The organism is Runella salmonicolor (assembly GCF_024158025.1).
GTDB lineage: Bacteria > Bacteroidota > Bacteroidia > Cytophagales > Spirosomataceae > Runella > Runella salmonicolor.
Genome location: NZ_JAMZEL010000002.1, coordinates 1 through 57,671, shown reverse-complemented (window position 1 = coordinate 57,671; position 57,671 = coordinate 1). Strand labels below are relative to the sequence as shown.

General features: G+C 45.4%; 42 protein-coding genes and 1 pseudogene. 27 read left to right on the top strand and 16 right to left on the bottom strand.

Annotated features, from left to right (window positions below):
- Window positions 1-46: 46 nt before the first annotated feature.
- The 6 genes from NCI00_RS06090 (at window position 47) to NCI00_RS06065 (ending at window position 8,822) form a co-directional block, all read left to right on the top strand.
- Window positions 47-2,242, top strand: a complete 2,196-nt coding sequence (locus tag NCI00_RS06090) for a peptidylprolyl isomerase (RefSeq protein WP_253526074.1) — start codon at window positions 47-49, stop codon at window positions 2,240-2,242.
- 59 nt (window positions 2,243-2,301) lie between these two features.
- Window positions 2,302-3,696, top strand: a complete 1,395-nt coding sequence (locus NCI00_RS06085) for a peptidylprolyl isomerase (protein ID WP_166559071.1) — start codon at window positions 2,302-2,304, stop codon at window positions 3,694-3,696.
- A gap of 73 nt (window positions 3,697-3,769) precedes the next feature.
- Complete coding sequence (locus NCI00_RS06080) at window positions 3,770-4,732, top strand: AAA family ATPase (protein ID WP_166559070.1); 963 nt, start codon at window positions 3,770-3,772, stop codon at window positions 4,730-4,732.
- Between the two features lie 223 nt (window positions 4,733-4,955).
- Window positions 4,956-7,226 (top strand): NADP-dependent malic enzyme, encoded by a 2,271-nt coding sequence (locus tag NCI00_RS06075; RefSeq protein ID WP_114065865.1) that lies wholly within the window; start codon window positions 4,956-4,958, stop codon window positions 7,224-7,226.
- A 103-nt stretch (window positions 7,227-7,329) separates the two neighbouring features.
- Window positions 7,330-8,181, top strand: coding sequence for a helix-turn-helix domain-containing protein (locus NCI00_RS06070; RefSeq protein ID WP_253526073.1), 852 nt, complete (start codon window positions 7,330-7,332; stop codon window positions 8,179-8,181).
- A 68-nt stretch (window positions 8,182-8,249) separates the two neighbouring features.
- Window positions 8,250-8,822 carry an NAD(P)H-dependent oxidoreductase gene (locus NCI00_RS06065; protein WP_253526072.1) on the top strand — a complete coding sequence of 191 codons (573 nt, stop codon included), beginning with the start codon at window positions 8,250-8,252 and terminating at the stop codon, window positions 8,820-8,822.
- A gap of 14 nt (window positions 8,823-8,836) precedes the next feature.
- Here NCI00_RS06065 and NCI00_RS06060 read toward each other — a convergent pair whose 3' ends face one another.
- The 5 genes from NCI00_RS06060 to NCI00_RS06040 all read right to left on the bottom strand — a co-directional run bounded on the left by NCI00_RS06060 (window position 8,837) and on the right by NCI00_RS06040 (window position 12,528).
- Window positions 8,837-9,772, bottom strand: a complete 936-nt coding sequence (locus tag NCI00_RS06060; RefSeq protein ID WP_253526071.1) for a bifunctional riboflavin kinase/FAD synthetase — start codon at window positions 9,770-9,772, stop codon at window positions 8,837-8,839.
- Between the two features lie 16 nt (window positions 9,773-9,788).
- Window positions 9,789-10,520 (bottom strand): tRNA pseudouridine(55) synthase TruB, encoded by a 732-nt coding sequence (gene truB / locus NCI00_RS06055; protein ID WP_253526070.1) that lies wholly within the window; start codon window positions 10,518-10,520, stop codon window positions 9,789-9,791.
- 10 nt (window positions 10,521-10,530) lie between these two features.
- A complete protein-coding gene (locus NCI00_RS06050; RefSeq protein WP_253526069.1) occupies window positions 10,531-11,325 on the bottom strand; it encodes an undecaprenyl-diphosphate phosphatase in 795 nt (264 codons plus the stop codon).
- A 61-nt stretch (window positions 11,326-11,386) separates the two neighbouring features.
- Window positions 11,387-11,599 carry a DUF3098 domain-containing protein gene (locus NCI00_RS06045; RefSeq protein WP_114065869.1) on the bottom strand — a complete coding sequence of 71 codons (213 nt, stop codon included), beginning with the start codon at window positions 11,597-11,599 and terminating at the stop codon, window positions 11,387-11,389.
- A 47-nt stretch (window positions 11,600-11,646) separates the two neighbouring features.
- A complete protein-coding gene (locus NCI00_RS06040) occupies window positions 11,647-12,528 on the bottom strand; it encodes a cell division protein FtsX (protein ID WP_253526068.1) in 882 nt (293 codons plus the stop codon).
- 189 nt (window positions 12,529-12,717) lie between these two features.
- On the opposite strand from NCI00_RS06040, the gene NCI00_RS06035 reads away from it, so the two are divergent.
- The 3 genes from NCI00_RS06035 (at window position 12,718) to NCI00_RS06025 (ending at window position 19,492) form a co-directional block, all read left to right on the top strand.
- A complete protein-coding gene (locus NCI00_RS06035) occupies window positions 12,718-15,690 on the top strand; it encodes a sensor histidine kinase (protein ID WP_253526067.1) in 2,973 nt (990 codons plus the stop codon).
- Between the two features lie 78 nt (window positions 15,691-15,768).
- On the top strand, window positions 15,769-16,407 hold the full coding sequence (locus NCI00_RS06030) for a response regulator transcription factor (RefSeq protein WP_166559061.1): 639 nt from the start codon (window positions 15,769-15,771) through the stop codon (window positions 16,405-16,407).
- Window positions 16,408-16,732: 325 nt separating this feature from the next.
- Window positions 16,733-19,492 (top strand): right-handed parallel beta-helix repeat-containing protein, encoded by a 2,760-nt coding sequence (locus NCI00_RS06025; RefSeq protein ID WP_253526066.1) that lies wholly within the window; start codon window positions 16,733-16,735, stop codon window positions 19,490-19,492.
- Between the two features lie 117 nt (window positions 19,493-19,609).
- Here NCI00_RS06025 and NCI00_RS06020 read toward each other — a convergent pair whose 3' ends face one another.
- Together NCI00_RS06020 and NCI00_RS06015 are read right to left on the bottom strand one after the other, a co-directional pair.
- Complete coding sequence (locus NCI00_RS06020; protein ID WP_253526065.1) at window positions 19,610-21,322, bottom strand: GMC oxidoreductase; 1,713 nt, start codon at window positions 21,320-21,322, stop codon at window positions 19,610-19,612.
- Between the two features lie 76 nt (window positions 21,323-21,398).
- Window positions 21,399-21,929: a gluconate 2-dehydrogenase subunit 3 family protein gene (locus NCI00_RS06015; protein WP_166559058.1), complete on the bottom strand. Its 531-nt coding sequence runs from the start codon at window positions 21,927-21,929 to the stop codon at window positions 21,399-21,401.
- Window positions 21,930-22,267: 338 nt separating this feature from the next.
- On the opposite strand from NCI00_RS06015, the gene NCI00_RS06010 reads away from it, so the two are divergent.
- From NCI00_RS06010 to NCI00_RS06000, 3 genes are all read left to right on the top strand, one after another.
- Window positions 22,268-23,476 (top strand): PQQ-dependent sugar dehydrogenase, encoded by a 1,209-nt coding sequence (locus tag NCI00_RS06010; RefSeq protein ID WP_253526064.1) that lies wholly within the window; start codon window positions 22,268-22,270, stop codon window positions 23,474-23,476.
- Window positions 23,477-23,919: 443 nt separating this feature from the next.
- Entirely contained in the window at window positions 23,920-24,369 is a 450-nt protein-coding gene (locus tag NCI00_RS06005) for a cold-shock protein (protein ID WP_114065882.1), read from the top strand.
- Window positions 24,370-24,573: 204 nt separating this feature from the next.
- On the top strand, window positions 24,574-25,947 hold the full coding sequence (locus NCI00_RS06000; RefSeq protein ID WP_253526063.1) for a hypothetical protein: 1,374 nt from the start codon (window positions 24,574-24,576) through the stop codon (window positions 25,945-25,947).
- A gap of 8 nt (window positions 25,948-25,955) precedes the next feature.
- Here NCI00_RS06000 and NCI00_RS05995 read toward each other — a convergent pair whose 3' ends face one another.
- Entirely contained in the window at window positions 25,956-26,228 is a 273-nt protein-coding gene (locus NCI00_RS05995) for a hypothetical protein (protein ID WP_253526062.1), read from the bottom strand.
- An 852-nt stretch (window positions 26,229-27,080) separates the two neighbouring features.
- Window positions 27,081-27,416: a hypothetical protein gene (locus NCI00_RS05990; RefSeq protein WP_253526061.1), complete on the bottom strand. Its 336-nt coding sequence runs from the start codon at window positions 27,414-27,416 to the stop codon at window positions 27,081-27,083.
- Between the two features lie 290 nt (window positions 27,417-27,706).
- On the opposite strand from NCI00_RS05990, the gene NCI00_RS05985 reads away from it, so the two are divergent.
- The 3 genes from NCI00_RS05985 (at window position 27,707) to NCI00_RS05975 (ending at window position 33,609) form a co-directional block, all read left to right on the top strand.
- Window positions 27,707-30,559 (top strand): PVC-type heme-binding CxxCH protein, encoded by a 2,853-nt coding sequence (locus NCI00_RS05985; protein ID WP_253526060.1) that lies wholly within the window; start codon window positions 27,707-27,709, stop codon window positions 30,557-30,559.
- A gap of 13 nt (window positions 30,560-30,572) precedes the next feature.
- Window positions 30,573-31,817 carry an FG-GAP repeat domain-containing protein gene (locus NCI00_RS05980; protein WP_253526059.1) on the top strand — a complete coding sequence of 415 codons (1,245 nt, stop codon included), beginning with the start codon at window positions 30,573-30,575 and terminating at the stop codon, window positions 31,815-31,817.
- A gap of 370 nt (window positions 31,818-32,187) precedes the next feature.
- A complete protein-coding gene (locus NCI00_RS05975) occupies window positions 32,188-33,609 on the top strand; it encodes a hypothetical protein (protein WP_253526058.1) in 1,422 nt (473 codons plus the stop codon).
- Between the two features lie 67 nt (window positions 33,610-33,676).
- On the opposite strand, the gene NCI00_RS05970 is transcribed toward NCI00_RS05975, so the two are convergent.
- The 4 genes from NCI00_RS05970 to NCI00_RS05955 are packed head-to-tail and all read right to left on the bottom strand — an operon-like array spanning window position 33,677 to window position 39,999.
- On the bottom strand, window positions 33,677-34,279 hold the full coding sequence (locus NCI00_RS05970; RefSeq protein WP_253526057.1) for a hypothetical protein: 603 nt from the start codon (window positions 34,277-34,279) through the stop codon (window positions 33,677-33,679).
- Between the two features lie 20 nt (window positions 34,280-34,299).
- Window positions 34,300-35,394, bottom strand: a complete 1,095-nt coding sequence (locus NCI00_RS05965; RefSeq protein WP_253526056.1) for an efflux RND transporter periplasmic adaptor subunit — start codon at window positions 35,392-35,394, stop codon at window positions 34,300-34,302.
- A complete protein-coding gene (locus NCI00_RS05960; protein ID WP_253526055.1) occupies window positions 35,391-38,594 on the bottom strand; it encodes an efflux RND transporter permease subunit in 3,204 nt (1,067 codons plus the stop codon). The genes NCI00_RS05965 and NCI00_RS05960 overlap by 4 nt, the downstream gene beginning before the upstream one ends.
- A 25-nt stretch (window positions 38,595-38,619) precedes the next feature.
- Window positions 38,620-39,999 carry a TolC family protein gene (locus NCI00_RS05955; protein WP_253526053.1) on the bottom strand — a complete coding sequence of 460 codons (1,380 nt, stop codon included), beginning with the start codon at window positions 39,997-39,999 and terminating at the stop codon, window positions 38,620-38,622.
- A 174-nt stretch (window positions 40,000-40,173) separates the two neighbouring features.
- Between NCI00_RS05955 and NCI00_RS05950 the strand changes: the two genes are divergently transcribed.
- Together NCI00_RS05950 and NCI00_RS05945 are read left to right on the top strand one after the other, a co-directional pair.
- Window positions 40,174-40,851 (top strand): response regulator transcription factor, encoded by a 678-nt coding sequence (locus tag NCI00_RS05950; protein WP_114065893.1) that lies wholly within the window; start codon window positions 40,174-40,176, stop codon window positions 40,849-40,851.
- Window positions 40,848-42,215 carry a sensor histidine kinase gene (locus NCI00_RS05945; RefSeq protein WP_166559045.1) on the top strand — a complete coding sequence of 456 codons (1,368 nt, stop codon included), beginning with the start codon at window positions 40,848-40,850 and terminating at the stop codon, window positions 42,213-42,215. The genes NCI00_RS05950 and NCI00_RS05945 overlap by 4 nt, the downstream gene beginning before the upstream one ends.
- A gap of 373 nt (window positions 42,216-42,588) precedes the next feature.
- On the opposite strand, the gene NCI00_RS05940 is transcribed toward NCI00_RS05945, so the two are convergent.
- Window positions 42,589-44,388, bottom strand: a complete 1,800-nt coding sequence (locus tag NCI00_RS05940) for a glycosyltransferase family protein (protein ID WP_253526051.1) — start codon at window positions 44,386-44,388, stop codon at window positions 42,589-42,591.
- Between the two features lie 341 nt (window positions 44,389-44,729).
- Between NCI00_RS05940 and NCI00_RS05935 the strand changes: the two genes are divergently transcribed.
- The 6 genes from NCI00_RS05935 (at window position 44,730) to NCI00_RS05910 (ending at window position 53,651) form a co-directional block, all read left to right on the top strand.
- Window positions 44,730-45,488, top strand: coding sequence for an oxygenase MpaB family protein (locus NCI00_RS05935; RefSeq protein WP_253526048.1), 759 nt, complete (start codon window positions 44,730-44,732; stop codon window positions 45,486-45,488).
- 152 nt (window positions 45,489-45,640) lie between these two features.
- Window positions 45,641-46,741 (top strand): BamA/TamA family outer membrane protein, encoded by a 1,101-nt coding sequence (locus NCI00_RS05930; protein WP_374758836.1) that lies wholly within the window; start codon window positions 45,641-45,643, stop codon window positions 46,739-46,741.
- Window positions 46,742-47,095: 354 nt separating this feature from the next.
- A complete protein-coding gene (locus NCI00_RS05925) occupies window positions 47,096-47,722 on the top strand; it encodes a hypothetical protein (protein WP_253526042.1) in 627 nt (208 codons plus the stop codon).
- Between the two features lie 409 nt (window positions 47,723-48,131).
- Window positions 48,132-49,667: an SBBP repeat-containing protein gene (locus NCI00_RS05920; protein ID WP_253526040.1), complete on the top strand. Its 1,536-nt coding sequence runs from the start codon at window positions 48,132-48,134 to the stop codon at window positions 49,665-49,667.
- Between the two features lie 145 nt (window positions 49,668-49,812).
- Entirely contained in the window at window positions 49,813-52,212 is a 2,400-nt protein-coding gene (gene hsdR / locus NCI00_RS05915; RefSeq protein WP_253526038.1) for an EcoAI/FtnUII family type I restriction enzme subunit R, read from the top strand.
- Window positions 52,212-53,651, top strand: coding sequence for a class I SAM-dependent DNA methyltransferase (locus tag NCI00_RS05910; protein ID WP_253526036.1), 1,440 nt, complete (start codon window positions 52,212-52,214; stop codon window positions 53,649-53,651). The genes hsdR and NCI00_RS05910 overlap by 1 nt, the downstream gene beginning before the upstream one ends.
- Before the next feature lie 50 nt (window positions 53,652-53,701).
- Here the strand turns inward: NCI00_RS05910 and NCI00_RS05905 are convergent, their stop codons facing one another.
- The gene (locus tag NCI00_RS05905; protein ID WP_253526034.1) at window positions 53,702-53,851 is read right to left on the bottom strand and encodes a hypothetical protein; all 150 of its coding nucleotides are present in this window, start codon (window positions 53,849-53,851) and stop codon (window positions 53,702-53,704) included.
- 342 nt (window positions 53,852-54,193) lie between these two features.
- Here NCI00_RS05905 and NCI00_RS05900 point away from each other — a divergent pair, with 342 nt between their 5' ends.
- The 4 genes and pseudogenes from NCI00_RS05900 to NCI00_RS05885 all read left to right on the top strand — a co-directional run.
- A complete protein-coding gene (locus tag NCI00_RS05900) occupies window positions 54,194-55,492 on the top strand; it encodes a restriction endonuclease subunit S (protein WP_253526032.1) in 1,299 nt (432 codons plus the stop codon).
- A 3-nt stretch (window positions 55,493-55,495) separates the two neighbouring features.
- Entirely contained in the window at window positions 55,496-56,056 is a 561-nt protein-coding gene (locus NCI00_RS05895) for a hypothetical protein (RefSeq protein ID WP_253526030.1), read from the top strand.
- A 165-nt stretch (window positions 56,057-56,221) separates the two neighbouring features.
- On the top strand, window positions 56,222-56,383 hold the full coding sequence (locus tag NCI00_RS05890) for a hypothetical protein (RefSeq protein ID WP_253526027.1): 162 nt from the start codon (window positions 56,222-56,224) through the stop codon (window positions 56,381-56,383).
- Between the two features lie 153 nt (window positions 56,384-56,536).
- Window positions 56,537-56,758, top strand: a pseudogene (locus tag NCI00_RS05885) (PIN domain-containing protein); the annotation flags it as partial.
- Between the two features lie 70 nt (window positions 56,759-56,828).
- Here NCI00_RS05885 and NCI00_RS05880 read toward each other — a convergent pair.
- Window positions 56,829-57,536: a hypothetical protein gene (locus NCI00_RS05880; protein WP_253526024.1), complete on the bottom strand. Its 708-nt coding sequence runs from the start codon at window positions 57,534-57,536 to the stop codon at window positions 56,829-56,831.
- Window positions 57,537-57,671: the final 135 nt, after the last annotated feature.

Here is a 57,671-nt window from a genome sequence, read left to right as displayed (position 1 = left end):
GGGGTGCAAAACGTCCAAACCGGCACCACAGGCTCCCCCCGAACCTGTGATTCTTTCCATAGGTGACCGGAAATTTACGACTGATGAATTCTTTCAATCTTTTACCAAAAACCAATTTTCGGACGATACATCCAAATCAACCAATATCAGGGAATACCTTCAGCTTTATACGAATTTAAAGTTGAAAGTAATCGCCGCCCAAAGTGACGGCAAAGACACAACGGCCGAATTTCGGGAAGAAATGGCTTCTTTTCGGAAACAATTGGCCCAGCCGTACCTTTCCGATAAAGTATTTGTGGAAAACCTCGTAGCGGAAGCCTACGAACGCTTGAAACAGGAAGTCAGCGCTTCACATATCTTAATCCCCGTTTCTCCCGACGCCTCTCCCGAAGACACTTTATCGGCGTACCGGGCAGCCATTGCCTTACGTAGCCGAATCCTGCAACAAGAAATTACGTTTGAAGAGGCCGCAACCCGTTTTTCAAAAGATGCGTTGTCCAGCCCAAAAGGGGGAAATTTAGGGTATTTTACGGTATTTCAGACGGTTTATCCTTTTGAAAACGCTGCTTACACCGCGCCCATTGGAAAAATAACGGACCCCGTACGAACGGGCGCAGGCTATCACTTGATCAAAGTGAATGACCGTCGCGCTTCGCGAGGTAAGGTTCAAGTAGCGCACATTTTGGTACGTATCAGTCCCAATGCCACCTCTGAAGGCAAAGCCGCTGCCAAGTCCAAAATAGAAAAAGCCCACAGTTTATTGCAACAAGAAGCCTGGGAAGTGGTGTGTCGTGACTATTCCGACGAGCCGACCACCAAAGACAACGGGGGCATCCTTCATGAATTCGGCACAGGGGCCATGACCCCTGCTTTTGAAGAAGTAGCATTCTCACTCAAACGCGTCGGCGATATTTCACAGCCTTTTTTGAGCAACTACGGTTGGCACATTGTTAAACTGATTAATCGCAAACCCATCGAGTCATTTACTGAATTAGCCCCGCAACTTCGGCAAAAAGTAACCACTGATTCGCGCGGTGAACTCATTCGGGAAGCATTAATTACTAAACTACGTGCGTCGTCAAAAATGACGGAAATTGCCCCTATAAAAGCGGCAGCCTTGGCCCAGCTTGACACATCCCTGCTAAAAGGAAAATGGAAATTCAAAACACCGCTCAACGCTTCGATTGAAAACAAAACACTGGTGCAAATTGAAAATCAACCGTATAGCGTCAATCATTTTTTCGAATACGTCTACAATCGTCAGCAACCCACCCCAGCGGGCACTTCGCTACCCCTCCTTGCCGAACGTTATTTTCGTCAGTTTGTAAATCAGAAATTGGTCGAAACGGAAGAAGCAAATTTGGAAAAAAAGTATCCTGAATTTAGAGCATTAATGACCGAAATGCGCGACGGAGTCTTGTACACCCAAGCCATGGAAGCCAACGTACTAGAGCGCTCCTTGACCGACTCATTGGGTCAGAAGCAATATTGGGAACAAAATAAAGCCAACTACCGCTACCCCGAGCGCGCTTTTGCTACCCTCGCGGTGAGCGAGAGTGATACGCTGCTTAAAAGGGCCCATGAAGCACTTGCCTCTAAGCCTTATCAATTGCGGCGAAAAGGGACCGATTTGCTTTTCCCTTCCAAATCGACCATCCTAAGCGTAAAACACCGGGAAGCCCTGTTTGAAGTGGCACTGACCTTGCTCAATAATGAAAATTATTCGGTCGAAGTTTCCGCCTACGGCGATGCCGATGAGCCTGATTCCATTTCCACGATACGCCTTCATAATGCCATTAAGGCGCTTACCAATAACAGTGTTCCCCTGACGCGAATCATCGAGAAAGATTACGGCAAATTCAAACCCGTGGCCAATGCGTCTCGCAACCGCCGGGTAAGCTTTCAGTATTTCAGCACGTCTAAAAAAGACCTCGAAAAAGCCCTTAATGCCCTTAAACTGGGTAATATACTCATTACTGAAGGGGCTTTTGCCAAAGGGTCAAACCGCTATATAGATGCCGCCCGCTGGGAGGTGGGCGATCAATTGGTAAGTGTCAACAAGGAAAAAGTATGGGTTTCTATCGCCAAAATCGAACCCGCCCGTATCAAAACCTTCAGTGAAGCGCGTGGGGCCGTGATCAACGATTACCAAAAACAACTGGAACGTAATTGGCTTACTCAATTACGCCAAAAGTTTGCCGTACAGATAAACGAAGAAGAATTACGTAACTTAGCAAAGTAAAAAACGGCGTTAGTACGTTTAACAATAGAGAATCCGATTTTGAAGTAGCCTACCAAATTATGAAAAGAACATTCATTCAAAACCCATCTTACCTCTCAGTCCTTCGCTCCACCTTGGCAACGCTCGTATTGGCGTGTATTGCCTTCATGGGCGCTCAAGGACAGGGAAAAAGCACCAGCCTCAACAAAGTGGTGGCGCGCGTTGACAATTACTATATACTGCGATCTGAATTGGAAGAATACATGATTCAGGCACAATCTCAGGCCCAGGGCCAACAAGCCCCTACCATGTGCCAGGCCTTAGAACGCTTGATTGTAAATAAAATGCTGTTGGCAAAAGCGGAGATAGACTCCGTTATTGTTGAAGACAAACAGATTGAAAGTCAGGTAGCGGCCCGGATGGACTACATGGCTAAGCGTTTTGGCTCGGAAAAAAACATCATTGAGGCGTACGGGAAGAGCATTGAAGCCCTTAAATATGAGTTGCGAGAGCCTATCAAACAGGAAATGATAGCAGAAAAAATGCAAAGTAAAATTACGGAAGCCATCAAAGTGACCCCCAATGAAGTAAAAAAATTCTTCAACAGCATTCCCAAAGACAGCCTACCTTATATTCCCGCCGAAGTTGAAATCGGGCAGATTGTTCGTTATGCCAAAGTAACAAAAGCACAGAACGACGAATTACGTGCGCGTTTGCTCGATTATAAAGCCCGGGTAGAAAAAGGAGAAGATTTTACCTCATTGGCCTCGGCTTATTCGGAAGATTTGGGGTCAGCGCAACGGGGTGGAGATCTTGGTTTTGCCAAACGCGGCGAAATGCTACCCGAATTTGAAGGAGCCTCCCTGAAACTCAAACCAAACGAACTATCGGAGCCTATTGAAACAGAATATGGTTTGCACTTGATTCAATTGCTCGAAACCCGAGGCGCTGAATACCACGCCCGCCACATTTTATTACGCCCCGATTATAATCGCATGGACATGTCGGCCCCAAAAAAGGTGTTGGATAGTCTCTATAATGTTATCAAGACAGATACGCTGAAGTTTGAAAAAGTGGCAAAAACGTGGTCTGAAGATAAAAGTACGGCCGATGCTGGTGGTTTGTTGAAAGACCAACAGTCGGGTTCATCGCGCTTGCCACTGGATGCTTCGATGGACTACGGCTTGTTTATGATGCTCGACACCATGAAAGTTGGCACGATAAGTGCGCCCATGAACTATCGAACAGACGACGGAAAAACCGCCATGCGAATCATCTATTACAAAAGTAAAATAGAGCCGCATACGGCCAGTTTGAAAGACGATTTTGAGAAGCTATCTAATATTGTTTTAGCCAATAAAAAAACAGAAGCGGTAGATAAGTGGTTTAAGAAAGCAATCGAAGATGTCTTTATTAAAGTAGACCCCGAGTTTCAGGGATGTAAAATGATGGGTATTAATCTGCAGGATAATTAGCGTCGATTGTTTTTTTGCGGCAAACAGCTATATTCACAACAACCATTTATAAACCACTAACCATAAACCTTAAATGAAGTTTTCTTCTGACGTCGCTGCTGCTGAGGCACTTAAAGAATCCTACGAAAAACTCCGTGCAGAAATTGGCAAAGTCATTGTTGGTCAAGATGATACGGTTCGTTTATTGCTCACCGCTATATTCTGCCAAGGGCACTGCCTCTTGGTTGGGGTACCTGGATTAGCAAAAACCCTCCTGATTCAAACCATCGCGGGTGCCTTGGATTTGAGTTTTAACCGTATCCAATTTACGCCTGACTTGATGCCTTCCGATATTTTGGGTTCTGAAACTTTGGACAATGAACGCAATTTCCGTTTTATCAGAGGGCCCGTATTTGCCAATATTATTTTGGCCGATGAAATCAACCGTACCCCTCCCAAAACCCAGTCGGCGCTCCTCGAAGCGATGCAAGAATACGCGGTAACCGTTGCGGGCCAAAAACATTCGTTAAGTCGTCCGTTTTTTGTGTTGGCTACCCAAAACCCCATCGAACAGGAAGGAACCTACCCCCTGCCCGAAGCGCAGTTAGACCGTTTTATGTTCATGGTTTACTTAGATTATCCTTCTTACCAAGAAGAGCTTAACATTGTTAAATCCACCACAACTGACAATAAACCGGTAATTAATACGGTCATTTCAGCCGCCGAAATCGAAGCGTTCCAACACCTCGTACGGCGCGTTCCCGTCACGGATAATGTGGTAGAATATGCCGTTAAACTCGTTCAAAAAACCCGACCAATGGGCGATTTGGCCACCGCAGACACCAAAAATTACCTAGAGTGGGGAGCAGGGCCGCGTGCGTCTCAAAACCTGATACTTGCCGCCAAATGCAACGCCCTCATCAACGGAAAATACTCTCCCGATATTGAGGACGTCAAAGCAGTAGCACTTCCTATCTTACGTCACCGCATTGTACGTAACTTTAAAGCAGAAGCCGAAGGAATTTCGGTCAATGAAATCATAAAGCGATTAGTGTAGTCATTACTGCAAAGTAATCACGCAAAGACGCAGAGGTGCAAAGAAAAACCCCTCTGCCGTCTTTGCGTGATTTTTTTTGTTAACTGCCCATTCTTATGCCGTAAAAAGTGAATCATAAAACACAAAAGTAAAAGTCAACTTCCATAAAAAGACAATTAATTAGTACGACAAATGGTTTTCGTTCGTACCTTGCAAACCCAAATTCAACCCCCAAAAAATCGTTATGCCTCCAAAAATTCGCAAAGAGGACGCACTTTATTACCATTCAAAGGGTCGTCCCGGCAAGATTCAGGTAGTGCCAACCAAAGAAACCAACAACCAACTTGACCTGTCTTTGGCCTATTCGCCCGGCGTTGCTGAGCCGTGTATGGAAATTTTCAGAAACGTTGAAGATGTCTATAAATACACCGCCAAAGGCAATCTAGTGGCGGTAATCAGCAACGGAACGGCCGTTTTAGGCCTCGGAAACATCGGCCCCGAAGCGGGTAAGCCCGTCATGGAAGGGAAAGGCCTCCTTTTTAAAATTTACGCCGACATTGACGTGTTTGACATTGAACTCAACACCGAGAACGTGGATGAGTTTGTCAGAACGGTTAAAATAATGGAGCCTACCTTCGGAGGCGTTAACCTCGAAGACATCAAAGCGCCCGAATGTTTTGAAATCGAACGTCGCCTTAAAGAAGAGCTCAATATCCCCGTCATGCACGATGACCAGCACGGGACGGCCATCATTAGTTCGGCGGCTCTGCTAAACGGACTAGAACTGGTCGGTAAAAAAGTGGAGGACATTCGCGTGGTGGTGTCAGGAGCGGGTGCCTCGGCAAGTTCTTGTACCAAATTATATATTGCCTTGGGCGTTCGTCCCGAAAACGTCGATATGTTCGACAGCAAAGGCCACATCAATACCGCCCGTACCGATTTAGACCCCATGAAGCAGGAATTCGCCTCTGAGCGCCGTTTTGCTTCGCTGGCCGAAGGAATGGTGGGTGCCGATTTATTTCTCGGGTTGTCTAAAGCCAACGTAGTGTCGCAGGACATGGTGCGCTCCATGGCCAAAGACCCAATGGTATTTGCGATGGCCAATCCAGACCCCGAAATTCCGTATCCAGACGCCGTAGCCGCCCGCGAAGACGTCATTATGGCCACTGGACGTTCGGATTATCCCAACCAAGTCAACAACGTATTGGGCTTCCCGTACATATTCAGGGGCGCATTGGACGTGCGGGCCCGTGAAATCAACGAGCCGATGAAATTGGCGGCAGTGCACGCGCTGGCCGAATTGACCAAAAAGCCCGTTCCTGACATCGTTAATTTAGCTTACAATGCCGATAACATAAAATTCGGTCGTGAATATATCATTCCTAAACCCGTTGACCCACGCCTGCTCACAACCATTGCCCCCGCCGTGGCCAAAGCCGCCATGGAGAGCGGAGTAGCCCAATACCCGATTACGGATTGGGATGCGTACGTTCAACAGTTAGAAAAACGTTTGGGTCAGGACAATCAAATCTCACGGGTGATTATCAGCAAGGCCAGAAAAGCCCCAAAACGCGTGGTTTTTGCCGATGCCGAAAACGTGCAAGTGCTCAAAGCCGCCCAACAGGTACGCGACGAAGGCATTGCGTTCCCGATTTTATTGGGTAAAGAAGAAAAAATACGCGCCATCATTGAGCAGAATAAACTGGACCTCGCCGAGATTCCAGTGATTGATCCTTATAGCCCTGAGCAATCGGCCAACATCGACCGCTACGCTGAAGTGTATTTCCAAAAACGCCAGCGCAAAGGGGTCAACATCATCGAAGCCCGCAAGATGATGTATTATCGGAGTTCATTCGGCGCTATGATGGTTGAAATGGGCGAAGCTGATGCCCTGATTTCTGGTTTGACCCGCAATTATCCCGATACCATTCGCCCTTCTTTGCAAATCATTGGTAAAGAAGCAGGGGTGAAAAAAGTGGCGGGTATGTACATATTACTTACGCGTCGTGGGCCGCTGTTTTTGGCCGATACCACCGTTAATTTTAACCCGACGGTCGATGACATCGTTGAAATCACCGAATTGACCGCGCAGGCCGTAGAACGCTTCAACATCAAACCGCGCATTGCCCTCCTTACTTACTCCAACTTTGGAAGTGCGAAGGGTGAAGATGCCGAAAAAATGAGCACCGCCGCCACCATTTTACACAAAAAACACCCTGATATGGTGGTAGACGGTGAAATGCAGGCCCACTTACCGTTTGATTTAGAATTGCTTCGTACCAATCATCCGTTCAGCAAACTGGCCGAAGACGGAGCCAATACGCTCATTTTCCCGAATCTTTCGGCCAGCAACATCGCCTACAACCTGCTCAAAGAAGTAGGGGAATACGAGGCCATCGGCCCGATTTTGCTCGGAATGCGCAAACCCGTTTACGTACTGCAATTGGGTAGCTCCGTTCGCGAAATCGTGAACATGGTGGCCATTGCCGTAGTAGAAGCACAAATGAAAGGGTAGTTTTTACCCTTATTGATAAACTTAAGCGCGGCAGACTAGCTACAAGTCTGCCGCGCTTATTCATGTAGAGTTATTCTCGTATATTCCCAAACGAAGACGTGCCATGACTCCCAACGAAGTACCATTAACCAACAAAGACCCTTTCTACGAAACGCAAAGTATTGCGGTGCCTGAAGCATTTGAGGAGTTTTTTACGCATTTTTATTATGCCGCCAATCGTACCCCCTACCCTGTCCATAAAAAGTTAATCCCTTCTTTTCAGACCATTTTGGTCTTTAATCTTGGCAGTAAAATTTCGATTTCCTTCGAGCAAAATCCCTCTTTCGACGCACCGAATAGCCTGATTCTTGGTCCCATCAAAAAAAACATTGATTATACCTTATCACCTGGGGCCGAAATGCTCGTGGCAAATTTTAAATGGGATGCTTTTTACCGTTTTTTTGGGCAATCCTTAAAATCATTCAATGAATTCATTCACCAACCCGATGATTTAGTCAAAGAGCAATGCTTTGCCGACGTATGGATTCAGCTAAAAAAAGCCCAGTCACTCTCCGAGAAAGTCAACCTTTTGTTGGATTTTAGTTTGCCGTATCTGAGAGAAAGAGAAAGCAACGTGGCGCAAGTTCTGGCGCAAAATGAAGCCAGGGGCACTTTGTACACCGTCAAAAAAATAGCTGCAGAAAGCGGATATAGCGAACGGAACATTCAGCTCAACTACCAAAAGTATCTGGGATTCAGCGACAAAGAACTCAATCGTTATCAGCGATTTAAAAAAGCGATTGAGTTTTTATCAAAAGCCAACGCCGCGTCACAGCCAATTGATTGGCTTGATATTGTGGCGCAGTGCGGCTATTATGACCAAAGCCAGTTGATTCACGACTTCAACCACTTCATTAAGATGTCGCCCACCCATTACCTCAAACTCCAAGAAGACCTCTGCATGACGGCGTTATAGGGCTTTTCGTTTTCTTACAATCAGGACAAAACTGCAGGCGCTAGTTTTGTCAAAAAAAAGAAAACAACATGAAACACTTAATCATTTATGCCCATCCCCACGCCGGTAGCCTCAATCATTTTCTTAAAGAAACGGCTGTTAATACGCTAAAAAAAGCGAATCACGAAGTGAGAATCCGGGACCTTTATGAATTGAATTTTAACCCTGTTTTATCGTTGGAAGATATGGCGGGACAACGTAAGGGGCAAGTAGCGCCTTTGGTCGGTGAAGAGCAAAAACACATCGAATGGGCGGAAGCTATTACGTTTATTTATCCGATTTGGTGGACAGGAATGCCCGCCATCATGAAGGGCTACATCGACCGCGTGATGTCATACGGATTTGCGTATCGGTATGACCAAGGCATTCAAAAAGGCTTGTTGAGCGGTAAACAAGCTTTTGTCGTTAACACCCATGGTAAATCCAAGGCTGAATACAGCGCCAACGGGATGGATACCGCCCTGCGCCTCACCTCTGATACAGGAATTTATACCTATTGCGGCTTGGACCTCAAAAGCCATTTATTCTTTGACAAAGCCGACCGCGTCACCGAAGAAACCCTCAAAAATTGGGTTGCTGAAATTGAAAGAATGTATTTGTAGGCTTTTCAAGCCTTTTACGAATGTTTTTTCAACGCGGCTACTGCCGCTACGCAATCGGCATCAATGGCTTTTTTGAGGGCTTCAAGACCGTCGAATTTGAGTTCGGGACGAATAAATTCCACCAGTTCGACGGTCATTTTTTCGCCGTACACATCATCATTGAAGTCAAAAATGTATACTTCCTGCGTGCGATTCGTACCGCTGACGGTGGGTCGAAAACCAATGCTCATCACACCGCCCAAGGTCTGCCCCCGCACCTCTACCCGCACGGCATAAATACCATCGGCAGGAATCAATTTATAGTTTTCTGCGACCTGAACATTGGCCGTTGGGTATCCAATCGTGCGCCCTAATTGCCTGCCTTTCACCACAATACCCGTAAAAGTATAGTTTCTACCCAACAGTTCGGTGGCGATGGTTGTGTCGCCTTCCAATAGCGCCTGACGAATTTTGGTCGAACTCACGGTGATATGTTCAATCTCCTGACGCGGAATTTCTTCAATCTCAAAACCGTAACGGGGCGCATGTTGTTGCAGATACTCAAAACTACCCTCACGGTTACGGCCAAAATGATGGTCATAACCAATGACCAATTTTTTGGTCCCGATGGTTTCTACCAAAATCTGTTGGATAAACTCCTCAGACGACAATTCACTAAACTCCCGCGTAAACGGAATAATGACCAAATGATGAACGCCGTTTTGTCGTAAATAAGCAATTTTTTCCTCTAAGGTAGACAGCAATTTTAGATTTTGACTGTCTTTTGAAACCACCATACGTGGGTGCGGCCAAAAGGTCAACACTACGGTTTCACCACCCATCGTCTGGGCAGTTTCAGTCAAGCGGGCTAAGATAATTTGGTGGCCCAAATGCACCCCGTCAAAGGTTCCGCTGGTCACAATGGCATTCTGAAGTGGCTTAAAATCAGCTATATCGTAATAAACCTGCATGTTTTTAAAATGGACGCTAAATTTCAGACTCAGGATTAGGGTTGGGTTTTCCAAGGTCAAGATTTAACTCCAGTCGTTTTCTTTTTACGTAATCTTCAATTTCTTCCGCGTCTTTGAGCCAATACGTTCCGATGCGGGTACGGCACAGCTCGCTCATGTAAGCACCCGACTCCAGCAACATGCCAAAATCCCGTACTAGACTGCGAATATAAGTCCCTTTGGAACACACAATGCGAAAACTTACTTCGGGGAAGTTGGCGGCATCAATCTCAAAGACAGGAACCGAAACCGAGCGCGGTTTAATTTCAACTACCTCTCCTCGGCGGGCTTTTTTGTAGAGGCGTTCCCCTCCCATCTTAACGGCGGAATAAATTGGGGGATATTGCGCAAGCTCTCCTGTCAATTTTGCCACGGACGCCTGCATCAAATCGGGTGTTATATGGTCGGTAGGATACTCACCGTCAAAGGGTGTTTCTAGGTCGATAGAAGGGGTCGTTTTTCCCAGCACCAATTTGCCAGTATACTCCTTTTCGGCTCCTTGGTAGGTATCTATCTCCTTGGTTTTCTTGCCCGTACACAAAATCAACAAACCAGTCGCGAGCGGGTCAAGGGTGCCCGCATGGCCGATTTTTTTGATACGACAAGCTCTCTTTATTTTGTTGACGGCGTCAAAAGAAGTCCACGTGAGAGGTTTATTAAGCAAAATCACTTCTCCCTCGTCGGGAGAAGCAGCAGATTCATCTATCATAGGTCAATCATCAAACGATTTCAAGCTTGTATCCAGCCAGCATCAGGGCCAAAATAGCCCCGCCAACGATGATGCGATACCAGCCAAAAACGCGGAAACCATATTTTGTTAAAAAGTCAATAAAAAACTTGATGGCCAGCATAGCTACAATAAAAGCGACAACGTTGCCAACGGCCAACAACTTGATTTGCTCGTCGGTCAGCACAAAACCGTCTTTGTAGAAATCGTAGGCTTTTTTGGCAGTAGCCGCAAACATGGTAGGCACCGCCAGAAAAAACGAAAATTCGGCGGCGGCCTTGCGTGAAAGGCGTTGCGCCATCCCTCCCACAATCGTGGCGCCCGAGCGCGAAACGCCCGGTATCATGGCAATACACTGAAAAAAGCCAATTTTAAAGGCTGTGAAATAATCTATTTCGTCGGAGTTTTCAATAAAGGTTTTATTAAACCATTTATCAACAAACAACAAAATAACCCCTCCCACCAACAATGAAATGGCTACGCCGAGGGGACTTTCGAGAAGCGCATCGATGGCATCGCTAAACAGCACCCCAAAAACAGCACTGGGAATAAACGCAACAAAGAGCTTAAAGTAAAAATCCAAGCTGCGAAAGAAACGCTTGAAATACAAAACAACGACCGAAAGAATCGCACCAAGCTGAATGGCTACCGTGAAAAATTTTACAAAGGGGTCGGATTCTATCCCCATAAAAGAGGACGCCAAAATCATGTGGCCCGTGGACGATATAGGTAAATATTCCGTAATACCTTCGATTACGGCAAGAATAAGTGCTTGAATAAAATCCATTTTAAAATTGTAAGGGGTGGGCAGTGAGTCTTTTCTTCCTCACTTATTCATAACGTTTTGATTATTTGCCGTCGGCGGGACGGCGTAAAATGGCAAAAAACTCAACGACAAAACCAGCCATTACCACCAATGGGCCAACGGTTAAACCTAAAACACCGAATCCAAACTCTTCCGAGTCCATGCTCATAATGACAAATCCACCCAAAATTAGCACGATACCAATAATCATGAAGGTGTAGTTACTTTTACCAAAGGGAAATGCGTTCTTTTTCATTTGACTATTTTAAATGTTGAATTGATAAAAAGGGAAGTGAGGGTTTATTAATACAAATCATCGAGGGTCATTCTCAAATACCTTGCCAATGCCTGAAAAGTACTTAGAACCCCAATAAGTACCCCTAAAATGACAACGCCCAGGAGCAGAAAGCCCAGTTTTTCGTATTCCTGCAACATGTGTAATCCTTCAATTTGGCGAAGGGCCACTTGCTGTAACCCCACAATCAAACCCGCCGCAATCAGGCCACTGATGAGCCCTTGCACCGCACCGTTTTTGAGAAAAGGCATCTGAATAAAATTATTGGTTGCACCCACCAATTGCATGCTTCGTATCAAAAACCGTTGTGAATACAATGCCAAACGGATGGTATTATTCATCAATAACACAATGATTATGAGCATAATAACCGCAAAGGTGGCCAGAATAATATAAATTTTGGTTAGGTTTTTGTTGATTTGATCGGCTAGGTTTTCCTGATACACTACTTCAAAAACACCTTCCAACTTTTCTACATCGGATTTGATTTTTTGGAGTTTGGTATCTTCAAAATAATCCTCCTGTAAGCGCACACGGTAGCTGTCATGTAAGGGATTTTCGCCCAGAAACGCACTAAAATCCTCTTTTCTATCGGCAATAAACTCGCGGGCCGCTTCGTCTTTGGAATAAAAAATCACTTGAGGCTTTCCTTCAATATTCAACACAAAAGGGTTGGCAATCAGTTTTTTCTGAATATCAGCCACTTGGGTTGAGTCAAGTCCTTTGTCGAGCATAACCCGCACCTCAATATTTTGCTTAATGATAGAAATAAGCTTTTTGGACTGCATGACCAGCAAGCCACAAAATCCAATCAAAAATAACGCCGCGGTTAAGCTAACAATAATCATGGCGTTGGGATAACTGCCAACCTTTTTCTTTTTCAGAGGCATAAATAGAATATAAAGTGAGGACGGGGGTACCCGTACTATTCAGTGTATAAAGACCAATTACCTTCGTTCATAAATTCATCCATGAATCATTGCAAAAATAGGTAATTATTTCAAGAACGAATTCAAATAGTGGATTCGTAAATCGTTTTTAAAGTTTTTTAACCAAATTGCTGGTCATTCGAGTCCAAAATGTTATCCAAAAAAAAACTCCTTCTTTCAGTTCTTCTATTATGGTCGTGCTTGTTATGGGCGCAGTTGCCAAACGACCTTCACTTCCAGCGTTATTCTACCCACGAGGGACTTTCCGACAATTATGTTTTTAACGTAGTAGAAGATCGACAACATTTTATTTGGGTCGCTACATTTCAGGGGGTCGATCGCTTAGACGGGGTCGAAGTACGACACTATAGCCTGATAGACAGCTCGAAAACCGATGCCCAACCAACTACTGAGGTCTTAATCGACTACAAAGGGAGCATTTGGGCAATTCGTAACGCTAATTTGTTTAAATATAACCCGACTCAAGACCGATTTGAGCTAAAATCACACACGAAAAGCAAGGAATTCAACGCCCTTAATAATAAAGTAAAACAAAAATTTGCGGTGTTGAATGACATTCCTAACCAATGTTTTTGGATAGCCCGTGAAAATGGTCTTTTTCGTTACCAAATTGAAACCGGACGTCTTGAATCCACGCCCATTCGTTCATTCAGTACGCCTTATAAAATAATCAGCATCAATGCCACTACGCTTATTGTCGCGACCAATGAAGAATGGATAAGCTATGATACCCTCACCAAAAAGTCATTTCGGATTCCTAAGCCCGCAACCGAATGGGTAATTTACGCCACGAAGGCAAATCACTGGATTTACAGCGATGAAGGCCGCCGAATATGGGAGATTTCCTTCCAAAACAGCCAATTTACACGCCCAGTACTCACCGAAATCAATCCTCAACGGAAGGAAATTAGAAGTATCACGACCCTGCCCAATCAGACTGGCCCAAAGGTGCTTTGGTGCGGATTGGTTACGGGCGGATTGGCACTACTGGATCCTGAAAACAAAAATGCTTATCAACGTTTCAACGACCGTATCAACGAACTCAATGGTCTTCATTACCGAAGAATCCTGAATATTTATCAAGACAGCACGCACAACATTTGGTTAAGTACCGACCAAGGACTTTACCGAGCCAATCCCACGAAATTCCAGATTCAGAAAGAATTGTTTCCTTTTTTTAGGAAACTGAACATCAGTCGGGTTCGGCAAATCGTCCAACATGCTTCTGAGTCCCATCTTGAATGGATAGCTAATTCAAACTATGGTTTGTTTTTGTACGACAAAGTGCATCAAAAAATCATTAAGTCCTTTGAAATGCCCGGGAGTGGAATCACCCAAATCAAATACGACCGCTATGGAAGGCTTTGGGTACTATCGGCCAAAAAGCTAACAATCATAGACCCACAATTGCGCATTAAGACAATACCAACGGTGCACCTAAAGCCCGATTTGCTTTGTTGGCGCATCATATTTGACCGATACAACAATGCCTGGATTGGTTCAGAAATTGGGTTGTTAAAAGTGGCTTTTCCCACCCAAAAAATAACGGTCTATGCTCCCGTCATTACCGATCCACAATCCATCAGTCACGCTTTTGTGTATGACTTAAAATGGCTGAACCATCAGAATATAGCCTTAGCCACGCGCAACGGAGTGGATATTTTTGACATTAACACTGAAAAAGTAACGAAAAAAATCGGCCCCCGTCAAAATGTATTTGCCCTTGATATTGACTCCACCGAAACGATGTGGGTTGCGTTTAGCAATGAATTCATAAAAATCAGCAATCATCAGGTAGTTAAAAGCTGGAAAAGCTATGGCAATAATAGGTCGCTTCGGTTCAAAAACGGATTGACCGTTGACAAAAGCGGCAAACTATGGATGAATACCAACGATGGGTTGCTCAATTTTGACCCTGTCACCGAAAAATTTCAATTATTTACGGAGAATGACGGGCTGATTAGCAATTATTTCTACGGTTTTATTTATGAAAACAACGGTAATCTCTACCTAAATTATGAAGAGGGAGTTAATTATTTTGATCCGCTACAAGCCCATACAACCCCAAAAATAAACAAGGCACTCCTGACTGATTTCAGCCTGTTGGATGAAAGGCAGGCCATTAACTTCTGGAATCCTCAAAGCCCATTTAAGGTCAATTACGACCAAAATATAATCACGTTCCGCTATGCAGTCGTGGAGTTTGATCATCCCGAAAAAATAACTTTTCGGTACCAACTGGAGGGGTTTGATAAGAGTTGGAAAAACGGAAACACCCGTCGGGATGTTAGTTATACTAATCTTAGCGGCGGCCATTACACCTTCAGAGTACAGGCGTTGCGCACCGATGGCAACGCAGATTCCAACATAGCAGAGTTTCGAATCTTTCTCACCACACCCTACTACCAGAGTTGGTGGTTCTTTGGGTTGTTGTTTTGCGGCATTACTTCCTTTTTTTACAGCCTCTATCGCTATCGCTTAAAGCAGATTCTCAAACTTCAGCATTTACGCAATTCGATTTCTCGGGATTTACACGATGAAGTCGGCTCGACCCTGAGCAGTATTACGATGTTGAGCGAATCTGCCAAAAAATCAATTGACATCGACCAAGCACAAACCCGTAAGTTCATGGAAAGCATTACGACAAATGCCCAAAAAGTACTAGAAAGCATGGACGACATCGTTTGGGCCATCAATCCCAAAGACGACTCCCTCGAAAGCATCGTTTTGCGCATAAAAGAATATGCCTATACCCTCACCGAAACCAAGGACATCTATCTCAGGTTTGATATTGACCCGCGCTTACAAAAGCTTAAGGTACCGATGAAAATCCGACGAAATCTTTATCTTATTTTGAAAGAAAGTATCAACAACGCCGTCAAACATTCTGGTTGTAATGAGCTAAAAATAACATTAAAAACAGAAAATAGGGCGTTAAATATGGTCATTCAGGACAATGGCCAGGGATTTGACCCGCTTAAACCTAGCCTTCGTAACGGACTGGAAAATATGCGCCAACGCGCGATAGAGTTTGGCGGAGAAATCAGGATTGAAAGTCAAAAAAACAAGGGAACGACCATTTACATCAAAATGGACAGTTGATGTATTTCCCCAATCATGTGATTTGAGAAGGAAATCAAATGACTACTTTTACTGCGCTCAAAAGCTAAAAACGAGGACATGGCACAGGTATATAATATTCGAGTAGTAATCGTTGACGACAACGACGATTTTCGCGAAGGACTTTTCCACTTTCTCAATTTCAGCAATGGTTTCGAAGTGGTGGGGTGTTTTGCCAATCCCGTAAATATCGTCGAAAATATCACTCGTACCCAGCCTGATGTAGTTCTGATGGACATCGATATGCCTCATATTACGGGCATCGAAGCCGTAAAGTTGCTCAAAGTCCATTTCAAACGATTAAATATCCTGATGCTGACGGTTTTTGAGGACGAGGAACGGGTCTTTAAAGCCATGCAAGCAGGAGCGATTGGGTATTTATTAAAAAAAACACCCCCGCAAAAAGTCTTGGAAGCGGTTCAGGAAGTCATGGAAGGTGGCGCTCCCATGTCGCCGCTGATTGCCCGAAAAGTAGTACATTTCTTCTCAAAAACGGCCCCCACCGACTATAATCTCACCCCCAAAGAACTAGAGGTTTTGCGTTGGTTGGTCGAAGGACTCAGCTACAAACTGATTGCGGCCGAGCTTAACCTAAGTATAGATACGGTTCGGACTCATCTTAAAAACATTTATGACAAACTCCACGTAAAATCGAACACCGAAGCCGTCGTCAAAGCTATCCGCAACAGGCTTGTGTAGGATTACAATTATTGTTCGAACATATTGCACTCACTTGTTTTCTTGCCTCTGATTTACCATTTTTTCACTTCAATTAATTCAAAACCTCTCCAATACAAATCTTCACTGAAAGCCGCAGCGCGTAGTTCTACTTGCCTGAGCGCGTAGAATCCCTTTCACCCGATGATGTGATTTTTGAAGTCATGGTATTTCTGACCTTTGCTAAAACATCGTCAGTGATTTATATGGCCATATTTCCCCGTACGGGTCAATCTTAGGTAGTGTTTTCAAGGGTTAAATTCTACACAAAAAATCACGGCTGTATTGACTTTAAAATTCACTAACAATGAAAAAGATAATTTCTTTCTTATTACTGATTTCTTTTATTACCCCTACTTATGCCCTTATCCGCTACGTAAAACCCATCGCTTCTGGTACGGGCGATGGCAGCTCGTGGGCCAATGCTTCGGGAAATTTGCAGGCCATGATTGATATCGCCATTCCCGCCCAAGATGAGGTTTGGGTAGCGGCGGGCAAATATTTTCCAACAAGTATTCCGAGTGGTTGTACTACCTGCGGCACTGCCAGCCTCACCAATAGAAACAACACTTTTCTGTTGAAATCAGGGTTACGAATTTATGGCGGGTTTGCCGGAACCGAAACCGCCCGCGCAAACAGAAATTCGCACCTCAATGAATCTATTCTGAGTGGAGATATTGGTACAAAATACGAAACCAACGACAACGTCTACCACGTAGTGACGGCCATAGACTGCAACAACTCAACTGTTTTAGAGCGCTTTACGATTGAAGCAGGCAATGCCAATGGCTCAACAAGTGTAACGGTGGCGGGCAGAACGTATTACCGAAGCTGGGGAGGTGGCGTGCTTTGTGTGTATTCGCCCATCAGAATTGCCCTGTGCGCCATTGTCGACAACCAAGCCACCGACGGCGGCGGGATTCTCAATACCGCTTGTAATCCCTACATTACCAACTCAGTTTTTGCCAACAACACCGCAACCGCAGGCGGGGGAGGCATCTATAACCACGAAGGCTCGGCCGCTGACATTAGAAATTGCACCATTATTCAGAATACTGCCAATGTAGCCGGGGGAGCTATGTACAATTATAATTCCATTCCGTATATCATCAATGTCATTGTTTGGTACAATACCAGTCCCAGCTTCTCCGGTATTGCCAACAATGGCAGCGGGGTCACGGGCTATTCTTCCAACTTAGAGCAGGGATGGGGCGCAAACGGTATCACTTGCAGCAATTGTTTGAATGCAAACCCTCAATTTATCAACATTGATTTTCCAGCAGGCATAGACGGCAAATGGGGAAGCCGTGACGACGGCCTAAGGGTGACTTCTTGCAGCCCCGGTATTGACAAAGGCACCAACGGTTCTACCGAAGGAGTGGACATGGCCAACCAAATCCGGGAAATAGACATACCTTCCATCGACAATACCATACCCAGTATTTCATTGGACATGGGGGCCTACGAATACCAAAATACAGGGCCCTCAAATACCATTTTATACGTAAACGGAAGCCTTACCACGGGTCTAAACGATGGCAGTAGTTGGGAAAATGCGTTTAGGGGCGCAAATGCCTTTGGTACGGCGCTGCGCTACGCCAACCATTGCGACAATAATAGCATTTTGGTAGCCAAAGGCACCTATAAACCCCATAGGCTACCGTATGGGGTTACGAGCGGTTCAAATCGCAACTACACTTTTGCCCTCAAAGGTGGCTTAAAAATTTACGGTGGATTTCTTGGAACGGAGTCAATTCTGGATTATTCCACCCGCAAAGCTCACCAAAATGAAACCATTCTCTCTGGAGATTTCGCAGATGATGATGTAGTGACTGGCGAAGGAGGCACCTTGGCAATTGCCAACAATACCGAAAATGCTTATCATGTACTCACAATCGAGGCCAGAGCTACCCAAATAGTACTCAAAGGTTTGACCATCAAAGGGGGCAATGCCATCGGCGCTTCAAGTCAAAGTGGCGGCGGCATCAATGCATACATGAGTACTTCTTTTGAAATAACCGATTGCAATATCAAGCACAATAGCGGGACTAACGGAGCAGGTGTTTATTTTTATTTGAGTTCACCCTTGGTATTCAATAATAATTATTTTGATCGAAATTTAGCAACCACCAATGGCGGTGCCATCTATATCGGTGAGAGTAGTGTAACTTTTAGAAACAACGTTTTTTCAGGAAACAGAGCTTCAATGGGAGTCGGCGGGGCTGTTCGCAACGACCTTTCTTTTGGTCAATTTTATAATAACACTTTTTATAAAAATTCAGCACAAACATCTGGTGGAGCGCTCTTTACCTACGACCCGGGTATCGCTGGCGCCCCTATTGACATCAACAGATCCTACAATAACATTTTTTATAAAAACGCCATTGGTACAAACACCACGACCACTTACGCCGATTTTTTTATTGAACGAAATGGTCGAGATTTTAGAAACAACATCCTGCAATTTGCCGCAGGGCAGTATCCTCTCAACAATACTTCTAATGGTATCGGGGCTACTGCCGTTAATAATCTATTTGCCATAAACCCACTCTTTGTTAGCGAAACCAACCTCCTCGGCCCCGATTTGATAGGCGGCAGTTCCGACGACGGTCTCCGACTGCAAAGTACCAGCCCCGCCGTCAATACTGGCATTTATTCTTCAGCACCTTCTTTTGATATTTTAGGCAATGGCCGTTATTCCTTTTTTGACATAGGGGCGTATGAGTTTCACCCCAAAGAAGCTTGTCCCGACAACCGATACATAGCCGACGTTCCCATCGAAGCAGGCACTCACTTTGCGGGAACTCAGGGTTCATTTACATCAAGTGTGCCGGAGCCTGCTAAAAATCAAAGAGTCGGTGCTGCTGAGGCTACAATGGCAGTTGGCGATGGTCACATCACCGCCGTAGGCACGGTGGCATCGGCAACTTCTGTGGTGTTTGATGCAAGCAAAAGCATTACATTATTACCCGGCTTTCAGACCCAAACGGGGGCTACATTCCGTACCAATCTACAAGGGTGTCCCTTTTTTGAAGAAAGCTCAATAGCCAGTCCAACCCAAAAATAAAACAAAACCAGACACTTATACTGTGCACCTTTAGCCAAAGAACAATCGTACATTTTACCAACAAAAAGGGCTGAAAACCATTTGGTAATCAGCCCTTTTTGTTGGTATTTATGCTTCTTAGATGTTGCCTTTCTTTTTCTCTTTTACGGCAAAATCGGCCGCCCGAGCAGTCAAGGCCATATAAGTAAGCGATGGGTTCACGCAAGACGCTGAAGTCATACAAGCACCGTCGGTCACAAATACGTTTTTGCAAGCGTGTACTTGGTTGTTGCCGTTCAAGACCGAAGTTTTAGGGTCGCGGCCCATGCGTGCCGTTCCCATTTCGTGAATTGCCATGCCCAACCATGAGCCACGGTCATAAGACCTCACATTTTTTACACCTGCTTTTTCCAACATTTCTGCGGCATCATTGGCCATATCAATGCGCATTTTTTTCTCATTTTCCTTCAATTCGGCGTCAAATACCACCAAAGGCATCCCCCATTTATCTTTTTCTTTGGGGTCGAGGTACATTTTATTTTCATGATAAGGCAGCGTTTCGCCAAAGCCACCCAAGCCCATCGACCACGGACCCGGTTTAGTGAGTTCTTCTTTGAAATCGGCCCCGAAACTCAATTCGGCCACGTTGCGCTGCCAGCTTGCGCGGCTTCCGCCACCTTGATAACCAAACCCACGGAGGTAATCACGCTTGTCATTACCGATGTTACGATAACGCGGCACGTAGATACCATTGGCACGGCGCCCAAAATAGTATTTATCGGCATCTCCCTCCCAAGTTCCGCTTGCTCCCGTACGGAAGTGGTGGTCCATGAGGTTGTGTCCCAATTCACCGCTGTCATTTCCAAAACCTGTCGGGAAGCGATTGGAAGTTGAATTGAGCAATATTGCCGTAGTTCCCAATGCTGAGCCGCACACAAAAATGAGTCCCGCGTTGAAAATACGCTCTTCCATCGTCACGGCATCAATCACGCGTACGCCCGTGGCTTTCTTTTTGTTTTCGTCGTAAATTAGATTGGTAACAACTGACTCAGGGCGCAGCGTCAAAAGTCCCGTTTTCACCGCTGGTGGCAAAGTACACGACTGCGTACTGAAATACGCCCCAAACGGACATCCCAAGGCACATTTGTTGCGATATTGACAAGCCGCCCGACCGTTGTTGATTTGCAGCTGAGTCGGCTTAGAAAGGTTAGCTACCCGTCCAATCGTCATGGTACGACCAGGGAATTCCTTCTCAATACGTTTGCGAACTTCTTTTTCTACGCAGTACATATCCATCGGCGGCAAAAACTCGCTGTCGGGCAATTGGGGCAAGCCCAATTTTTCACCTGAAATTCCCGCGATTTTTTCCACGTAGCTGTACCAAGGCGCTATATCTTTGTAACGAATCGGCCAATCAACGGCGATACCGTCTTTGAGGTTGGCTTCAAAGTCAATGTCGCTCAAGCGATACGATTGCCGCCCCCACATGATTGACTTTCCACCCACGATGTTGGGGCGATACCAGTCAAATCGTTTAACTTCTTTGTATAAAGAATCAGAATCATTCATCCAGTATTTTTCCGACATCTCATTGTAAGGATAATCGCGGCTCAATTTTGGATGAGACTCTTTCTGAGCCTCGGTCAACCGACCGTTATAATTTGACTGCCACGGGTCTTTCATGGCATTTTCATAGCCTGTAACGTGTTCCAATTTATGCCCTTTTTCGAGCATCAGCACACGCAATCCTCTTTCTGTCAACTCTTTGGCTGCCCAACCACCGCTCACCCCCGAGCCTACCACAATGGCATCGTAGGTCATTTCTTTTTGTGCATCTATATTTAAATACATTGTTTGGTCAAAGTTAAGTGTGAAAAGGTAAAAGTATAAAAGTGACTTCTAACCTATAAATTTGATTCATCTGTCATTACAAAGCCCAAGCTTTTTGGCCGGGTTTCAAGGGTACACATCCTTCAAAACGCCCGGGAATCGGCAGGTATTCCAGCGCCTTAGTCGCCCCGATTTCGGACGTAAAATAGCCCGTCACCGTCAATTCTTTCATTCTCAAAAAGAAAGGTTTATTGCTCGTAGTCAACGCTTTTACGGCGTCAATCTTTTGTTTTGAGTCGAGTTCAACAAAGCTCTTTCCAAAGGCCGAGCGGCTATCGGTATTGAGTTGAGTAAGACCTGAGTAGAATTTTTCTTGGTCAGCTTTGGGGTAGCAATCGCGCATTACCCGCACAATAAATTTCTCAACACCAGCGGCTTTGGCACCAGGTGTAGTGGTAGTGGGAATAATTACGTCGGCTAATTCGGCCAAAAATGCCTCTTGTTCGGCAGTAACGGGAAGACTTTCCCCTACATTCAATTTTTGACCCATTACTCCTGCCATTGTCGGAGCGGAGATCACGCTTCCCAGAAGGATAGCAACGTGCTGAATAGCATCTCTACGGTTCATGTTTTTTCGGGTGGTTAAGTATAAATAAAGGTTGGCATCTAGTGTTTTTACTAATGATACGTATTAAAAATTAAGCAGATTTAGTTGTACTTTTTTTTGACGCCCCAAAAATATCACCGAAAATTGGAAAGTAACAAATTACCTTCCTGTACCTTTGAAGAATGAGCTGTTACTTTTTGACATAACACCCATGGGCGTTACGACTTACCACTCATTTTATTATGGTTAAAAAGGCACAATACGGCGATATATTCTTCGTATTATTCAATCATACTCAACGATTTACATAAAACGTTGAATTTACTTATTTGTTTTTTAGAAATTCTTAGCCAATGATAATGACTTCATTCAAACATAAAGCAACAACCCTCCTTATTTTAGTAGCGGCTGTAGGAATAGCCTATTTGGTGTTGTTGATGTATCAATTTAACGAAAAAAAATACGTCAAAAACTTAATTCCCGGCGCCACCAATATTCTTGAAAACGCTTTCCCGAATTTATCGTTTAATGAGCCCGTAGAATTTACCCACGCTGGCGACAGTACCAATCGGGTCTTTGTAGTAGAGCAGTCTGGCAGAATCAAGGTATTTGACAACAATGCCGCCACGAAATCAGCAGAGGTCTTTCTCGACATTCGTGACCGCGTAAGCGACGGTGGAGAAATGGGATTGCTGGGTCTGGCTTTTGATCCCAATTTTATCAAAAACGGCTACTTTTACGTCAATTATACCCAACGAAAACCCCTCCAAACCATCATTGCCCGCTATCAAGTTGCGTCTTATAAAGACATGAAAGCCGTGGCCTCTACCGAAGTGATTCTGTTGAAGTTCACCCAACCCTACGACAACCATAACGGCGGAAAAATGGCCTTTGGGCCCGATGGATTTCTGTATATTTCTACGGGAGACGGGGGCGCTTGGGGCGATCAGCACAATTATGCCCAAAATCGGCAATCGCTGCTCGGAAAAATTCTCCGCATCGATGTGGCCAAAACCGACAAAGGCAACTATGGAATCCCTGTCGATAATCCCTATGCCGCCAATAAACTGGGGTATCGGGAAGAAATCTACGCGTACGGGCTGCGGAACCCGTGGCGGTTCAGTTTTGACGCCCAAACGGGCCAACTTTGGGCAGGCGATGTAGGACAAAATGAATTTGAAGAAATTGACATCATCACCAAAGGGGGCAATTATGGCTGGCGATTGAAAGAGGGGAACCGTTGTTACAATCCCCGCAAGGATTGTGACCCGTCAGATAGCCTTATAAATCCGATTCACCAGTATCCCCGCAGCGACGGAACTTCAGTCACCGGAGGAATTGTTTATCGGGGTTCAAGGCTGCCCGCGTTGCGGGGCAAATACCTGTTTGCCGACTACAGCAATGGAAATATATGGACATTGACATTCAAAGAAAATACCAAAACAAGTCATGAATTACTCAACGCCAACGGAGGGTCAGTGTCGGCCTTTGGCGAAGATGCCAACCACGAAATATACGTACTTGATCATTATAAAGGACAAATAAAACGTTTTGTATCCTCAAAATAAAAGCTTTTCGGTATGCTTTCGTCAAAAAATACCTTCAGATAATTGTTGAGAAGCAACCAAAAATACAAACCATTGATTATCAAATACTTAAACTAAAATATGCGCATTTCAGGGCGCTAAAGAGGAAAAATAATGGCTAAAAAAAGGGGTTTTAAAGGGTTTTGAGAAGAGCATTTTCTCATTTATTTTTAAATCACAATATATAATTAATCTAATAGGAAATTATTACGCACTTTTTTGCGTTGATACTAAACAGAATACCAATATTTCCTGATTTTTCCGTCCAACTTATGCCTTTTACGATCACTCGTTGGGGCATCCCTAAGTCGTATAGTAAGCTCTCATTTGATTGGTATTTCTATTCAATAAAACCACAACACCATCTGTTTTTTAACCCCCTCATGCTATTGAAAAACGGATACAACGCTCAAGAACAATAAAATATGGCTAGTTCACAGGAGACATTTAGTAAAAAAGAAAGAGAGAAGAAAAAATTAAAGAAGAAAAAGGACAAGGAGGAGAAAAAAGAAGAACGGCAGGCAAGTGCCAAGAAGGGACAATCCCTCGAAGACATGATTGCCTACGTTGACGAGAATGGCAACATTTCCAACACGCCACCAGACCCACGGAAAAAGAAGGTCGTTAACAGTGAAGATATTACGCTTGGGGTCGCCAAACAGATTGACGAACCTGTAGAGATTATCAGAGAGGGAGTTGTGAGTTTCTTTAACGAACAAAAAGGTTACGGCTTTATCCGAGACCTTAAGTCTCAGGAAAGCATCTTTGTACACATCAATGAACTAAGCGGACCAATCAAAGAAAACGATAAAGTTACTTTCGAAATTGAAATACGCCAAAAAGGGCCAAGTGCCGTTGCGGTAAAGAAAATGTAGAGAAAGTACCCAATATATTCACGACAAAGCCCCGAGAAGACTCTTCTCGGGGCTTTGTCGTGAATATCCCCCCCAATCACCAGTAGCATCGCACATAAAATACGCTGTTTTTTCGTTATAATATATACCATTCTGTTATCTTTGATATACCCATAAAGAAATAGTACGGGAGACCTGATAACTCTCGCAAATTTAATGTCACTTATGCACTGCCCTGTCCATAAAACCATTATCCTACCCTACACGTTGAAATTGTTTCTGGTTTTGATTTTCTTATTCGGTTGCAAAGGAAATGCAACCCCGCTTGACAACCCCATTTTTGAGGTAGACGACCAAGTACCACTCATTCCCACTCGCACCTTGGGTTCGGGTTCGGGCTATTTAACCATTGACGGGAAAGCTCTTTCTATTAAACCCGGCGAAATTATAGCTATCACTCCCGGCACCTACAAAGACCTGTTGTTTACCAATCTCAACGGCACGGCCACTCAACCCGTCACACTTGTGGCAAATGGTCCCGTAGAAGTAGTCGGTGGAGGAATCACGTTGGAGAATGTATCCAATCTGACGGTGACGGGGTATCGTAAAGCTAAAAACATTTTCCTGCACGATGTAACCTACCGCGCCATTACCATCACAGGAAGCCTTCCACAGGCATTGACACTGGAAGGAATTCGCCTGAAAAATGTGGAAGACTACGCCCTTTTCTACGACAATACCGCCACCTACAACGGCACAGATGCCACCGCTTTTCTGAATTTTAAACTTCTACACTGTGATTTTGAGCATACTGGAGGTATTCAAATCAACGGTAACCTCAATAATTCGGGTGGCATAGTTAATAATGGTTTTTGTAAAAACCCCGAAATCGCCTATTGTACTTTTAAGAACTGTCCAACGGTTGAAACGCTACTTTACATCGGAAACGTGGAAGGATGCGATATTCACCATAATATACTTGACGACATCAACGGAGGTACTGATAAGCACAACGGCATTTTTTTATTGCTCGGAAACGGGCGTGTCTACAACAATAAATGTACCAATCATCAGGGAAATTTTATCCGTTTCTGGCCATTCTCCCAAGGCTCTCAGCCCAGAGAAGTGCTACTTTATAACAACATTGTGTGGAACAGTCGTAAATACAGCGCGCTGGAAGTGCAAAGTTTTGCACACCACATCATACCAGACGTAAGCACTTATTGCAACACCAAAGTATTCAACAATACAGCTGGCAAGATGAATACGTCAAAACCTACCGTATTTGTGGGGGTAGTTGTGGACGTCTATAATTTACAGGGAGGTGATATTCAAATATTTAACAACTTGTCTTTCCAACAGAGTGAAACAACTGCCAACGATAAAATATGGAGTCAGCAAAGCGTAACCAAGCCAAGTTTGATTACGAACAATCGCTATTTTGCATCTCCAGCGGCAGCGGGTCTGGCGGATGAAGTAAGTTTTAAGCTGCTTGCTACTTCACCCGCCAAAAAAGCTGGCTTGTATCAGTCTTTTCTAACAGACGATTTTTACAACACCGCACGGGCCAATCCGCCATCAATCGGGGCGGTAGAATAAGAAAAATACTATTTTACAAAAAGCCACCAGTTGCCCTGAGAAACAAAGGTTTCTTCCCTGAGTTTAGAAATCATTTGAAGATTTTTCACAAACTTATCGCGGTGCTCAATAAGAGCATTGCGACTTTCTTGGTCTTGGAGAACGTTGTTTGAGATGGAAACCAGCAGTTTTTCACTGATACTGGGAATGATGTACTTGTAGCCGTCAAAGGTTTCATCGGACTTAGAACAAGGTACAATCTCAAGCCCAGTAATTGGACAGATTGCGTAACGAATAAACATTTTTTATGGTATTTAGTAGGGTAACTTCCTCAAATATAGCAGATAAGCTAAATAAATTCCAAATTAAATCTGTCTTATTCAGCGCCATTTGATGGAGCAAAATCAATCATCATTCTCCATTTTTTGATCGAAAAACACCATCGATTCGTAATATTTTGGTGAAGCTAAAACCTGTTTTGACTTTAAGTATATTTTGGTAGTCATCTGAAAAATATTAGCAACCAGTTGCCTACTTCAATTCTCCTTTAACTTATTTACTTGAGATGTGGAAATATATCTAAAAACACAAATGGCCCACCTGTTAAAATATTATAAAAATACAAAAACGAATACACATTGTTATATTTTTAAGTCTTTGTTGACTTACAACAATTACGGGTGAATGAGTAGAGGTGTCGACAAATAGAAGTACAAAAATATCCCATAAAGACAAAAATAGACAATCTACCCTACTGCTAAAATTTCTACAATTCTGCGCTTACATCTACCCCAACAAGGGAAAAAGCAACATGTTTTGGCTTATTTTTTTCAATAAAAAATTTTAAAAAAATTTAAAAAAGCCTTTATCGTTGCGTTTAAAGGCATTTACTTGTCCATCTATCCAGTTTCTACAATTCACTTGGTATACATCCAAGACGTTCATCTTTCCGTCAATTTCCAAAAGAGAATAAGAAGCAGCAACACAATAATCCATACCCACCAAGGGGTTTTTTGGAACATTTCTCCCATCACATTTTGCGACGGTCTTCCTAAGCGGCGGCTAGTTGGTCTGTAACGATTGCGAGCCATCATTGTTTTTTAAAAAAAAGTGGAGGAATAACTTGAATATTCCCCCGCTAGATTGCTTTCGCTCTACTCATCATTTTGCTCCTCGAGGTCGATATGATTGTCACCTCCCAGGCTATAATAATTATTCTCTTCGTCTTCAGACCCGATGGCTTCTAGCTCATCGTCCAATTCAGCGCCCGGAATATCCAAATCTCCCCCCGAAATATCAGCCTCGAAGTCTTTTTCGTTCCATTCGCCCACCTCATCGTTTTCTGACTTCCGTTGGGTCAGGTCTTCGGGGTCCAAATCCCCCTCTTTCGTTGCCTTGTTGTAAATATCCTCACTTGCTGGATAAAGCGGATAGCCCGGAAACTCTTCCTCCCGCTCGCTTTTGTCATTATCATTCTTTTTCGTTGCCATGATTGTAGCGCGATTTCATTAGTTAGCCATGAATAAATACTAAGTTGATTAAAAATGTGCAGAATATTTATGACATACTCAATTTTAATGCCAGCCGTCATCGCTCGTAAACGGGGAATCAAATCCACATTTATGATCATAAACCCTGTCTGTCAAGTAAATAAAGGGATAATTACTCCTTTAGATAGCAACGTATATAGTATTTCACGTAATACTTTTAGTATCAAAGACTAAGATAATTTTATAATTTTAAAAGGAATTTGTATAACCAAACCCTTCTTACCTATCCTATGCACCTTTCACGTCTGCTGCTACCTTTATGCACCGCTTTATTCTTAGCATTTCAACACGCCACTGCCCAGCAATCAAAAACTCAAGATACTACACGCTTTGACCGCGATTATGCGCTAGAGGCCTCAATGGTGGGGTATTTTAGCCCAGACGGGGCGCGAAACCCTACGCTGCGGGCCAATAAAGGCGACCGGGTTCGGATAAAAATCACCAATGCAGAATTGATGACCCACGACATAGCCCTGGAAAAAATGGGCATAAAAAGTAAGACCATTCTGGAAAAAGGGATGAGTACCACCCTTATTTTCACCGCCACTCAAAGTGACATTTATTATTGCTCCGTACCCGGCCACCGGGCGGCAGGTATGGTTGGAAATTTTGAAGTGGTGGAGGGCGTTATTTCTACCGCGACCATTCAGGGGCAGTTGCCAAAAAAAGACGGCCAACCGTTAAATCTTAATTTTGAAACGGGTACGTTAAAAGATTGGACCGCCACCGGAACGGCCTTTGCCAACCCTTTGATTTCTCTCGACCCCTCTCCCATCCACGAAAAAGATATGCGTATTGGCTTTGAGGGAACGCATTTTCTGAGCAGCGGAGGTACAACCAACGCAAAATTGACGGGAACATTAACCTCCTCTCCTTTTAAAGTCACTCATCCTTTTGCTGCGTTTCGGGTTTCGGGGGGGGCATTAGCGGACACCCGCGTCGAATTGCGTTTAGCTGGCACCAATCAGATTATCTTTAACATCACTGGGCAAGGACGCGCCACCCTGCAACCAGTCGTGGTCGACCTTCAGGGGTACTTAGACAAAGAGATTTACATCAAGATTATTGACAACGAAACGGGTATTTCCCAAATCCCGTATATTCCCCACGACAAGTGGGCGCACATCAACTTTGATGAATTTCTATTTTACCCCACCCGTCCCGAATTCCCTAACGAGCTGAAACAGAAAGACATCATTATTCTTCCCCCCTTAGACCCCGTCCTGAATGCGGGGCTGTCGGGCATCGAAGCGGCCAAGGCCATGACACCACCCAAAGGCTTTAAAATAACCTTAGCCGCTGCCGAGCCAGACGTGGTGCGTCCGATTAGTTTTACGATAGATTCACGGAGCCGCCTTTGGGTGGTGGAAGGCCACACGTACCCCACTCCTGCTCCCGAAGGACAAGGCAAAGACCGCATTTTGATTTTGGAAGATACCAACGGCGACGGCACCCTCGACAGCCGAAAAGTATTCATGGAAGGCCTGAATCTGGTCAGTGGCATTGAGGTCGGCATGGGTGGCGTATGGCTCGGAGCGGCTCCTTATCTTTTATATATCCCGATAGACGCCAAAAATGACAAACCCGCAGGACCGCCCCAAAAACTATTGGACGGCTGGGGAACGCAAGACACCCACGAAACCCTGAACAGCTTGCGATGGGGGCCCGATGGTTGGCTTTACGGAACGCACGGTGTGTTTACCCATTCCAACGTCGGAAAACCCGGCGCTCCCGATGCTGAGCGCACTAAAATCAACGCTGGTGTGTGGCGATACCACCCCACCAACCACCAATTTGAGGTATTTGCCGAAGGCACGAGCAACCCTTGGGGCATTGATTTTAACGACTACGGGCATCCTTTCATCACGGCCTGCGTCATTCCGCACATGTACCATATTATCCAAAATGCCCGTTATCAGCGACAGGCGGGAAAACATTTTAACCCCTACACCTACGACGACATCAAAACCGCCGCTGACCACGTACACTGGGTGGGTGAGCGCGGCCCCCACGCGGGCAATTTTCGGTCGGCGGCTAAAGGCGGCGGTCATGCCCACGCGGGAGCCATGGTGTATCTGGGCGGTTCATGGCCTGAAGAGTACCGAAATGAGATTTTTATGAACAACATCAACGGTGCCCGGCTAAACCGTGACCACCCCCAACGGAGCGGGTCGGGGTACGTGGTTAGACACCGGGATGATTTTATGGCGATGAATGACACTTGGTCGCAGTGGCTCAACTTCAAATACGACGCCAGCGGGTCGGTTTTTGCCATTGACTGGTATGATAAAAACCAATGCCATAGCCCCAATCCCGACGTTCATGATAAAACCATGGGTCGAATTTTTAAAATTACCCACGAGAATGACAAATGGGTACAGGTAAACTTGGCCAAGGCGTCAGATATGGAATTAGTAAACTACCAGCTAAACGCCAACGAATGGTACGTACGGCAGGCCCGCACGCTGTTGCAGGAGCGTGGACCCAATAAGAAAGTCCACAAAGCCCTCAAAAAAATACTCGCCGAAAATCCTGATGCTACCCGTAAACTACGCGCACTGTGGGCACTCCACGTTACCCAAGGACTGACCGAAAAGGATTTAATTGAGTTACTTTCCCACGAAAACGAATACGTCAGGAGCTGGGCCATTCAGTTGGTGACCGAAGACAAAAGCGTGAGTCCTGAAGCCCTAAAACGTTTTGCTGAATTGGCAAAAAATGACCCTTCTGCCCAAGTAAGACTTTACCTAACCTCGGCAATGATACGACTCGAACCGTCGCAGCGATGGGATGTGGTGGAAGCCCTTGCGCAGAAAGCCGAAGATAAAGAGGATCATAATCTACCATTGATGCTATGGTACGCCGCCGAACCGCTGGCAGCCGTCGATGCAAAACGCGCACTGCAAATGGCCGAAACTTCCAAATTCCCTAAGCTACTCCCTTACACGATTCAGCGCGTAACGGCGATTGGAACCGAAGAGTCTAAAAAACTACTCAAAGACCTGAAAGACCGCTTAGGAAAAGTGCATTCGCACGAAAACCACGAAAGTGAGATGCTGATTGATAAAGCATTAGGAAAATAAAACCTTCGCAACAATGAAGACTAAACATCTGATAATCATTTTTTTCGCTTTTGTTTACGAGACCGCCTTTTGCCAACCCGTAACCACCACACTCCCTTCAGGCTTCAAGAAAACAAAATTGACGAGGGATTTTATCTCGGAAGGCGTAGCCGTAGCCGACCTCAACAAAGACGGAAAATTGGACATCGTTGCGGGTTATTATTGGTTTGAAGCTCCTTCTTGGATAAAACACCAAATGGCCCCCGCCGAAATCACCAACGCTTCAACCGCTGAAGCCTCTGCATCGACGGTAGGTTTTGGAATGTTTTCAAGGGTATTTAATCCTAGAAAAGAATACAGCAACTCGTTTTTGAACATGGGTATGGATGTAAACTTGGACGGTTGGGACGATGTTGTCATCATTGATTTTCCGGGAAAACCCGCCTTCTGGTTTGAAAATCCGCGCAATAAACCGGGCGTCTGGCAAAAACACATCATTGCCGATTCGGTCGGTATCGCCAACGAATCACCGGGATTTATTGACATGGACGGCGACGGACGCCTTGACATTCTTTGCGGCGACAAAGCCAAAAAACAGATTATCTGGCTGAAAGCCCCCGTAAAGCGTGGTGATACGAAATGGAAACGCTACAACCTAAGCGCCGAAAATGTGCCAGGAACCGAGATTTTTTCGCACGGAATTGGGTATGGCGACGTCAACAAAGACGGTCTAAACGACGTGGTCATTCGCGAAGGTTGGTTTGAAGGAACTACCGATAAAACCGCTGGAAACTGGAAATTTCATCCCGCCGATTTGGGACAACCCTGCTCACACATGCAGGTTGTGGATGTAGATGGTGACGGCAAAAACGATGTCATCAGCGCCTCGGCCCACGCTTTGGGCATTTGGTGGCACCAGCAGATTACCGATAACGAAGGTAAAATCAACTTCACCACGCACGTAATGAGCACTACCACCGCCCAAACCCACTCATCAATCATGGCAGATTTGAACGGTGACGGCCGTAAAGAATACATCACTGGCAAGCGGTTTTTGGCCCACCACGGCCGCGACCCTGGCGATGCAGATGCCGCCTACCTCCTATGGTTTGACCTGACGCCGGGCAAAAAGCCCTACTGGACGGAGCACGTCATTGACAATGATTCGGGGGCAGGCTTAAATATCACGGTACAGGATATGAACAAAGACCGCAAACCCGACATCATCATTGCCAATAAAAACGGTGTATTTCTGTTTGAAAATAATCTAAAAAAATAATTCCTTTAACTGGTAACGTGCCGCTATGGTACGTTACCATTCTTCAAAAAAGATAAAAAAACAAAATAAAACATCCGGCCAAAATACCCTAATCTTGCTTTTCCATAACGAAAAGCCCCACAGAGAATCTCCATTTGGTATATTTTTTTCTCAAAAAAAAAGAGACTCCTTCAAGAAACTTTTCAATTCTGAATCTTTCCGATTACCTTTGAGCACTTCAGGTTTTTATACTTATTATATGGGTTATCTATGGTCAAATACCATAGATATTTTTTTATTCATCAAATTCGCTTAAAGGCAACAACCCATTGACATAAAACCAAAAAGCGACTAAAAATCAAGTAATTAACGACTAAATGTGTCCTGAAAAATGAGAAAAAGAGGTCTACTTTTACTGATTCCTTTTGTGTTTTTTTATAATTTCAGTTTTTCCCAGTCCCCCGATTTGCGTTCGTCGAAGGCAGATTCCATCCCAAAAGTCAACAACCTGAGAACTGGAGCGTCGGCATCTACTTCTAGTAATATTACAAGAAACAGTCTGCTTGTGCAGCCTCCCTCCAAGGCTGATTCGGCCGCTAAGTATATTTTATTATCCCCCGGTTTTGCAACCGCCGCAACGGGTTCGAGTTTCTATTTGGGCACAATTGTTGGCCGACAAATTGAAGTTGATTTCCCAAAACCAAATCAGATTATCCAACGCAACAACTCCAATCAGGCGATGTTGCGGATTTCGGGCACCTGTGATAGTAGTGCCGTAGCCGTGGAAGTAAATCTGGTGCCTATACAGGGCGGAACCGCCCAAAGTGATTTGTTTCTTGCAACCAACGGTAAGTACCTCGACAGTCTCTGGATTACAGGCGGAGATTACCGGTTAGAAGTCAAAACAATCCTACGGTATATCCCTACAAGCAACGGTACGACGCCGATTTACGGCACTTCTCGGACCGTAAATCGGGTGGGTGTGGGTGAGGTTTTATTGCTTTGGGGGCACAGTTTTCTGGCTGGAGACCCAGCTTACGATGAGCCTTCGTCCGACCCCAGAGTGCGCACGGTGGAAGTGCTTCGAAATCCTTCAATCCCCAACGAACCTGGAAAATTGCAAGACCTTGATGTCCTTCCGCTCGTTTTTCAGCCCATTACTACCTCAAACATTGGTCCTTTTGGGGTTCACAGTTGGATGTGGGGGCGCTTTGGGGACACGCTTGCCAAACGTCTGAATGTCCCAATTTTGCTATATATGACCGCCTACGGTGGGTCTAATGTATGGATGAACATGAAAAACATAAAAAGGGAACGGTTTGGATTTGACTGGTTTGGCGGACAAGACCAATATTGGATGCCTTACCGCCCCGTTGAGGCCGCTTTCTACAAATACATCCCCCTCACGGGTCTAAGAGCGGTGTTGGTTGAACACGGAGGCAATGATGTGGGGCCAAACTTTTTACCTACTCTTTACGAAAACTTCGTTTTTGTCATCAACCATACCCGAACGGTTCAGGCAAATCATTCGCAACTGGCTTTTAAATTGAGCAAGGAAGGCGTTGACTTTTTAAATCAAAACACAGCAGTTGTCAATGACAAAATACAGCAGGTTTTAAATACAGTACCAAACACGAGTCTTGGAATTGACTTAAGCAACCCCGCCACCCAAGGCCCTTGGCGGGACAATGGCGGGAAAGGACATTTTAGGGGCAAATTGGGGCATGACAAATACCTTGAACTATGGAAAGCGGTCGTCCCAAACAGTTTCTTTTCTACCACCACTCCCAAAGCAGCTACAAAGCCAAATTAGCGAGTTTCTTGATGCTAAATTTCATTGGTGGGGAGTGGTTCTCCGCTGGTTTATTATACGACTTAGGTTATTCTTTATCTTTCAGACTAAAGTGAAGTTGGTGCGCTGTTGCGTAAATATCTAGCAATAGAGGCCGACCAGTCTTGGTAGAAGTGTCCAGAATTCTGCCCCAACGCACTTGATTGAGTAAGCTCATAAATTCTGCATCTTTTTTGTAGGCTTCTTTAACTTTTTTTCGACTCAACCAACTCAGTTCTCCCGTTGGATGCTTACTAAAAAAATAGGTATAATTGGGGCTTAGTTCCGACCAGTCGCGGCGGCGATACAGCCATAAGCCTTCATAATTCAGCAATTCAAGCGACTTATAACCAATGATTTCCACCAACTCCCCGCTCCGATAGCACCAATCACGACCTGCTTGACGGTACCCAAATACGGTAGCTAAATCGTACAAATAAGTAGAATCGGGGGTTGTGATTTTAATGCGGTTCATGCGGGGTGTGCGCAATTCAAACCCTTCCCCTTTATTGGTAAATTCGTGGACCAAACGATGGTGAATATAATCATCCACCGTCAGATAGACCCCGTTATTAGGTCTATCGGCTCTCTTTTGAGCTTGGGTTTTGGCCATAAACACCCACAAACACGCCCCCATCAAAATCGCTTTCATCCGTTTACAGCCTCGTATAACTATTGAATTTCCGTTCCTTCTTTCAAGTCTTCGCGGGCATTGATGACAATTTGGTCATTGGCCCGCAAGTTGCCGAACACCTCTGTCAAATCTCCTGATTGCTGACCGCGCCGCACATCGACGTACTGCGCCCGGCCATCAATCACACGAATCACGTACTGCCGCTCCGTAGAAGCCACCACCGATGTAAGCGGCACCGCCAAAGCGCCAGTGCTGCCTTCTGAGTCCAGAATTATTTCGGCAAACATGCCCGGCTTAAACTTTCCAGCGGCATTTGTAATGTCTATTTCGACGGTTTCGGAGCGAAATTGCTCGTTCATGTTGCCCGATCGACGCGTAATTTTTCCCTTAAATACCTGGCCGGGCAACGCACCAACCGTAAACGAAACCGTTTTTCCGTGCTTTAGCGTTGTGCTATAATTTTCGGGAATATCTAGCACGAGTCGAAGGTGATTTTGTTGTTGTAACACCATCATCGGACGCTCCATTTTAGCGCCTGCCCCGACCAGTGCACCAGGATGAACATTTCGTTCGGTAATCACGCCATCAAACGGCGCCCGAACGGTCAGGTAGGATTTGATTTTGGTCAGTGCCCGAAAGTTGGCTTCCTCACCCAGCATCGACGCACTGTCGGCCATCATACGGGCGTTGGCGGTTTCCAAATCCAGCGCCGAGACCGACCCCGGCACTCTGCTACTAGCCCTCAGGCGGCGGTAATGCTCCCGGCTTGCCACCAGTAGCGCATTGGCTTTCAGGGCATTGGAGCGGGCTACCGCCAGCCGCTCTTCTGATTCGGGCGAATCCAAGACCATGAGTATTTGTCCTTTTTTTACAAAAGAACCCCGGTCAACCAATACCTGCTCCACAAATCCGTCGGCCTTGGGATAAATATTTACCTCCTGAAAAGCCTTAAACTCGCCCGGAAGTCGAAACGTCTGCCCCACTTTTTGCGGAACGGCTTTGCCAATTTGGAACTTTGGTCGGTCTACTTGGGCTTTTTTGTCCTTCTTTTCGGCCGTCTCCGAAGAAGAACAGCCCGTCAGGCTGACCGAAACGACCAGCGCGGCCAGACCGCTGAATGCGATTGTTTTCATATTTCTTTATGAACTAAATGATGGATTTCAAGGGATTCTTCTTCAAAAATGGGGTGCGTGACGGGCTCCTCTTCGGGCAAAAGGGATGGGTTTTGGAAGTCGGTACTCCCCTGCAACCAAGCATAGACCTGCGGAACGATGTACAAAGCCGCAATCGTTGACGCAATCAAGCCCCCAATCACGGCCCGCCCCAACGGAGCCACCTGCTCGCCCGCGTCGCCCGTACCAAGGGCCATCGGTACCATGCCCGCAATCATGGCAAAACTCGTCATCAACACCGGGCGCAGGCGAATACCTACACTTTCAACGGCAGCTTTGCGGGCGTCGCGGTACTCCCACCGAAGCTGCTCGGCATTGGTTACAATCAAAATGGCATTGGCAACCGAAATCCCGACCGACATAATAATCCCCATGTAAGATTGTAAATTGAGCGTACTGCCCGTCAGCAACAGCAAGCCAATGGCCCCGACAATCACCGCTGGAATGGTGGACAGCACCACAAATGATAACTTAAACGATTGATAGTTGGCGGCTAAAAGCAAAAAAATGACCAATACCGCAATGGCCAAACCCACCTGCAAACTGTCGAGGGTTTCGACCAACAACGACGACATCCCCTTGATTTGCGTAACAAGGCCCTTGGGCGTTTCGCCCATACCTGCCACTACCTTCTCAACGGCCGTGGTTGCGGCTCCCAAATCGGTGTGGTGAATATTGGCCGAAACCGTCACAAACCGTCGCGGTCCCGTACGGGCGTATTCTCCCGGCAGGGTATCCATCGAAAACGTTGCCACATCCGAAAGCACTGGGCGTACCTGGCCCGCCACCAACGGAATTTCCTGCAATTGGGGCAAGCTCCGCATGGCATATTCAGGAATCTGCACCTGCACTTGGTACGTGTACGCCGATTTTTGATCAAGCCACTGATTTTTTTCGGTAAATCGGCTCGAAGACGTTGACGCCGTGATGGACCGGGCTACCTGCTGAATGTTGAGCCCCATCATTGCAAGTTTTTGGCGGTCGAGTTTGATATTGATGACGGGAAACTTGAGGGGCTGAATGATGCGCACATCCCGCAAAAAAGGCACCTCTGCCAAACCACCCACGAGTTGATTGGCGTAGCTTTCAATTTGGGCCATGTCTCGCCCAGCCACTTGTACTTCGATGGGCGTGTACGCACCCTGACTCATGAGTTTTTCGGTCAGGTCGGCGGGCTCAAAGGAAAGCGTGATGCCGGGCATTTGTTCTTTTACCGCCTCACGCAAGCGTTCTTTAAAATCCTGCATATTGGCGCGGTATTCTTTTGCCAAGGCCACTTTAATCACCGCATCGTTGGAGCCGCTCGTACTCACGTACAGGTTGGTGGTGGCGTAGTTTGTAGGTACCACGCCCACGTAAGCCGACGAAACGGCCAGATTTCCTTCGGCCACTTCATCCACCAAATTCAGCAGTTCTTTTACCTTTTCCTCGGTGCGTTCGAGGCGGGTTCCGTCGGGGGTTTTCATCCGAATTACCATCTGTCCAGAATTAATCTGGGGTAAGATGTCTTTACCGATGTAGATAAATCCAACGCCCGCCAAAACGAAAATAATCAAAAGATATACACTGACAATCAGCCTGTTTCGTCGCATCAATCGCCTAGTTTGCTGCACAAATCCGTCGCGCATCCATTCAAAATACGACGTCTTTTGTTTTACATTCACTTTGTGTTCGGCAACATGAGGGTGGCTTTTCATGAGGTGATTGGCCAGAATTGGCACCAGACTTTGGGCCAAAAAATAAGAGACCGTCATGGCAAATCCAATGGAAAGCGAAAGCGGCAGAAACATGGCTTTCGGTACGCCTGACATCAAAAAGGATGGAGCAAAAACGGCCAGAATACACAATAAAATCAGCAAAAGCGGCAAGGCAACCTCCCGACAGGCATCGTACACGGCCAGTTTTTTGGGTTTCCCCATCTCCAAATGTTGGTGAATATTTTCAATGGTCACCGTGGCTTGGTCCACCAGTATACCGATGGCCAACGACAGCCCCGACAAAGTCATGATATTGATGGTTTGTCCCGCTAAATTCAGCAGTAGTACCGCCGCAATAATGGAGACCGGAATCGTGATGATCACAATCAAAGAGCTACGCCAATCGCCCAAAAAAAGCAACACCATCAGGCCCGTTAAAATAGCTCCGAGGGCCCCTTCAAAAATCAGGCTCTTGACCGCGTTAATCACAAAAACGGATTGGTCAAACTCGTACGAAACCTCAATGTCATCTGGAAGGAGGCTGCGCATTTCGGGCAATTTCGCCTTCAGTCGCGTCACCACGTCCCAAGTTGAAGCGTCGGCCGTTTTGACCACTGGAATATAAGAAGAACGGTTGCCGTTGACCAAGGCGTAGCCCGCCGTTACGTCAGAACCGTCGGAGACCGTCGCTAAATCACGCAGAAAAATGGTGCGATGGCCCTTGGTATTGATGGAAATCTGATTAAAATCTTCGACTTTTTCTTCGAGGGAATTGAGGGTGGTAATGTAGGTCCGGTTTTCGATGCGAATATTCCCCGAAGGCGTCATGACGTTATTGGCCGCTAAAGCCTCGACCACTTCATCGGGCGATACGTTCAGGCTCCTGATTTTGTCGGGGTCAAGATTAATCACAACCGTCCGCGAGTTGGTTCCAATCGGCGGCGGGGCCGTCAGGCCCGGAATGGTCGAAAACAGCGGTCGAATACGCGTAACGGCCAATTCGTGAATCTCCTTGAGAGCCCGCGTTTTGCTACTAAAAACTAAGTCACCGATGGGTACCGAGGAGGCATCGTAGCGCACCACTTGCGGCGGTAACGCCCCCGGCGGAAAAAATTTCATGGCCCGGTTGACCTGAATCGCCACTTCGGCAGCGGCCTGCGCCATGTCGGACCCTTCATAAAAAGCCAGTTTTACGATGGTAAGCCCCTGCACGCTGCGGCTCTGAATTTCTTTGACACCCGAAATGTACAGAAACTGATCCTGCATTCTGGTCGCAAAAAAACCTTCCATCTGCGCGGGCGACATCCCGCCGTAAGGCTCAATGACATAAATAACGGGGGAATTTAGCCGAGGAAATATATCAATCGGAATCTTTGTAGCCGATAAAATTGAGAACACGACAAGCCCACCAATCAGCACCAAAGCCGAAAGCGGACGTTTTAACGATGTGGACAAGAGCGACATAAATACAATGGGTGGTTAAGGGATACTACCGACGAAAAAGGGCGAAAAATGCCTCGAAATTATTGGTGGCGGAGGCTTTTTGGAGTTGCACCCGAAGAACGCGACTTTGGGTAGTTACTACGTCTTTTTCTACCGAAGTAAGCAGTTGCAGGGCATCCGTTAACCCCAAAATATTTTCCAATCCATTGTTATACCGCGAAAGCCGTTGGTTGTAAGCCGCCGTAGCCGACTGCAATGAAAGGGGCAGTTCCTTTAGTTCGAGTTGTAAAACAGAAAGCATCGCCTCCGAAGCATTTAGGGTATTTTTAAGTTGCAGTTGCTCCGCCGCCAGTTGATTGGTCGCTTCTTTTACCCGAAACTGTTGCAATTGAATACGATGGGAAGAACGACGAAAATCCGTCAAGTTGACGGTCATTGCCGCCCCGACCAGTACGTTGGTCCGGCTATAAAGCAGCCCGTTGCCCAAAGGTCCGTAGTTATTTTCAACGTTAATGCTAGAACCCCGCGCCCAAGTCGCCGTCAGCAGCGACACCCTCGGCAGGGCAGCTTTACGAATCACGTCAATCTCTGCCGAGCGGTATTTCGCCAAATAATCACGGTATTTCAGCAAGGGGTGGTCGTTGGTAGGCTCCGAGTAAAGGGGAGATAAACCCACCGATGCCGACTGAAAAGTGGTATCGATTTGCATTTGCTCAACAGGGCGCCCCGTGAGCGTGGCGAGCTGATTGGCGGCCTGCCGATAATCTTCCAACACCTGCCAATAGCCGAGTTTAGCCTTGGAAAACTGCACCGAAACCAGCGATGAATCAAGCCCCGGTTTGATACCGTTACGCACCAAGTTAACGGTGATTCGACGAACGGTATCCACGCGGGCGATGTTTCCCTGCTCAATTTTCAAAAGTTGATGCAGTCGAAGCAAGTCCAAATAGGTCGTAATGACGAGTTGGCGCAGTCCAAATTTTTCACGTTCTAGCGCAGATTCTCCAACGGCAATATCGGTGCGGGCAAGCTGGTCTTCGGCCTTAAAACGCCCGAAATTATACACTTCCCAGTCCATAGAGGCCAGCGCGATATTGCCCGAAGCCAAATCCATACGGTTTTCGGTCCGCCGTCCGCCCGAAGTAGGCACAATTAACCCCAGCGAAAAATACGAACCCGAATGGCCGTTGGCCGTTCCGACATCAATCTGGTCGTGAAGACGAACGTTGGGCAAGCGGTTGTCGCGCACCACCCGGGCGTTTGCCCGAATCGCCTCCAACGCCGAGCGTTGCGCTGCCAGCGTCGGATAATGGGAAAAGGTTGCGTCAATGGCCCTTTCCATCGTCAATACCTGCGAAAACAAACCCGTATGACTCACTAAAATCAAGGCAACCAATGCAAAATTACGACGGGCAAAAAACATCATTTGTGCAATAAATTAAGAAATGGGTGGAGGTGTCGTTTCACCCTTCAAAATAACCACCACGCTCATTAAAGACTCATTAGTGATTTATTAGAATTTGATTAGAAACCAATATCAAGCCGTTTAATGGTTACTTTAGTGGTAGAATTAGCCATTCAAAAGTGTTTTTAGGGTGTTATGAATGTATTATTGGTAGAAGATGACGTTGAACTGGCACAGTTCATTCAGAAGGGTTTACAGTCGGAGGGCATTCCAGTGTCGATGGCCTACGACGGAATCATAGGGCGCAGTTTGGTCAATGAGCACAGCTATGATGTAGTAGTGTTGGATGTAAATATTCCGGGCCTCAATGGGTATGATTTGTGCCGATTTATCAAACAAAACTGGCCCGCTATTCCCGTGATATTATTAACGGCACTGGGGAGTCTTGACAACAAAGTACTGGGGTTTGAATCGGGAGCCGATGATTATCTCACCAAACCTTTTGCTTTCAAAGAACTGGTATTCAGACTAAAAGCCCTTGCAAGGCGGCATTCTTCCCGCCCGCTATTACCCAAACGCCTGACCCTGCTGGATTTGGAACTAGACACGCAATCGCATCAGGTTTGGCGAGCGGGGCAGCGCATTACGCTGACCGCCCGGGAGTACGCCCTGCTGGAATACCTGTTGGTGAATCAGGGGCGCGTAGTGAGTCGAGTGAGCATTCAAGAAAATGTGTGGGATGTACATTTTAATACCAACACCAACGTAGTGGATGTGTACATCAATTATTTGCGTCGAAAAATAGACACCGTAGAGCCAAAACTCGTTCATACCGTTTTTGGGGTTGGATACATGATTGGGGCTGAGCCATGAGCATCAAAGAAAAAGTGACGATTGCGTTTGGGTTATTGGTAGCCACGATACTCGTGCTGTTTTCTTTATTTATTTTTGAAGCCTACGAATCGTACCGCCGTTCGATGATGCGCACCCGGCTGCAACGCCGTGCGCTCTCGGCCCAAACCTATTTTCTGAATCGCAGTGAATTTCACCGGTTCAGCTTTCTCATTTTGCCCGAACAAAAAGAAATGATTTTTGACGTAGAAAACAATCTCATTTATTCCTCCACGGGTCCGCACGACTATGTACCAACCAAAGACCTGCTCCGGGAAGCGCGCCGTAAAGAGATGTATTTTACCTACAAAACGCCCGAATGGCCCTCCCCCAAAGAAGGCGTAGCGCTGTCTTTCAATTACCAAAACCGAAATTATGTGGTCGTCGTAACGGCTTATGACCTCAACGGGCACCAGACCAGCACTAACTTATTTGCCATCCTTTTGGGCGGCAACATTTTATCATTGGCGGTAATTATATTAGCAGGCTTTTTGTTTGCGCGGCGGGCCATGCAGCCGTTTGACCGCTTAATCAGTCAGATAAATACCGCTACCGTCAACGATTTTTCATTTCGTCTATCTTATAAAGCCGAACCCGACGAAGCAAGTTACTTGGCGGGCTCATTCAATCAACTGTTGAGTCGGCTACAAAAATTGGCCGTCAGCCATGAGCATTTTATTGGGTATGCTTCCCACGAAATCCGAACGCCGTTGACGGTCGTAAAGGGAATGTTGGAAACGGGGCTCGCCTACGATCAAACCCCCGAAGCCACCCGCGAGAGCATGGAAAAAGCGCTGCACCGGCTGGAAGACGCCATTGAGTTGGCCAATTCGCTCCTGCACCTGACGGAGGTAGAAGGGCTAAACCCTAATCGACTCATGGAAGATGTCAATTTGGTAGATACGATTTTGGATACCGTGGGCTATTTTCAGGAAAAGTACCCCCATCAACAAATTGATTTGCAATTGACCGAAGTATTTATCGAAAACAGCCCGCGCATTAAGGTGGTCGGCAACAATAGCTTGCTGCGCACGGCTTTGATAAATATTATTGACAACGCCTGTAAATACTCTGATTTTAAGCCCGTACAAGCAGTGATCACCTGCCAACCATTCTGGGTCATAATTGATATTATTGACCAAGGAATCGGCATTCCCAACGCCCGACTTTCAGAGGTATTTTTGCCCATGATGCGGGCCGAGAATGTAGGAACGATAAAAGGCTTTGGGCTGGGCCTGACGTTGGCCGAAAAAATCGTTACCATTCATCGGGGTGTGCTAAATATTCAATCTATCCCCACAGAAGGCACCACCGTTTCGGTCCGTTTGCCTGCCATTTCAATATAAGATGCTTGGTAGTGGTGTCAAAAAAAAACATGACCCGCTCTCAAAGAGAACGGGTCATGCAACAACTTTACCCTACTTGAATAAATCTTCAAAAACCGCTTTCACGGCTCACTTTATCTTTCATAACATTGAGTTGACTATAGAATACAGGAACACACTTGTTGCTGAATTCTTTAGACTACGGTAGCAAAGTAACATAAACTTTTATTCATTTTTATCCCTAAAAGCCGTGAATCCTACCTATTCACCGGTGAAACCTACCTATTTGCCTGCGAAATTAACCTATTGGCGGGTGAATTTATCGCTCAAAATACGCTTCGCAATTTTGAATATTCAGAAAACGGAGGCTTTCTTGGAAGCAGGCATGGCACTTTCAGTGCCCCGACAACGATACCTGAATAGGTGCTTGACGAATGAGGTCTTTTCGTTGATAAATTCGAATACTGTCAATTTCCTTGACGAAAGAATAGTCTCTCGCTACCATACGATTCAATACTAGGTAAGATTCATGCCGCTGCGATTTTAGCGTAAACATCAAATTGTTAGGCCCTACCGCATCCAAGAATAAAGCGGGTTGGTTTTCTTGAAGATTCCGAATGTATTTTTCAAGGTACACCGCCTGAAACGAGTTCTTCATAATACTACGTTGCGAATGCGTTTCTGCCGTTCCCTGCCGCCTTTGACTTTCAACGTATAAACGGCAGTTCCAACCCCACACGGCAATGCAATCTGTCGGCTTTGTAGCCTGTTGAATCCATTCGGCAACGGCTGATTGCTGCAAACGGGCATAACGCGGAAAAACCGCGAGATAAGGATTAATCCTGAAGGCTACCGAAGCCCCGCTTCCAACGTCATTGTTACTCATTGGCGGATAGGTCACTAAAGCCACACTGTAGACGCTGAAATAGCCGTACAGGGTAAACCGTAGAAAAATAAAGAAGAATATCGTCGCCATAAACACCCCAGTTGGCCACCTGTTTTCGGTCGAACCGTTCTCTTTTAGCAACGGTGAAAGACAAACGCTAAGCATCCAGCCCAGAGGAAAAACGGCAAAAAGCAGGTAATGACTAAATTGCGTTTCGGGTTTAAAAACCGCAAAAAGAGACAGCCCCAACGTAACCGCCACCATGACCGCAATCCATTGATAGCCTCCCGTTTTATTGACAAAAGGATTGACCTTCAAAAACCGCAGCAACAACAACGGCACAATCAAAGCGAAGAGCCCAAGAATATCAAGATGGTGCCCCAGATAGGTTGGCAGGGCAATGAACCTCTCCCAAAGTGTATGGGGCAACATCGTTGAATATTGGTTTAATTCTTCATAACCAATCAAATTTGCTAGCAAATAGTAGGTATAAAAGTCATCCAATACGCCATAGTGGGCGCATAGCATCAGAATGATACCGATACTGCTCACTCCGCCGCCCATCAACGTGAAAAGTGCCCGGTAGTTGGGCCGTTGGGCTCGAAGCAGAAAAAAGGCAAGAACCAACAACGGACCCGCAATCACAGGCAAAGCCTGCAACTTGCAAAACGGAATCAAGCCCGCCATAAAACCCATCAGGTATAAGTCAATCGGTGAGCGTTTTGCGCCACTCATCCACCGACAAGCAATGTAGAAGCAAGCCGTCAGTAAGGGCAGGGCGGCAAGTTCACTGCTGTAATGCAGAAAATCAGACCAAGTGGTCCAACCAAAAAAGACGGCAACCGCCAAGGCGCTCAAACGAGTGACGATTGGCGTAGACATCCGTTGGAGACTGCGATAAAAGAAGTAAAAAGCAACCAAAATCAATGCCAATGCGGTGATTCGGGCCGCCGTATAATCGAGGGGAAGACCAAAAACGGCGGGCAACAAAAGCGCATAACTGTTGAGCGGGCCAGAAGTGGTTCCATCAACCGACGCCCAGAATATGGGTTTTTGCCTTAGCGTAATGGCCTGCGCCATCATCTGGCTTTCGTCGGGGTTGAGCTCTTCATTGAACCCAATACTCGGAATCCGGAGAAATATAATCATCACCACGAGCAGTCCAAAATGGCTTTTTGCGGACATTTTGGCGGTATAATCAGGCACAATGCCCGAGGCAAGTCCCAAAACAATGAGTAAAACAAATCCGATTGAATAATAGATGAATGGCCATTCATCAACAAACCAACCCATTCCATCGTGTATCATTCAGTCTATTTAAATTAGGGAAGTGTGGGTATTAATGGCCTAACCATTATACATAATACGCAGATTATCAATTTCTTATTCCTTAAATTTATGCAATAAAATAACATGCATTCAGTGTTCAATTAGGGAATAATCCAAGAAAAAAGTGTTATGTATATTTTGCCTTTTTTTACATAAATCACAGGTTTTACTACCCAACCCATGAGCACGGAAGTTATGCCCTATTGACAAAATCAATACTTTTAATTTACTTTGTAAACAAAAGTACTTTTTGATTCATTTTTTATATTTACCTTGCTGTTTCTGATTGAAGAAACGAAAACAAATCTAAATTCATCAAAATGGTATACTTTGCAGCGCCTGATTCCATCGTTCGGAAAATCTGGGGCAAAGCCGACACAATCCTATTTATCTTTGCGGGCGCCTCGGCCGAGTTTGCGTTAAACAAGGCCGTAGATTGGCTTTATTTCACGGGTAAACTCCCCTCCGACCCACTGGGGCGTTTGTTTTCGACCGTTTCGTACGCCCGCCAAATCGTTTTTTCGGAGTACAGCGAGGCCCTTTTTGCCATTGACAAAATCGCGGCGATTCATCAGGGCGTTGAGCAGAAAAGAGGCGCTCAAATCCCCGATTGGGCCTACCGCGACGTTCTTTTTATGCTCATCGATTATTCCATCCGGTCGTTTGAGTTACTGGAACGAAAATTAAGCCAACCAGAAAAAGAGGAGGTATTTGAGGTATTTTACCGCGTCGGGGCAAGAATGGGCATCAAAGGCTTACCCGTCCATTTTGATGAGTGGCAACAAATGCGCGAAGAGCACATTCAGGAGAACTTATTATCAAGCCATTTCACCCTTGATCTTTACCAGCAGTACAAAAAACATTTAGGTTCATTCCGATTTTTTTTGCTCAAACAAGCGCAGATTTTGGTCGTTCCTCCAAGGGTAAACAGGCTTCTTAGGCTCGGCAAATTCCCCATTTTTGCGTCGGCAATTGGCACCTACAAGCTTCTGAGATTACTAAAAGTAGAGAACTATCTCAAAAATGCAATTTTGCCCGAGGCTTACAAGCCACAAATTGCCGCATTGGACGTTGTATAACATCAAGCTGAAATATTAAAACATCTTCGACAAAGTGGACGTTAATTCAACTAAATGCCAAATTACAGGAACGGTTTTATTTGAGTTGGGTTTATATCTACACTATGATTGATACTATGTTGATGTTGCAGCGAATATTTCTGCTTTTTTTGATGGGCTTTTTTGGATTGACCACTCCCCTTTTGGGGCAGGATAGTCGGTTCAAAAGTTTTATAAAAAAAACAATATCAGATACTACCGCCCCCGGCAAACCCAGTTATCGGTTTTATCCTACGCTGGCTTACGCACCCGAAACTAGCTTTGAGTTTGGGGTATCTTCACTCCTGCTTTTTCAGGCCAAAAATGATACCCTCAACCGCTTAAGTGAAGTGCAAGCGTTTGGCTTTGTCACGATGAAAGGGCAATATGGCTTATGGATTGATAATGCCATTTATGGAGACCACGACAATTGGTTTTTGCTGGGCCGAATGCGCTTCCAGAAATTTCCGCTTCTCTATTATGGCATTGGGCCCTCGCCTTCTGCCAAAGAGCCCGCATTGATCGACGCCAACTATCTTTTGTTCCGGCAACGGGTTTTAAGAAAAATCATTCCCAATCTTTTTGTCGGCCCCGAAATCGACTATCAGCAGCTCTACAACACGGCGTTTAAACAACCCAAAGATCACCTCTACGAAAAACCTCTAGGCACCAACGGAACCATTAATGTGGGTCTGGGAGCAGCCTTGGTGTATGATAACCGTCACAATGTGCTGAATGTAAGAAAAGGCCTTTTTGGTGAACTCTCCTTTCTTAAATATCATCCAAGTATTGGCAGCGAATATACCTTTCACGGGGTCAATCTGGATGTGCGCTCCTACCATCCGACAAGCCCGCGCAATGTGCTGGCTTGGCAGGTATATGGTAATTTTTACGGGGGCAATATTCCCTTCAACCAACTGGCATTGATGGGTGGCGAAATGATTATGCGGGGGTATTATTCAGGCCGTTACCGCGACAAAAACATGATAGCCGCCCAGGTAGAACATCGCTGGTTGCCTTTCGGTTTTAGTAAGCGATTTGGGGCCGCTGCTTTTGCGGGAGCGGCCGTGGTAGCCCCCAAAATCAGCGAATTTTCTACCCAATACATCCGCCCTACTGCTGGTGTCGGACTGCGTTATTTGCTCTTCCCAAGGCGGGATATTTATCTCCGATTAGACGTTGGTTTCTCCGAAGACGGCCCCAACTTTTATCTATTTACGGGCGAGGCATTCTGATGTAGACAATGACTGGCATAACGGATTGGGCTAAACGCAACTGGCTATTATTAGTTCTGTTGTTAGAGACTGGAGTGGCATTTCTTGTTAATCGCTGAGTTACTAAAATGAGCAAACGCCCGAAATATATAAAGTATCAATCCCAAGAGCTTGACTCCAACGACCTTGTACATACAAGCGTGAAGACATTCACTTGATTTACGTAAATATCCTCCTAGGTTCGTTAGATATTTTCCAAAGATATTTTCCAAAATTAGTACTGAGGAGAAGCCGTATTATTTTTAAGCAATGCAGATATCCATTTACACTATTTCGATTATTTTGCATTTGAAAATTATCTCAATTATTTAACTTATGCTAAAAACAGCCATTTCACTTATTCTCTTTTATTTGAGTATAACCATCACTCAGGCACAAAGCAAAAAAAACAAATGGTATCTAGGAGTAGGTTTAGCCGAAAATTATGCCTTTGCGACGATACCTAACTCCAAAGGGGCTTGGTCTTATTTGGTAGAAATGCCTACTATCGGGTACTTAATAAAGGAAAACCTTGCCGTTAGTTTGGGGACCTCAGTTCATATACCTCCCAAAAGTATCTTGAGGCTTTTTGATGATCCCCCTATCATTTATTGTATTAATCCCGCGCTGAGGTATTATTTTGGAAAGAAAGATTTTAAACCTTATGCACAACTCCTGTATAGGTTTGGTAGGGAGAATCTGGGGAAATATGAACTAAGAAACCCCAATGGTCAACTAGAGACTTATGAATATATTAATCGAGTACAAGTGATCCAGATTGGGGGTGGTGCGGCGTATTTTTTTACACCGAAAATGAGCATAGATTTAGGTATATATTTAGATAAGATGTTTCGGAGAGCAAAGGAAACCTATCCCGACTTCATTACAGGGGCTCCTTTATCCCCTAAAACACAAAAAGGTACTAATTCAGGTTTTCGACTCGGACTTTGTTTTTATTTTTAAAAAATTCAAATACTACAAAGCTGCAATTTTGGCTAATTAAGCTACTAAACTGAATACTTATACTTGATTTAAGTAAATGTGCAAAATTAATTTATACTTCACGTAGAGCCGCTAAGTTTTAGATAATCAACCTTTTATGCTCTTTGCGCCAGTGCGACTTTGCGTGAATAAATTTGCTTAATTACTTAAGTAAATACAGCCTTTTAAAACGGCTTGAGTTCGATTCAACATGTACTTAATATCTAGCCAGAATAAGCCCAATTAAGGCTTCAAAAGGGGTCTTTAAACTCCTTTCTGGGGGGGGGGTAAAAAAATAAGCGCATAATTTGAAGTAAAATAATACTCATCCCCCTTTTGTCCCTTTGAAAAGCATCATCATATTATTACTATCTTCATACCAACGTTAAGAATGCGATTATTTTTTCTTTCTCTTGCCTTTATCGCGGTCATTTTAAGACTTAATGCCCAGAATGTTACCATCACTCCCACTGGGGTTACGCCCTCCTTTAACTACCCACGCCTCACGTATGATGCTATTTTGGCCCTATCTGGGCCAATTGAAGGCGATTTAGCGTACGACCTTACCTTTAAATGCCTTCGGGTATATAATGGCTCTAAGTGGGTATGTACAATATCCAACGCTTCCGACTTTAACCCTAACATTACCTCAATTGCCTCTGCCGGTGGAAATGGCTACGATATAGGTCAAAGTGTCGCGGTCGATAACGTGGGCAATGTATACATCACAGGACAATTTGAAGGAACTGCCGCTTTTGGAAACATTTCCGTTACTTCTGCCGGTGGTATCGGTGTGTTTATCGCAAAATATAATCGCGATGGACAGGTGCAATGGGTAAAATCAGCAGGAGGATGGGGTAATGGATTTGGTCTTGGCATCGCAGTAGATACCAGTAGTAATGTATACATAACTGGAATCTACCATATCACAATATCTTTTGAAAACACCACCCTTACTTCCGCTGGAAACAGTGATTTATACATTGCTAAATACAACACCAACGGTATCTTACAATGGGTGAGATCAGCAGGAGGGCCAAACAGTGACTTGGCAAACAGTATTGCCGTCGATGCTGCCGGGAATGCGTATATCACTGGGTATTTTCAGGGAACATCAACTTTCGGAACCGCTTCCATTACGGCTACCCCTTTACCTTATGACGATGTATTTATTGCAAAATACACCACCAATGGAACCTTCCAATGGGTAAAATCTGCCGGAGGCTCCAGCAATGATTTTGGTTATGACATCGCTGCCGATTCTAATGGGAATGTATACGTGACAGGCTCTTACTTTGGGACTGCGTTTTTTGATGGCACCCCAATCACATCTGAAGGAAGCAATGATGTGTTTTTGGCTAAATACAATACCAACGGAGGGAAAGAGTGGGTACGTTCGGCCGGAGGAACAGGCACTGAAAACGGACAGGGAGTTGCCGTAGATGGCAACGGCAATGTGTACATCAGCGGTAATTTTAATACTACAGTACGGTTTGATAATAGGTACGTTACCTCCAAAGGCAATAATGATATTTTTATTGCTAAATATACAACCGACGGCACTAACTTATGGCTGAGAAGTGCAGGAGGAATAAATAACGAGAACGGTAGAGAAATAGCAGTCGATGCCATAGGCAGTGTGTACCTGACGGGCTATTATAATACATCCGCCATGTTTGGAGGTAGCTCGCTCGTTTCAGCCGGGTACAACGACCTTTACGTTGCAAAATACAGCACAAACGGAGATTTTGAGTGGGCAACATCGGCGGGAGGTGCAAATGATGATTATGGACAGGGCATAGCGATTGATGCTTCAGGTAATGTTTTTGTGGTCGGAAATTTTGAATTAAAGGGTGTTTATGGCAACAAAACGATTACATCCGCAGGAAGCTATGATACAGTGGTAGCCCGAATTGAAAAGTTTTGATAACTAATCCGACAGTTTTAGGGCTCGAAATTAGTAAAAGCCCATGGGCTTGCATTATTTTGTGAGAATACCTGTACCATAAAAATCATAGGGTAGTCGTCATTCAACGTTGACGGACTCCCTTGCTATTCCACCCCCTAAATCAATGGAAAAAAAAAGCCTGTCTGAAAGAGACATCTGCACCAAGTTTATTACGCCCGCACTCGAAAAAGCTGGCTGGAATAAATTGACTCAGTTTTTGGAGGAGGTTTCGTTTACCGACGGCAAAATCTACGTGCGCGGTAAAATGACCGCAAGGGGAGAACGCAAACGGGCTGACTACATTCTGTACTACAAGCCCAATATTCCCATTGCCATCATTGAGGCCAAAGACAACAAACATTCGGTGCGGGCTGGTATGCAGCAGGCGCTCAACTACGCCCGCATTTTGGACATTCCCTGCGTGTTCAGCAGCAACGGCGACGGCTTTCTCTTCCATGATCGCACCGCCACCGATGCGCAGATTGAAGAAGAATTAGGTTTGCATAACTTTCCTACGCCGCAACAGCTTTGGGAGAAGTATAAAAAATACAAGGGCATCACTACGCCCGACGCGGAGAAGATTGCCGCGCAGCCATATTACGCCGACGGCAGTGGACGCAACCCACGCTACTATCAACAAATCGCGGTCAATCGTACCGTGGAAGCCATTGCCAACGGACAAAATCGCATCCTGCTGGTGATGGCAACCGGAACGGGAAAAACCTATACGGCCTTTCAAATCATTCACCGACTTTGGAAAAGCGGAGCCAAGAAACGGATTCTCTTTCTGGCCGACCGAAACGCGCTCATTGACCAAACACGACGAGGTGACTTCAAGCATTTCAGGGATAAAATGACGGTGGTCAAACACCGCCAAATTGACAAGAGCTACGAAATCTATCTGGCTTTATACCAAGGGCTTTCGGGGTCTGATGATGCCGCCAACGTTTACAAACAGTTTTCACCCGATTTCTTTGACCTTATTGTCATTGATGAGTGCCACCGGGGCAGCGCCAATGAAGACAGTGCCTGGCGCGAAATTCTGAGTTATTTCAAAAACGCCACGCACGTGGGCCTAACCGCCACGCCCAAAGAAACCGAAGAAACCAGCAACAGCGAATATTTCGGCGAGCCCGTTTATACTTATACGCTCAAGCAGGGCATTGATGACGGATTTCTGGCTCCGTATCAAGTAGTACGCGTCGCGCTCAATGTGGATGCCGAAGGCTGGCGACCTGAACAGGGCAAAACCGACAAAGCCGGAAACTTGGTGGAAGACCGCGTGTATAATCGCTCGGATTATGACCGAAAATTGGCGATTGACGAGCGAACGGATACCGTAGCCCAAAAAGTCACGGAATTTCTGAAAGGCTACGACCGCTTTGCCAAAACCATCATTTTTTGCGTGGACATCGATCATGCCGAACGAATGCGCTCGGCCATGGCCCGCCACAATGCCGATTTGGTGGCCGAAAACTACAAGTACGTGATGCAGATCACGGGCGATAACGACGAAGGCAAACGCGAGCTTGACAACTTCATTGCCCCCGAAGAACGCTATCCCGTTGTAGCGACCACTTCTGAATTGATGACCACGGGCGTAGATGCACAAACCTGCAAAGTGATTGTGTTGGATGCCAACATCAATTCCATGACTAAGTTCAAGCAGATCATCGGACGCGGCACCCGAATCAACGAGGAATACGGCAAACGCTACTTTACCATTCTCGACTTCAGAAATGCCACCGACCTGTTTGCTGATACGGCCTTTGACGGTGACCCGATTCGGATAAAACCAGTAAGCGAAGAAGAAGACCTGAGCGGCATCGTCGAAGAGGACGCCAACAATACCGAACCTATCATTGATGAAGTATCAGGAGAAGAAATTGATCTGACGCCCCAAGCGCCCGTAATTCGGTATCCAACCCTTCCCAGCAGCGGCGATACATTGCAGGAACCGCGCCAAAAAGTGTACGTCAACGGGGTGGATGTGTCGGTGCTGGTGAGTCGGGAGTTGTATTTTGATAATCAGGGCAAACCCATTACTACGAGCCTGAAAGACCATACGAAGGGCATTATTCAGGGAAAATTTGCTTCGTTGGATGATTTTTTGAATCGTTGGAATAGCACTGAACGTAAGGATGCTATCGTGGCCGAACTGCTCGAACAGGGCGTAATGGTTGAGGCGCTGTACGAGGCGGTCGACAAAGAAGTTGATTTATTTGACTTAATTTGCCACGTCGCCTACGACCAACCACCGCTGAGTCGGAAAGAACGGGCCAACAACGTGAAGAAGCGCAACTACTTCACCAAGTACGGCCCCCAATCCCGAAAAGTGCTGGAAGCCCTGCTCGACAAATATGCCGACGAGGGCATTACCAACATCGAAAGCATGGACGTACTCAAAGTAAAACCATTAACCGACTTTGGTTCACCGGTAGAGATTATTAAGGGCTTTGGCACCAAATCTGACTATCTGAAAGCCATCAAAGAATTAGAACAAGAACTTTATAAATTAGCGTAATGAGTAACATAAGTGGCGTAATCAAAAGCATCCGCGACATCATGTGGCAGGATACGGGCCTCAACGGCGATGCCCAGCGCGTGGAACAGCTGGGCTGGATGCTTTTTCTTAAAATATTCTCCGACAAGGACTTAGAACTCGAACTGCTGGATGACACCTACACTTCGCCCATTCCGGCGGAGTTTCATTGGATACAGGAAAAGGGCAATTGGGCTGGCGACGACGAAGGCATCACGGGCGACGAACTGCTGGAGTTTGTGGACCGTAAACTCTTTCCGGCCCTGCGCAACCTCGACGTCAGTACGGGCAACCGCCGGGCGCTCATTGTACGGGAGGTGTTTGAGGGCAACAACAACTACATGAAGAGCGGCATCAACATCCGAAAGGTGTTGAACAAACTCAACGAGATAGATTTTAACGTGGCCAAAGACCGCCACGCTTTTGGCGAGTTGTATGAAGGAATCCTCAAAGAACTCCAAAGTGCGGGCAAAAGCGGCGAGTTTTATACGCCCCGCGCCATTACGCAGTTTATCACCGACATCATTGACCCCAAAATCGGGGAGAAGATTCTTGACCCCGCCTGCGGAACGGGCGGCTACCTGACCTGCGCCATTGAGCACCTCAAAGCACAGGCCAACAGCGTGGAAGACCGCCAAAGCATTGCCGAAAACGTGCGCGGTTGGGAGTACAAACCGCTGCCGTTTCTATTGGCGACCACCAACCTGATTTTGCACGATATCGAAGTGCCCAATATTCGTTTTGGCGATGCGCTCGACCAACCCTTGAGCAATTTTACCGAGAAAGACCGCGTTCACGTTATTTTGGCCAACCCTCCGTTTGGCGGGATTGTGGCCAACAATAACGAAAACAACTTTCCCCAAAACTACCGCACCAAAGAAAGTGCCGACCTGTTTTTGGTCCTGATGATTCACCTGCTCAAACAGGGTGGCCGCGCGGGAATCGTGTTGCCCGACGGCAGCCTCACGGGCGAGGGCGTGAAGCTGCGCGTACGCCAACGCCTGTTGGAGGAGTGCAATCTGCACACCATCATTCGGTTGCCCAACAGCGTGTTTCAACCCTACGCCACGGTAGCAACCAACCTGCTTTTTTTCACGAAAGGCACGCCGACCAAGGAAATCTGGTATTACGAACACCGCCTGCCCGAAGGCCAAAAATCGTATTCCAAAACCAAAACCATCCAAGCCAAGGAGTTTGAGCCCATCAAAGCATGGTGGAACAACCGCACCGAAAGCGACGTGTGCTGGAAGGTAGACATTCAAACCATCATTGACCGCAACTACGATCTGGACATCAAAAACCCTGTAAAACAAGAAGAAAGCCACGACCACAGCAGCGCCGAACTGATGGCCATGTTGGAAAAGTCATTTGCTAAAAGCCACGCGTTGTTGGGGCAGTTGAAGGAGGCGGTGCAGGGCTAAATGAGGGCTATTCGTAGTCAAACATACGAATGGGGTAATCAGGGAAGTATCTATCTCACAGCGTTATCAAAAACGGCATCGTAGTCAATCTCGGCCAAATACCTGCCTGCTCCCAATGTTATTTTTGGGTGTTGGGTGTTTTTCTTGGGAGATTTGCTGTTTCCTTCGTTTGTTTTGATTTTGGGCGTTATGGTTTTCATCGGTGCCTGAGTTATATAGCCTTTCAACAAAGATAAAAAAAAATTAGTTTAGCCTCACAGACAAAGGCACAAACCACCGAAAACAAGCAGATTGACACAAAACCAACATGAGTAGAAAAATTGCCTTTTTTACTAAAATCATAAACAAAAAAGTCCTTGCGCGTGAGGAATCTTTTGCCAGCGTGGTGTGCGTAAGGATTGCGCGGGGAAGCTTTGGCAAAAGTGCCCTTCTTTTGTTACTTTTCTTGGGCAAGCAAGAAAAGTAAGGGCTCACCAAATTAAAATTGGCAGAAGCCTTAATCCGAAGCAATAAAATTTAAAACATTTTACGAAAAACAATCAATGAGTTGGAGAAAAGTAAAATTAGGGAATATATGTACCATTGAAAAAGGGATGACCGGGATTCAAAAAGCAATTCCGGGCCCTTATCCAATGGTTGTAACAAGTGAAGAACGAAAATCCCACAACGAATACCAATTTGATGCAGAGGCTGTTATTGTACCCTTAGTCTCTTCTACCGGTCACGGTCATGCCAGTTTAAAACGGATACATTATCAAACCGGCAAATTTGCTTTAGGCTCCATTCTGTGTGCGATTATTCCTAATGACTCAACCGTCCTTAATGCCGAATATCTATACCGTTTTCTGGACTCTAACAAAGAAAATGAGTTAGTTGGACGAATGAAAGGCATGGCAAACGTCTCTTTGCCGCTCAAAGAAATTGCTCAAATTGAAATCCCTTTGCCTCCAACCATTGAAGAGCAATTGAAGTTCGTTGAAAGCTATAAACAGCTTGAAAATCAAAGTTCTGAACTCTCCACCGAACTCACCCACCAACTCGACCTTGTCAAACAACTCCGCCAATCCTTCCTGCGCGAAGCCATGCAGGGCAAACTCGTTGAGTCAAGCCACGATGGAGAAACCGGCCAACAACTTTTAGCTAAAATCAAAGCCGAGAAAGCCCAACTCATTGCCGCCAAAAAACTCAAAAAAGAAAAAGAGCTGCCGCCCATTAAAGCGGAAGAGATTCCTTTTGAGATACCAGAGCATTGGACTTGGTGTCGTTTGGGGGAGGTTTCAGAAGAAATAGTATATGGAACATCTGAAAAAGCCTTTGAGGAAGGAGAAATACCAGTATTGCGGATGGGCAATATTACAACAGACGGTAAAATCCTTTATTCAAATCTAAAATATGTTTCTTCAACAATACCTGCTCTTCCAAAGCTTTATCTTAATAATGGGGATATGGTTTTTAATAGAACTAATAGTTTTGAATTAGTCGGGAAAACTGGTGTTTTTGAAAATGATAAGCCTTATACTTTAGCCTCTTATTTGATTCGAGTTAGATTTATGATGGATATTAATTCAAGATTTATATCAAATTACATAAACAGTTCATTATGTAGATTGACACAACTTGAACCACAAATAATACAGCAAAATGGCCAAGCCAATTTTAATGGGACAAAGCTTGGTAATATTATTATCCCACTCCCACCCCTTTCCGAGCAGCGGCGCATTGTAGAAAAATTGGAGTCATTGATGCAAACCTGCGATGCGTTGGAGGCAAGCATCAAAAGCAGTCAGCTGCAAAACCAACAGCTTTTGCAGCAGGTGTTAAGGGAGGCGTTAAAAAAATAATCAATGTTATCCTTAAATCTGCATAAAGCCGCCGAAGAGCGCATACAAAAACTTACTTCAAAGATTGCGTTGGTTAAATCAGCCTTTACGTCTCTTGAAGTGAATGGCCCCATTGAGTTTACCGTCAATGACTGTCAGACATTTTTAGACCAAATAGCACAAATTGACCGAGCAACGGGCCTGAATCAAAAGCCCGTGGTGTACGTGTATGTACTTGAAAACCATGCCGAAAACGGCGAAACGCTTTTCAATCGACTTAAGGAATACAAAGCAAGTCCTGAATCTAAGGTCTTTGCTTTATCAAGAAGTAAAAAGGAGTTTGACAAAGACTCAATCGCCTTATATGTGGGCAGTGTCAAAAAAGATATTCTTTCCCGTATCAAACAGCATTTGGGAGTAGGCCCTCAAAAAACGTACGCCATGCATCTCAAACATTGGGTAGGCGAATCCCCTAAGCTACAATTTTACTACATCCCCCTTGCAGACTCAGCACAAACCTACGAAGTTGAGGCTGCCATTGCCTCACAGTTAAAGCCGCTTTTGGGAAAATCTATAGAAATCTGATTCAAGCAAAGCGTTGGAAATCACAGTAGAATACATTGAGCGAGCTTCGGCAGAGATAGCTTTATGATGCTTTCATACCTGAGGAATTTATCCGGGTTTTTCGTGGCTGATTGACTATTTGGGAAATGAAATGTATTTTTGATGTAAAATCAACTCCCAACAACAATGACTGTCATTATTCCGCCTAACGCCACTGAAAAGCAAATAGAGGCTGCATTGGAAAAGCTTAACAAAGCATCGAAAAAGTTTGACGTTGACAAGTTTTTCGGAAAGATGCAATGGGGGCAAGATCCTCTGAAATTTCAACGGGAATTGAGAGGTGAATAGAGAAGATTATATTTTATTTGACACAAACGCTCTGATTCGCCTATTGGAAGGCGACCCGTTGGTAAAATTGATACTTGGTAATAAAAGGCCTTGCATCTCCATCATTACCGAAATGGAGATACAATGTAAGCCCAGAATTCTTCCGAACGTCAACTTTTGAAGCAATTATTAGATCAGTTGGTTATTTTTGAAATAAATGAGCAGATCAAAAACCTTGCTATTAAAACAAGGCTGTCTACTTCTTTAAAACTGATGGATTCAATCATCGTTGCTACGGCTCAATGGATAAATCTGCCGTTGGTAAGCAGCGAAACTAAATTTAAGAGCGCGTCTTTGGTAGATATTGTACTGTTAAGCAATAGAAAAACCCAATAAATTTTATCTGCTTGACAAAGAAAACGCTCGGCCTTACCGAGCGTTTTCTTTGTTGTGACCATTACTCCTACTATACCATTTCTTTCATCAACTCATCAATACAGTGTTGATGATTCAGCCCCATTTTTGTACGTTCTGTAACAATGATTTTTGAATTGCCATAGGCAGCCGTTGCCTGAATAAAACCCGAAGGACGCGCTTCATAGTGAATCCTCGCTTTTTCAAAAATCGGCTTGGCCCACGTCTCCAGATTGGTAAAGAGGATCACATTTTGGGGTTGAAGGCAGTTAAGCTCTTCAACAAATAGCTCAGCCGCATATTCCTGCGCTTTTATCTCATCGCCATCCGGGTTCCAGCCCTTTTGCGGTGCAATTTTCATCAAATTACTCCAAGCAATCACCTCATTCCAATCCTTGTCGGTCTTCCCGTATTTTTGTTTAACCAGTTTGTAGGTGACATTCCAAAAGAAAGAGCGAAAAAGGCCCGATTTTGTCCAGTTGGTATTGACCCAGTTCAACGCACACTCTTCTCCTTCGGCCTGCGACTCCTCAATCGCCAATTCTATATGAGCATCCAACCTATGCTCATCATCTCCGATGGTAAATCCAGAAGGCAGCCATTCATTTACGGCCTGTCCTACCACCAACAAATGCTTCCCCTGAGCATATTCCTTTCCGATCATGGGATAAAAAGCCGTGTATTCTTTCCCCTGATTGTGTACTGCCTTCGTAAAGGCCAATAGATTTTCTCTAAAAAGTCGGTCGTATTCAGGTGTCATACGGGATCAATTCCAAAAGTTGTGGAGTAACTTAGATTAAGCATATATCTGAGTTAGCCGATACAGGAAGAATTCTACGTTTCTTACCCCTCTGAACTGACTTCTGAACGCTTTGATTTTGGCGTTGAAGGATTC

Excerpts from the sequence above, each read along its gene's own strand:
- NCI00_RS05985 (WP_253526060.1), top strand. The coding sequence starts at position 27,707 with ATGCACCTTTCACGTCTGCTGCTACCTTTATGCACCGCTTTATTCTTA.
- NCI00_RS05965 (WP_253526056.1), bottom strand. The coding sequence starts at position 35,394 with ATGAAAACAATCGCATTCAGCGGTCTGGCCGCGCTGGTCGTTTCGGTC.
- NCI00_RS06070 (WP_253526073.1), top strand. The coding sequence starts at position 7,330 with ATGACTCCCAACGAAGTACCATTAACCAACAAAGACCCTTTCTACGAA.
- NCI00_RS05950 (WP_114065893.1), top strand. The coding sequence starts at position 40,174 with ATGAATGTATTATTGGTAGAAGATGACGTTGAACTGGCACAGTTCATT.
- NCI00_RS06020 (WP_253526065.1), bottom strand. The coding sequence starts at position 21,322 with ATGTATTTAAATATAGATGCACAAAAAGAAATGACCTACGATGCCATT.
- NCI00_RS05960 (WP_253526055.1), bottom strand. The coding sequence starts at position 38,594 with ATGTCGCTCTTGTCCACATCGTTAAAACGTCCGCTTTCGGCTTTGGTG.
- NCI00_RS06085 (WP_166559071.1), top strand. The coding sequence starts at position 2,302 with ATGAAAAGAACATTCATTCAAAACCCATCTTACCTCTCAGTCCTTCGC.
- NCI00_RS05920 (WP_253526040.1), top strand. The coding sequence starts at position 48,132 with ATGCGATTATTTTTTCTTTCTCTTGCCTTTATCGCGGTCATTTTAAGA.
- NCI00_RS05980 (WP_253526059.1), top strand. The coding sequence starts at position 30,573 with ATGAAGACTAAACATCTGATAATCATTTTTTTCGCTTTTGTTTACGAG.
- NCI00_RS05935 (WP_253526048.1), top strand. The coding sequence starts at position 44,730 with ATGGTATACTTTGCAGCGCCTGATTCCATCGTTCGGAAAATCTGGGGC.
- NCI00_RS06075 (WP_114065865.1), top strand. The coding sequence starts at position 4,956 with ATGCCTCCAAAAATTCGCAAAGAGGACGCACTTTATTACCATTCAAAG.
- NCI00_RS06050 (WP_253526069.1), bottom strand. The coding sequence starts at position 11,325 with ATGGATTTTATTCAAGCACTTATTCTTGCCGTAATCGAAGGTATTACG.
- NCI00_RS05970 (WP_253526057.1), bottom strand. The coding sequence starts at position 34,279 with ATGAAAGCGATTTTGATGGGGGCGTGTTTGTGGGTGTTTATGGCCAAA.
- NCI00_RS06000 (WP_253526063.1), top strand. The coding sequence starts at position 24,574 with ATGCACTGCCCTGTCCATAAAACCATTATCCTACCCTACACGTTGAAA.
- NCI00_RS06065 (WP_253526072.1), top strand. The coding sequence starts at position 8,250 with ATGAAACACTTAATCATTTATGCCCATCCCCACGCCGGTAGCCTCAAT.
- hsdR (WP_253526038.1), top strand. The coding sequence starts at position 49,813 with ATGGAAAAAAAAAGCCTGTCTGAAAGAGACATCTGCACCAAGTTTATT.
- NCI00_RS06060 (WP_253526071.1), bottom strand. The coding sequence starts at position 9,772 with ATGCAGGTTTATTACGATATAGCTGATTTTAAGCCACTTCAGAATGCC.
- NCI00_RS05940 (WP_253526051.1), bottom strand. The coding sequence starts at position 44,388 with ATGATACACGATGGAATGGGTTGGTTTGTTGATGAATGGCCATTCATC.
- NCI00_RS06025 (WP_253526066.1), top strand. The coding sequence starts at position 16,733 with ATGAAAAAGATAATTTCTTTCTTATTACTGATTTCTTTTATTACCCCT.
- NCI00_RS06015 (WP_166559058.1), bottom strand. The coding sequence starts at position 21,929 with ATGAACCGTAGAGATGCTATTCAGCACGTTGCTATCCTTCTGGGAAGC.
- NCI00_RS05990 (WP_253526061.1), bottom strand. The coding sequence starts at position 27,416 with ATGGCAACGAAAAAGAATGATAATGACAAAAGCGAGCGGGAGGAAGAG.
- NCI00_RS05930 (WP_374758836.1), top strand. The coding sequence starts at position 45,641 with ATGGGCTTTTTTGGATTGACCACTCCCCTTTTGGGGCAGGATAGTCGG.
- NCI00_RS06005 (WP_114065882.1), top strand. The coding sequence starts at position 23,920 with ATGGCTAGTTCACAGGAGACATTTAGTAAAAAAGAAAGAGAGAAGAAA.
- NCI00_RS06040 (WP_253526068.1), bottom strand. The coding sequence starts at position 12,528 with ATGCCTCTGAAAAAGAAAAAGGTTGGCAGTTATCCCAACGCCATGATT.
- NCI00_RS06080 (WP_166559070.1), top strand. The coding sequence starts at position 3,770 with ATGAAGTTTTCTTCTGACGTCGCTGCTGCTGAGGCACTTAAAGAATCC.
- NCI00_RS05945 (WP_166559045.1), top strand. The coding sequence starts at position 40,848 with ATGAGCATCAAAGAAAAAGTGACGATTGCGTTTGGGTTATTGGTAGCC.
- NCI00_RS05995 (WP_253526062.1), bottom strand. The coding sequence starts at position 26,228 with ATGTTTATTCGTTACGCAATCTGTCCAATTACTGGGCTTGAGATTGTA.
- NCI00_RS05880 (WP_253526024.1), bottom strand. The coding sequence starts at position 57,536 with ATGACACCTGAATACGACCGACTTTTTAGAGAAAATCTATTGGCCTTT.
- NCI00_RS05910 (WP_253526036.1), top strand. The coding sequence starts at position 52,212 with ATGAGTAACATAAGTGGCGTAATCAAAAGCATCCGCGACATCATGTGG.
- truB (WP_253526070.1), bottom strand. The coding sequence starts at position 10,520 with ATGATAGATGAATCTGCTGCTTCTCCCGACGAGGGAGAAGTGATTTTG.
- NCI00_RS05955 (WP_253526053.1), bottom strand. The coding sequence starts at position 39,999 with ATGATGTTTTTTGCCCGTCGTAATTTTGCATTGGTTGCCTTGATTTTA.
- NCI00_RS05905 (WP_253526034.1), bottom strand. The coding sequence starts at position 53,851 with ATGAAAACCATAACGCCCAAAATCAAAACAAACGAAGGAAACAGCAAA.
- NCI00_RS06030 (WP_166559061.1), top strand. The coding sequence starts at position 15,769 with ATGGCACAGGTATATAATATTCGAGTAGTAATCGTTGACGACAACGAC.
- NCI00_RS06035 (WP_253526067.1), top strand. The coding sequence starts at position 12,718 with ATGTTATCCAAAAAAAAACTCCTTCTTTCAGTTCTTCTATTATGGTCG.
- NCI00_RS05890 (WP_253526027.1), top strand. The coding sequence starts at position 56,222 with ATGACTGTCATTATTCCGCCTAACGCCACTGAAAAGCAAATAGAGGCT.
- NCI00_RS05895 (WP_253526030.1), top strand. The coding sequence starts at position 55,496 with ATGTTATCCTTAAATCTGCATAAAGCCGCCGAAGAGCGCATACAAAAA.
- NCI00_RS05925 (WP_253526042.1), top strand. The coding sequence starts at position 47,096 with ATGCTAAAAACAGCCATTTCACTTATTCTCTTTTATTTGAGTATAACC.
- NCI00_RS05900 (WP_253526032.1), top strand. The coding sequence starts at position 54,194 with ATGAGTTGGAGAAAAGTAAAATTAGGGAATATATGTACCATTGAAAAA.
- NCI00_RS06045 (WP_114065869.1), bottom strand. The coding sequence starts at position 11,599 with ATGAAAAAGAACGCATTTCCCTTTGGTAAAAGTAACTACACCTTCATG.
- NCI00_RS06010 (WP_253526064.1), top strand. The coding sequence starts at position 22,268 with ATGACTTCATTCAAACATAAAGCAACAACCCTCCTTATTTTAGTAGCG.
- NCI00_RS05975 (WP_253526058.1), top strand. The coding sequence starts at position 32,188 with ATGAGAAAAAGAGGTCTACTTTTACTGATTCCTTTTGTGTTTTTTTAT.